The following is a 55,974-nucleotide window of genomic DNA, read 5'->3' on the forward strand; positions in this document are numbered from 1 at the left end:
CATCGCCGTTGCCCGAAAGCTCCTCATCACCGCCAACGCGCTCGTCAAAGCCAACAAACACTATGACGGAGAGACCCAGCCTCATTGACACACAAGACAGTCGCCGGGTTCGCATTGCAGCGGCTTTGCCGCTTTCATGCGCCTCCGGAATGACGAGTGTGGATCGAGATTCCCCGCCACTCCAAGTGGAGTGGCTGAGGTTCGCGCTCTGCCGGCTTCGCCGGCGACGCCCGCCCTCAGGCAAACCAATTGGTTTGCCGGGGAATGACAGTCAATCAAGGCTTCTTAAGCCGGAACAGCGTCCATCATGCACCCCGCCACTGCCGTTTCCAGTTCCTTCATCAATTAACGGCACATTTGCCATGTCGGGCGCCGGCACCGCTGCGTATCTGCTTTTGTCGGCTTGTATCGTCCCGGAGTACAGGATGTCGTTTCAGTCGAAGCGCGCGCGGATGCGTGCGGTGTTTGTGGCCCGTGCTCTGGCGGCAGGGACCATGCTGTTGCCGGCGGGCGGTCTTGCGGCCCCTGCGGACGATCCGATCGCGGTCAGCGTCGATCAGGCCAAGCTCGTCAAATTTCCTGAGAAGATCGCCACCATTGTGGTCGGCAACCCGCTGATTGCAGATGTGACGCTGCAGCCCGGCGGCATGGTCGTGGTGACCGGCAAGGGCTATGGCGCCACCAATGTGATCGCAATGGATCGTACGGGCGCTGTCCTGATGGATCGGCTGGTTCAGGTCGAAGGTCCGACCGACAAACTCGTCACCGTCTATCGTGGTGTCGATCGCGAGACTTACACCTGTACGCCGGAATGTCAGCGACGCGTGAGGCTGGGTGACGGTGAGACCTTCTTCAGAGCCGCGATCGGGCAGGCCGGGACTCTCAGTACTCAGGCCATAACGGCAGGAAATGCCGCCAGGCTCAACAACTGATCTGTGATCTCGTAAACGCGCAAACGGCGCCGCATCCCATGCGGTGTCGTTCGGCGGAGACATGGTCAACAGCGGGTTAACGCATCGAGCCGTCTTGTCTCGATCCGGCGAAACACTTCAACAATCTGTTTCCGATACATCTCGGCGGTAGTTATTTCCCTCTCGCTGAGGCATTGCAGATGCTGCTACCGTTGATTTCGATGGCGACGCTCGCCAAGCGGCTCCGCCGCTTCGGTCGCAACAGCAGCGGCTCGGCCGCGGTCGAATTCGCATTCATCGCGCCGATCTTCTTCGCGCTGATCTTCGCAATCATGGAAACCGCCATGGTGTTCTTCGCCGGCCAGGTGCTGGAGACCGCCGTACAGGATGGCTCCCGGCTGTTCTATACGAGCCAGGCACCGAGCCAGGCGGACTTCAATGCCGTCATCTGCGCGCGCGTTTCCGTACTGATGGATTGCGCCAAGATCGGCACCGACGTGCGTTCCTACAATCCGGGCACGGGGATCGTCATTGCGGATCCGATCGACAGCAGCGGAAATTATGCGGGCACCACGCTCACCTGGCAGCCGCCGACGAACACAAACCAGACCGTCGTGAGCCGCGGGTTTTATCAATGGCCGCTCTACGTGACCGGCCTAGGCTACAACATCGCTAATATCGGTCGTGGAACGACGAGCAGCAAGCGCCTGCTGGCCGCGACAGCGGCTACCGGGCCGCAGTGATGGCAGGGATCGGGACAATGCGTGTGCGTATGGCTGCACTGGCAGCCGGGCGACGGGCCTTGCTGTTGCGAGACGACACGAGAGGCGTATCCGCGGTCGAGTTTGCGCTGATCGTTCCGCTGATGTTCCTGATGTTCTTCGGCATGCTGGACGTTACCAACTATTTTGCCATCGATCGCAAGCTCAGCCAGATCTCGCAGGGCATGGCCGACCTGGCGTCGCGTTACACGACACTGGCGGAAACCGATGTCTCGAATTTCTTCATCATCGCCGGTGCGATGCTGACGCCTTATGACAAGACGCAGCTCAAGGCGTCGATCAGTCAGGTGTATATCGATCCGTCGACCAAGATCGCCAAGGTGGTGTGGGCGCGCGGCGATTTTCCCACCGGGAAAGTGAATGGCACTGTTGTGGTCAGGAAAGTGAATGACATCGTATCGGTTCCCACCAATCTGATCGTCAAGGATGCCAACGGGAACTATCTGGCGAACCAGTATCTGATCCTCGGCGAGGTCAACTACAACTACGTGCCGACGATCGGCTGGGTCGTGCCGAAGGGCGGGCTCACGCTGCCCGCTGCGATGTTTATGCGTCCTAGGCAAACGTCATGCGTCGTGATGGTGACGAGCTGCACGCCGTAATTTGCGATCATGAGCTGCGTATTTGTAGTTGCAGCCAACTATCGTTGATCCACTTTTCCGGATCATGCTTCAGCAAAAAGGCCGCGCTCAAGAGCGCGGCCTTTTCGTATTCAGTCAATCAGTTCGCAAGCAGCAAGCTTGCGAATGATCGTTTAGCCTGCGGCGCGGAGATTGTCGGCCGACGACTTGCCGGAACGACGGTCAGCAACGATTTCGTAGCTGATCTTCTGGCCTTCACGCAGGGTGCCGAGACCGGCACGCTCAACGGCGCTGATGTGAACGAACACGTCGTTGCCACCATCGTCCGGCTGAATGAAGCCGAAGCCCTTGGTCGCGTTAAACCACTTCACTGTTCCCATGCTCATGGGGGTAGTCCCTTCTCAAAGATATAGTGTAGCCCACGAAACAGATGTGGGCTGGTGACATCGAATTTTTGGAAGGGTCGTCAGTCTAGACCGGCTGCACCGGGGGATAGATAATGTCGTCCGGCCGAAAATCGATTAACTCATATTAGGGGAAGCGTCCCCTCAAAACAATCCTGACGCGCACGATTTTTTGATTGCGCACGAACGGTCAGGAACGCTTACCCATCCGCGCACCACGAGTGATCCAATGCGCGGATGGGTTGTCGTTGCGATTTAAACTGTCGACAGTTTAAACGCTGGATGCGCTTAGCGGCGACGGAACTGACCGCGCGGCGGTGCACCACGCGGAGGACCGCCGGGACGCTCGTCCTTGTGGCGGAAAATCAGACGACCCTTTTCGAGATCGTAGGGCGACATTTCGATGGTCACGCGATCACCGGCCAGCGTCTTGATGCGGTTCTTCTTCATCTTGCCGGCGGTGTAGGCGACGATTTCGTGTCCTGCGTCCAATTGCACGCGATAGCGTGCATCGGGGAGGATTTCGGTCACCAGTCCTTCGAACTGGATCAGCTCTTCTTTGGCCATTGTTAGCTCCAGATCGATCGGCTGTTAGCGTGGCCGCTGGGTGCGGTTCGGGGTTGTATTCGGTCGGCTTTCGCGGTGCAGGAAGGCAACGCCCTGCATCCCTTCTTTAGTCGCAGTTCCAGCCTGGTTGGCCGGACGTGAGGTCGGCTCATGGCGAGCGTTCTCGTGTCTTGCATTCTCGTGTCTCGCATTCTCGTTCCGACCATGATCGCGGTTCGGTTGCGATGCGCCACCGTTGCCGCCATGCGGACGACGACGATTGCGCGCGTTCTTGCCGGGCGCTCCGTCATTGCTGCGTGGTGCGTGCGGGGCGGAGCGACCGTTGCGCTGACCGCCACGGTTCTGGGAAGGCGACGGCCCCACGTCGTTGCGGCCTGGGGTGCGGCGGTCTTCCTTCGGAAGCGAAATGCGGATCAGCTTTTCAATATCGCGCAGATACGCCATTTCCTCGCCCGCGCAAAGCGAGATTGCGATGCCTTCGCGTCCGGCACGGGCCGTACGGCCGATTCGGTGGACATAGGTTTCCGGGATATTCGGCAGGTCGAAGTTCACCACGTGGGTGATGCCGTCGACGTCGATGCCGCGGGCGGCGATGTCGGTGGCCACCAGGGTGCGGATTTCACCGGTGCGGAACTGGGCCAGCGTGCGCTCGCGGTGGTTCTGCGACTTGTTGCCGTGGATCGCGGCGGCGGCGATGCCGGCGCGCTCGAGCCCCTTCACGACCTTGTCGGCGCCGTGCTTGGTGCGGGTGAACACCAGTGCGCGGTCAACCGTCTCGGTCTTGAGGATCTGGGCGAGGATCGTCGGCTTGGCGGAGTGATCGACCAGCATGATCCGCTGGCTGATGCGCTCCACGGTGGAGGCAACCGGGGTCACCGCGACGCGGGCCGGATCCTTGAGCATTGCTTCGGCAAGATCGGCGATATCCTTCGGCATGGTGGCCGAGAAGAACAGCGTCTGGCGCTTGATCGGGAGCTTGGCGACGACTTTGCGGATGTCGTTGATGAAGCCCATGTCGAGCATGCGGTCGGCTTCGTCGAGCACCAGGAACTCAACCATGTTGAGCTTCAAGCCGTTGCTCTGCACGAGGTCGAGCAGGCGGCCCGGGGTGGCGACGAGGACGTCGACGCCCTGCATCAGCGAGCGGACCTGACGGCCCATCGGCACGCCGCCGATGGCCAGCGCCGATGCGAGGTGCATATGGCGCCCATAGGCGTTGAACGAGTCGAGGATCTGGCCGGAGAGTTCGCGGGTCGGGCTCAGCACCAGCACGCGGCAGGTCTTGGGCTGCGGCTTGATGCGGTTCTCGAGCAGGCGGTGAAGGATGGGAAGCGCGAAGGAAGCGGTCTTGCCGGTGCCGGTCTGGGCGATGCCGATCACATCCTTGCCGGTGATGGCAATCGGGATGGTCTGGGCCTGGATCGGGGTCGGGGTGGTGTAGTTTTCTTCTTTAAGCGCACGGGTGATGGGATCGGCGAGGCCGAATTCCTGAAAGGTGGTCAAAAGATTAATCTTTCCAAAGTGAAAGCAGGCGCCCGGCCATGATTCAAAGACCATGGGGCCAGGGAGCGCGCGAGTGTGTCTGGGACACCCGCGTGTTTGGGGCGTCAGTTCTGGTTAGCTGAAGGGGCAAGCCAGAAACCGTCGAACTGCCCTGAGGAGATCAGAGTAAAGACGGGATCAGAACACGCGGCTCGCAAGGACCTGATGATTCTCTAGGTCGTTCAATTGATATGGAACAGCAAGGCGGCGGATTCAAGGTCAATCGGCGTGAGGGTTAAAACCAGCGACAAAATACCGCTGCATGAAATTTAGACATGAGGCAATTTTTGGTGATTATTTAAGCTGTTTGCCGTGTGCATGATCAATTTTTCTGCACAAGAAATAAACAGGAAAGTCTCAGCACTTTCCGAAAATCAGAAACACGCGAACAATCCCAATCACTTAACGTGTGTTCGAGGGCTGGCACACTTCTTGCGATCTCCTTAACGCGCCGGCCGTGGGGCCGTTCCGCATTGATTTCGTCTGCGTCAGGGAGAGACCGCACATGATTACTAATTTGACTCACGCAATAGCCAAGCCGATCTCGCGTCGCAGCCTGATGGCCGCGGCAACGGGTCTGGCTCTGGGCCTGTCGGCATTTTCGCCGGCCAAAGCCGCAGACGACACCATCAAGGTCGGCGTTCTGCATTCGCTGTCGGGCACCATGGCGATCTCCGAGACCACGCTGAAGGACACCGTGCTGTTCATGATCGATCAGCAGAACAAGAAGGGCGGCGTGAACGGCAAGAAGCTCGAAGCCGTGGTGGTCGATCCCGCATCGAACTGGCCGCTGTTCGCCGAAAAGGCGCGCGAGCTGATCACCAAGGACAAGGTCGCCGTCGTGTTCGGCTGCTGGACCTCGGTGTCGCGCAAGTCGGTTCTTCCGGTGTTCAAGGAACTGAACAACATCCTGTTCTATCCCGTGCAGTACGAGGGCGAAGAGTCCGAGCGTAACGTGTTCTACACCGGTGCTGCTCCGAACCAGCAGGCGATCCCGGCTGTCGATTATCTGATGAAGGACGAGAAGGTGAAGCGCTGGGTGCTGGCCGGCACCGACTACGTCTATCCGCGCACCACGAACAAGATTCTCGAGGCCTACTTGAAGTCGAAGGGCGTCAAGCAGGAAGACATCATGATCAACTACACGCCGTTTGGTCATAGTGACTGGCAGACGATCGTCGCCGACATCAAGAAGTTCGGCTCGGCCGGCAAGAAGACCGCCGTGGTCTCGACCATCAATGGCGACGCCAACGTTCCGTTCTACAAGGAGCTCGGCAACCAGGGCATCAAGGCGACCGACATTCCGGTGGTTGCGTTCTCGGTGGGTGAAGAAGAACTCGCCGGCATCGACACCAAGCCGTTGCTCGGCCATCTCGCGGCCTGGAACTACTTCCAGTCGATCAAGAATCCTGAGAACGAGAAGTTCATCAAGGAATGGCAGGCCTTCACCAAGAATCCGAAGCGCGTGACCAACGACCCGATGGAAGCCACCGTGATCGGCTTCAACATGTGGGTGAAGGCGGTCGAGAAGGCCAAGTCGATCGAAGCCGACAAGGTTATCGACGCACTGCCCGGCATCGAAGCCAAGAACCTGACCGGCGGTACCTCGAAGATGCTGCCGAACCACCACATCACCAAGCCGGTGTTCATTGGCGAGATCAAGGCCAATGGCCAGTTCGACGTGGTCTGGAAGACCCCGGCGCTGGTGGCAGGCGATGCATGGTCGAAGGAGCTCGACGGCTCCAAGGACCTGATCGGCGACTGGGTCGGCAAGAAGTGCGGCAACTTCAACACCAAGACCAACAAGTGCGGCGGTCAGGGTTCCTGATCTCGCGCTGAGGTTCTGTGTTCTCCATCATTGCGGGCATTTTCCGCCCGCAATGATGATCCTCCCGAGACTCTTCTGACACGAGACTCCCAAAACTGGAGAAGGCGGTGAATCCGTCGCCTTCTCTTTTTTCTTCGGCCGGGGTTTTCCAGTGACTGATCTCCTTTATCGTTTCCGCGCGATCGCGCTCGCATTTCTGCTGATCGTCGCGACCGCCATTCCGGCCTTTGCGGGTCCTTTCGAGGATGCCGTCGCCAAATTCGCCAATGATGATTTCTCTGACAGCGACGAGGCCGTGGGCATCATCGCAACCTCGGGCAATCCGCAGGCTTTCGCTGTGATCACCGCGCTGCAGGAAGGCCGGCTCTCCGCCGATCCCGACAGCAAGAAGGTTTATCTCACCGGCACCGACGGCAAGGTCACCGATGCTGCGACCGGTGAAGCCGTCGCCGAAGTGCCGGCCAGCGCCGCCGCGGTGCGCCTCAACAATCGTCTTCGCCGCAACATCGAATCCGCACTGGGCGGGCTCACGCTGATGTCGCCGGATCCCGCCAAGCGCATCGCCTCGGCGCAGTCGGTGTTCAAGAGCCACGAAACCGCGATGCTGCCGGTCATCGAGGCTGCGCTGGAAAAGGAAACCAACAAATCCGCCAAACAGGCCTTCACCGAGGCCCGTGCTGCGATCCTGCTCTACAAGGAAGATGCGACCGAGGCCGAGAAGATCGAATCCATTGCGATCATCAAGGGGCGCGGCGATCAGGACGCGCTGGCGCTGCTCACCAGCCTGCCGGCCGATCAGACCGTCGGTGTCGCGCGCAGCGCGGCCAGCGCCGTCACGGCGATCAACAGCCGGCAGACGCTGTGGTCGATCGGCCAGAACGCCTGGTATGGCCTCTCGCTGGGCTCCGTGCTTCTGCTCGCCGCCATCGGCCTCGCCATCACCTTCGGCGTGATGGGCGTCATCAACATGGCGCATGGCGAGATGGTGATGATCGGCGCCTATGTCACCTTCGTGGTGCAGGACGTGATCCGCACCAGCTATCCTGGCCTGTTCGATTATTCGCTGCTGATGGCGGTCCCGCTGGCCTTTATCGTCGCCGGTCTCCTCGGCATCGTCATCGAGCGCACCATCATCCGCTTCCTCTATGGCCGCCCGCTGGAAACCCTGCTGGCGACCTGGGGCCTGTCGCTGGTGCTGCAACAGGCAGTGCGCACCATGTTCGGCCCGACCAATCGTGAGGTCGGCAATCCCTCATGGATGTCCGGCGCATTCGAGCTGGGTCAGCTCACGATCACATACAACCGGCTCTGGATCCTGTGCTTCACGCTTGCCGTGTTCGCGATCCTGCTGGCGATGCTGCGCTATACCAGCATCGGACTCGAGATGCGCGCCGTCACCCAGAACCGTCGCATGGCAGCCTCCATGGGCATCGCGACCTCGCGTGTCGATGCGCTGACCTTCGGCCTCGGCTCTGGCATCGCAGGCATTGCCGGGGTGGCGCTGTCGCAGATCGACAACGTCTCGCCCAATCTGGGCCAGAGCTACATTATCGACAGTTTCATGGTCGTGGTGTTCGGCGGCGTCGGCAATCTGTGGGGCACGCTGGTCGGCGCGTTCTCGCTCGGGATCGCCAACAAGTTCCTCGAGCCGGTCGCAGGCGCCGTGCTTGGCAAGATCGCCATCCTGGTGCTGATCATTCTGTTCATCCAGAAACGGCCGCGCGGTCTGTTCGCGCTCAAGGGTAGGGCGATCGAAGCATGACGCCGCATTTCCTCACCCGCACGCTGGACCGCAGCGCGACCGTCTTCCTGCTGATCGTTGCCGCCGTCGGCATCCTCATTCCGCTGTCGAACCTGTTGCTGCCGGCGGACTCGCCGCTGCAGGTGCCGACCTATCTGATGGCGCTGTTCGGCAAATATGTCTGCTACGCCATCCTCGCGCTCTCCATCGACCTGATCTGGGGCTATTGCGGCATTCTCTCGCTCGGTCACGGCGCCTTCTTCGCGCTCGGCGGCTATGCCATGGGCATGTATCTGATGCGCCAGATCGGCTCGCGCGGCGTCTATGGCAACCCGATCCTGCCGGACTTCATGGTGTTCCTGAACTACAAGGCGCTGCCGTGGTACTGGTATGGCTTCGACATGTTCTGGTTCGCCGCGGCCATGGTGCTGATCGCGCCGGGTATCCTGGCTTTCGTGTTCGGCTGGCTCACTTTCCGCTCGCGCGTGTCTGGCGTGTATCTGTCGATCATCACGCAGGCGATGACCTATGCGCTGCTGCTGGCCTTCTTCCGCAACGATTTCGGCTTCGGCGGCAATAACGGCCTGACCGATTTCAAGGACATCCTCGGATTCAACGTGCAGGCCGACGGCACGCGTGCGGCGCTGTTCGCGCTGAGCTGTCTGGCGCTGATCATCGGCTTCCTCGTCTGCCGTGCCATCGTGACCTCGAAGCTCGGCAAAGTGCTGATCGCCATACGTGACGCGGAATCCCGCACGAGATTCTTGGGCTACCGTGTCGAATCCTACAAGCTGTTCGTGTTCACGCTGTCGGCCTGCATGGCCGGCGTTGCGGGTGCGCTCTATGTGCCGCAGGTCGGCATCATCAATCCCGGTGAATTCGCCCCGGCCAACTCGATTGAAGCAGTCATCTGGGTCGCAGTCGGCGGACGGGGCACGCTGGTCGGCGCGGCGCTTGGCGCGGTGGTCGTCAATTACGCCAAGACAGTGTTCACATCCGGCGCTCTTGCTCCCTACTGGCTGTTCATGCTCGGCGCGCTGTTCATTCTGGTGACGCTGCTGCTGCCCAAGGGCATCATCGGCACCTTCAACGCCTGGATGGAAGGGCGCAAGGCACGCAACACGGCCAATGCCGATAGCGCGGCGGCGGAAGATGGCGTCACCAAACCTCATCTGGCGGAGAAGGCGTGATGACCGTGACTGAAACGCCAGCCCCGGCAACGCCGGTGTCCCATGCGCCCGCTATCATTGATCCAGTGGTCGCAGCACGCGAAGCGGAAGCCCGGCAGAAGCGCATCACCTCCGCACAGCTCTATCTCGACGGCGTTCATGTCTCGTTCGATGGCTTCCATGCCATCAACAACCTGTCGATGGTGCTCGCTCCCGGCGAGATGCGCGCCATCATCGGCCCTAACGGCGCCGGCAAGACCACGATGATGGACATCATCACCGGCAAAACCAAGCCGGACGAGGGCGACGTCTATTTCGACGGCATTCACGACCTGACGCTGCTGGACGAGACCAAGATCGCCGAGCTCGGCATCGGCCGCAAATTCCAGAAGCCGACGGTGTTCGAGAGCCAGACCATCTACGACAATCTGCTGCTGGCGCTGAATGTCGATCACTCCGTGCGCGGCACGCTGTTCTGGCGCGGCAGCCGCGCCGAGGCCGAGGGCATCGACAAGGTGCTGGAGACCATTCGCCTCACGGACTCGCGCGATCGGCTCGCCGGAAATCTCTCGCATGGCCAGAAGCAGTGGCTCGAAATCGGCATGTTGCTGGCGCAGGATCCGAAGCTGCTGCTGGTGGATGAGCCGGTGGCGGGCATGACCGATGTGGAAACACATCAGACCGCCGAGCTGCTGAAGGCGATCAACCGCGACAACAAGACTGTCATGGTGGTCGAGCACGACATGACCTTCGTGCGCGAACTCGGCGTCAAGGTGACCTGTCTGCACGAAGGCACGGTACTGGCCGAAGGCACCATCGATCAGGTGTCGACCAATGACCGCGTGGTCGAAGTGTATCTGGGGCGATAGAGCATGCTCAAAGTCGATAATATCAGCCTCTATTACGGTGCAGCCCAGGCGCTGCGCGGCGTCACCGTTTCGGCGGAGCCCGGCAAGGTCACCTGCGTGCTCGGTCGCAACGGTGTCGGCAAGACCTCGCTGCTGCGTGCCATGGTCGGCCAGCAGGCGATCTCGTCAGGCTCCATTACCTTCGACGGTCAGGATATCTCGACGCTGAAGCCGTTCGAGCGGGCGCGGCGCGGCATTTCTTTCGTACCGCAGGGCCGCGAGATCTTTCCGCTGCTCACAGTGGAAGAAAACCTCAAGACCGGCTACGCGCCGCTGAAGCGCGCCGACCGCAATATTCCCGACGATGTGTTCTCGCTGTTTCCGGTGCTGAATTCGATGCTGGGGCGGCGCGGCGGCGATCTCTCCGGCGGCCAGCAGCAGCAGCTCGCCATCGGCCGTGCGCTGGTGATGCGACCGAAACTTCTGCTGCTGGATGAGCCGACCGAAGGCATCCAGCCCTCGATCATCAAGGATATCGGCCGCGCGATTTCCTATCTGCGCTCGCTCGGCAATATCGCTATCGTCCTCGTGGAGCAGTATCTCGACTTTGCCTGCGAACTCGGCGACAACTTCGCCGTGATGGATCGCGGCGCGGTGAAATACACCTGCGACCGCTCGACGCTCGATCCCGCCGAGATCAGCCGCCAGATGGCGCTGTAACGCGGGCTCAAAGCCGGAGAGTGCATGCAGGCTGACAACACCACGCTGTCGTCATCGACGATCTTTGCCGCTAACCGTGCCCGCGGCGCGGTGGCGTTCGACGTGCATCTGGTGGAGGGCAAGACGCGCCGCCGCCAGCTGCATGAATCCGGCTCGCTGCGTGTGCGCTTCCCGTCCCCTGAAGACGACGGCCTCTCGGCGATGTTCGTCAACACCGCCGGTGGTGCGGCCGGCGGCGATCGTTTCGATATCGACATCGCGGCCGGCGAAGGCACCAGCCTGACTGTGACGACCGCCGCCGCCGAGAAGGTCTATCGCTCCCATGGTCCCGCGGCCGAGATCAACATTGCGTTGAAAGCCGAGGCCGGCGCGCATCTGTCCTGGCTGCCGCAGGAAACCATCCTGTTCGATCAGGCCCGCACCATCAGGCGCATCGATATCAATCTGGCCGATCGCGCGACGCTTTTGCTTTGCGAGATCGTCGTGTTCGGTCGTGCGGCCATGGGCGAGGTGATGCAGACGGGATCTTTCGTCGACCGTTGGCGCCTGCGTCGTGGTGGCAGGCTGGTGTTCGCGGAAAACGTGCGGCTGGATGGCGATATCGCCGCGAAACTGGCCAGGCCCGCCATCGGCAACGGCGCGGTGGCTATCGGCACGGCGCTGATTGTGCCCGGCGATGAAGCACTCATCGAGCGGCTACGCGAAGCCACGGATGGCTCTCGCGGCGAAGTTGGTATCTCCTGCTGGAACGGCTTTGCAATGGCCCGCTTCTGTGCACAAGATGCGGCCAAGCTGCGTGCCGACATGATGGCCGTGCTTGGACGATCAGGCGCGATGCTGCCGCGCATGTGGCTCAACTAAACCTATCAGAGTGTTCGCATGAATCTCTCCCCCCGCGAAAAAGACAAGCTCCTGATCTCGATGGCCGCCATCGTGGCGCGTCGCCGGCTGGAGCGCGGCGTCAAGCTCAACCATCCCGAGGCCATCGCCATCATTTCCGATTTCATCGTCGAGGGCGCGCGCGACGGCCGCACCGTTGCCGAGCTAATGAAATCCGGCGCCGAGGTCATCACCCGCGCGCAATGCATGGACGGCATCGCCGAGATGATCCACGACATTCAGGTGGAAGCGACGTTCCCGGATGGAACGAAGCTCGTCACGGTGCATGAGCCGATCCGCTAGTTCAAACTCCGTCATGCCCGGGCTTGTCCCGGGCATCCATCTTCAGCGCTCTAAGGCGTGGATGGCCGGGTCAAGCCCGGCCATGACACCGAGAAAATCGAGAGGTCACATGATCCCCGGCGAACTATTCATCCAGGACGGCGAGATCGAACTCAATGCCGGGCGCAAGACCGTGACGCTGACGGTGGCGAATTCCGGCGACCGGCCGATCCAGGTCGGCTCGCACTATCATTTCTTCGAGACCAACCCGGCGCTGAAATTCGACCGCAAGAAAGCCCGAGGCATGCGCCTCGACATCGCCGCAGGCACTGCGGTCCGCTTCGAGCCCGGCCAGACCCGCGACGTGCAACTGGTCGAACTCGCCGGCAAACGCATGGTTTACGGCTTCCGCGGCGACGTGATGGGGAAGCTGTAAGATGTCGACCTATGTCGGGGGCTGTCAGTGCGGCAAGGTCCGCTACGAGATGACCGGTGAAATCGCCGAAGTGATCGCCTGCAATTGCTCGCGCTGCGGCAAGCTGGGCACGCTTTTGACTTTCGTTCCGGCGCAGAATTTCAAGTTGCTGTCGGGTGAAGATGCGACGATCGAATTTCTGTTCAACAAGAATGTCATTCACCATCGTTTTTGTGCGACCTGCGGTGTCGAATCCTTCGCAAACGGCAAGGCTCCGAACGGTAGCGAGATGGTTGCAGTCAATGTGCGATGCATCGACGGCATCGATCTCGACGGCCTTCAAGTGAAACAGTTCGACGGCAAGAAATACTGAAAGATCAGCCGATGCCCGTGAAAATCAAACGCTCCGTCTATGCCGACATGTTCGGCCCGACCACTGGCGATCGCGTGCGGCTGGCCGACACCGATCTGATCATCGAGGTGGAGAAGGACTTCACCATCTATGGCGAGGAGGTGAAGTTCGGCGGCGGCAAGGTGATCCGCGACGGCATGGGGCAGTCGCAGGCGACACGCGCGCAGGGCGCGGTCGATACCGTCATCACCAACGTGCTGATCGTCGATCACTGGGGCATCGTGAAGGCCGACGTGGCGCTCAAAGGCGGCATGGTCCACGCCATCGGCAAGGCCGGCAATCCCGATATCCAGCCGGGCGTGACGATCAATGTCGGTCCCGGCACCGACGTCATCGCGGGCGAGGGCAAGATCCTCACCGCCGGCGGTTTCGACAGCCATATCCATTTCATCTGCCCGCAGCAGATCGAGCACGCGCTGATGTCAGGTGTCACCTCGATGTTAGGGGGCGGCACCGGCCCGTCGCACGGCACCTTCGCGACGACCTGTACGCCCGGTCCGTGGCACATCGCGCGGATGATCCAGTCCTTCGATGCGTTCCCGGTCAATCTCGGCATTTCCGGCAAGGGCAATGCCTCGAAGCCCGCGCCGCTGGTGGAAATGATCAATGCCGGTGCCTGTGCGCTGAAGCTGCACGAGGACTGGGGCACTACGCCTGCAGCGATCGACAACTGCCTCAGCGTCGCGGATGACTACGATGTGCAGGTGATGCTGCACTCGGACACGCTGAACGAGTCCGGCTTCGTCGAGGACACCATCAAGGCCTTCAAGGGCCGTACCATCCACGCCTTCCACACCGAAGGTGCCGGCGGTGGCCATGCGCCCGATATCATCAAGGTCGCGGGCCTCAAGAACGTGCTGCCGTCATCGACCAATCCGACACGGCCATTCACGCGCAACACCATCGATGAGCATCTGGACATGCTGATGGTGTGTCACCATCTCGATCCGTCGATTGCGGAAGATCTTGCCTTTGCCGAAAGCCGCATCCGCAAGGAGACGATCGCCGCCGAAGACATCCTGCACGATCTCGGCGCGCTCTCGATGATGTCGTCGGACAGTCAGGCCATGGGCCGGCTCGGCGAAGTGATCATCCGGACCTGGCAGACCGCCGACAAGATGAAGAAGCAGCGCGGCTCGCTGAAGGAGGACAAGGGCAACAACGACAATTTTCGCGTCAAGCGCTACATCGCGAAGTACACGATCAACCCCGCCATCGCCCATGGCGTCTCGAAGCTGATCGGCTCGGTAGAGAAGGGCAAGATGGCGGATCTGGTGCTGTGGTCGCCGGCGTTCTTCGGCGTCAAGCCGGATCTCGTCATCAAGGGCGGCTCCATCGTCGCGGCGCCGATGGGCGATCCCAACGCGTCCATTCCCACGCCGCAGCCCGTACACTACCAGCCGATGTTCGGCGCCTTCGGCCGCGCGCTGACGCAGTCGTCGGTGGTGTTCACGTCGGGGGCGGCGGTGGCCGGCGGTCTCGCCAAGAAGCTCGGCATCCAGAAGTCGCTCTATGCGGTGGAAAATGTCCGCGATGGCATTTCGAAGAAGAGCATGATCCACAACGGCGCGACGCCGAAGATCGAGGTGGATTCGGAGACCTATGAGGTGAGGGCGGATGGCGAGCTTTTGACCTGCGAGCCGGCGGAAGTGCTGCCGATGGCGCAGAGGTACTTTATGTATTGAGGTGCTCGGTGGCTCTCCCTCCCTCCAGCGCAGCGAAGCTGCGCGCAGTGGGGAGGGTCGGCCGTTAGGCCGGGGTGGGGTGCTTCAACAAGCGCGATGTTTCGTGTTGCTCCCCACCCGTCACGTTGTTCGCTTCGCTCGCAACGCGCCACCCTCCCCACTGCGCAGCTGCGCTGCTTGGGGGAGGGAGAAGAAAGAGCCCTTCAATCTCGCACCATAACCCCCTAATGTCCGTCCCGGCATTCTTAGCCACAACAACAAACCGGGAGGACTCCCCTTGATCTACGTCGTTGCCACTTTGTCCGTGAAACCCGAAGCCCGCGCCGAACTGATCGAAGCTGCCAAGGCTTGCATCGCCGAGACCCGCAAGGAAGCGGGTAATATCGCCTATGATCTGCACGAGAGCGTCACCGATCCGACCCGCATGGTGTTCGTCGAGCAGTGGGAGAATGCCGAGGCACTGGTGCCGCACCGGACGCAGGAACATATGAAGACTTTCGGCCGCGTCGCGGTGAAATGCTTCAGCGCGCCTCCGAAGATCGAAATCATCACCCCGGCTGACGTCGTGGTGCGTTAAACCAAACGAGAGAGTTCATGATCCGCGCGACTGAGGTCAAAGGCCAATACAACTGGACAGAGGCGGCGGCAGATACCGTCGTTCTCGATTTCGACGATCGTCATCGTCGCCGCATGGCGATGACGGGGACGCGCGGACTGGAATTCCTGCTCGATCTCGAAAACGCCGTCGCCCTGCGGGGCGGCGACGCCCTGGTGCTGGAAGACGGGCGTCTCGTTGAGGTGGTTGCAGCTCCCGAGCCGCTGATCGAAATCCGTGGTACCGATCCCGGCCATCTGGTGCGGCTCGCCTGGCATCTCGGCAACCGCCATCTGCCGACGCAGATCATGGCCAAGGGGCTGCGCATCCGCAGCGACCATGTGATCGAGGAAATGGTCAAGGGTCTGGGCGCGCGCGTGATCGAGATCGAGGCGCCGTTCGATCCCGAAGGCGGCGCCTATGCCGCAGCGCATGAGCCGGCCGGACATGGGCATCACGGTCATCATGATCATGCTCATCACGATCACGGACACAGTTACGACGATCATGGGCACGACCACCATGGCCACAGTCATGACGCGCACGGTCATGCCGGTCATAGCCATGACCAGCATGTCCATGACGAGCATTGCGGTCACGATCACGATCATCACCATGATCACGACAGCACGCACGACCACCATCGTCACTCTCATGCTCATGACCACAAATAGACCGGCGGACAATAGTTCGCTGAACGACTCTCCCGCCTTGTCTGCCGACGAAGGCGCTGCGCTGTACCGGCTGATGACCTGGCTGTCGCCAGCTTTTCCTGTCGGCGCGTTTTCCTATTCCAGCGGTATCGAATGGGCGGTGGAAGCAGGCGACATCGCCGATGCTGCCAGCCTGCAGGACTGGTTGTCGGCGATGCTGTCCGATGGCGCAGGGTTTTGCGATGGCGTGTTTCTCGCTCATGTGCACCGCGCGGCATCTGATGGCGACGACAAGGCATTGCGCGAGGTTGCCGAACTCGCCAGCGCCTTCGTGCCATCAAGGGAACGTCAGCTGGAGACCACGACGCAAGGCAAGGCCTTCGTCGAGATCGCGCGCAATGCCTGGTCGCATGAGGGTATGGAGCAGCTGATCGCGATATGCGACAGCCCGATTGTCTATCCCGTTGCCGTCGGACTTGTGAGTGCCGCTCATGGTGTGCCGCTGTCGGCGACGATGCATGGTTTCTTCCACGCTGTGGTCTCGAACTGGATTTCCGCTGGCGCGCGGCTGGTGCCGCTCGGCCAGACCGACAGCCAGCGCGTACTTGCAGCGCTGGAGCCCGTCGTCGTGAGCACAGGCCATCGCGCCATGGCGGCATCCCTCGACGATCTTGGCGGCGCGACATTCCGCTCTGACATCGCCAGCATGCGTCACGAGACGCAGTATACGCGGCTGTTCAGGTCATGATTTGCAACAACACCCTTAACCCGGAGAGCATTTGACATGTCCAGTTTTCACGGTCCGCTCCGCGTCGGCATTGGCGGTCCCGTCGGCTCCGGCAAGACCGCGCTGATGGACCTGCTGTGCAAGACCATGCGCGAGCGCTACGACATTGCGGCGATCACCAATGACATCTACACGAAGTGGGACGCCGAATATCTGGTGCGCTCGGGCTCGCTGACAGCGGATCGCATTGCTGGTGTCGAAACCGGCGGCTGTCCGCATACGGCGATCCGCGAGGACGCCTCGATGAACCTCGCCGCCGTTGCCGACATGCGCGTCAAGTTTCCCGATCTCGACATGGTGCTAATCGAATCCGGCGGCGACAACCTCGCGGCGACCTTCTCGCCGGAACTGGCCGATATCACCATCTACGTGATCGACGTTGCGGCTGGCGACAAGATCCCCTCCAAGGGGGGGCCGGGCATCACGCGCTCGGACCTGCTGGTGATCAACAAGATCGATCTGGCGCCCTATGTCGGGGCTTCGCTTGAGAAGATGGACGTCGACGCCAAACGGATGCGCGGGGTCAGGCCCTTCGTGATGACCAATATGAAGACGCAGGAAGGTCTCGACCGGATTATCTCATTCATTGAGAGCAAGGGCGGCCTTAAGGCCAAGGCAGTCGCCTGAGACCTGTGAATAAGGCCTCTGCCGCAATCTCACGAGCGGGCTTCGACTTGAGGCGTTCATATTGGGTTGGTTATAACGACGGGCTGGTCGATGCCCATCGGCCAATGTGTCGTGTGATATTGCGTTAAGCCTGTTTTTCAAGATTTGTCCGGTCCGGAAATAATTTCCATCGGGCTGGAACCAAATTGTTCCGGCATGATTGGCATACTCCTGAGCCGCTGACCCGGCAGCAACGTCTCCTATTTCCCGAGTATCCGTGTGGTCCGGCTTGGCTTCATCATCGCATTACTGGCACTGGTCGGAGCTCTGCTCTCCGGCCTAGCGGCCTATCGCGTGCATGACCAGGAGCTGGCGATCGAGAATATCGCGCTGGGCCGGGCCGTGGATATCCATGCCAGCCTGGTGCAGGAGCGTTTGACCGAGCGCGAATTGCTGGCCCGCGTCGCAGCCGGGCTGTTTCGTGCGCCGACGGTCATGAAGGCCAACATGCTGCAGCCGTTGCGGGCCTCGATCTACGCCTTCAAGACCGATTTCGCGATTGCCGCCTGGATCGCTCGCCTGCAGCCGAACGAATTGGCGGCCGCCAGCGCGGAGCTGGCCAGTGCCGGCTACCGCAATCCTACGATCCGCAGCTACAACGACGATCGCCTGGATGCCAGGGCGCTCGGGCAGCCGCTCGACGTGCTGATGGATGTGGAGCCGCGCAATTCCGTCACCGAAGGCTTTGCCGGTCGCGCCCTGAATTTCTCTCCCGTCACAGGGCCAACGCTGGTGCGCGCCGTGAACGAGGGCAAGCCGGTCGCCTCCAGCCCCACGCCGCTGCAGCAGCCCGATGGACCGCTGGGATTGGTACTGGTGACGCCAGTTGTGCCCGAAGGCGATCCCGCGCCGGCCGGCTTCGTGTCGTTCTCCTATGAACTCGGGCCGTTGATGCTGGCCAATGACGAGATGTCATTGTTCTCCGTAGCGCTGAAAGATCCGCGCGTCGCTGATGGCGAAATCGTTGCCGACGACGACGGCAGGGTAACGGCGCGCCCCCTGGTGGCGAATGGTCCTGCGCTGGCAGTCCTGCGCACGGTTTCGTTCGGTGGGCGTGACTGGTCGCTGGGCTATTATCCGAAGATCAATACCGAGCTGCGCGCGCAGCGTATCGCGATCATCGTCGGCGGGGTTGGCCTCGCGCTGACGGCCATCGTCTGCGGGCTGTTCGGCTATGTCTCCTACGCCAATCTGCGGCTGCGGCGCGAGGTCGAGACCCGCATCGGCTTCGAACGTCGCCTGACCGCCGTCATCGACGAGCTCAATCACCGCGTGAAGAACATCCTGGCGGTGATCCAGTCCATCGTGACGCGCACGCTGCGTCACGGCTCCGACGTGGACAGCGCGCGCGATCTCCTGATCGGGCGTATTCACGCGATGTCGAATGTCGTGTCGCTGCTGAGCGAGAGCCAGTGGCAGGGCGTGCAGCTTAAGGGTCTGTTCGAGGCGCGTGCGATCCCGCATGCCGACCGTATCGCACTGGAAGGTCCGGACATCATTGTCAGCGCGCGCGCCGCGCAGAGCCTGTCGCTGCTGTTCTTTGAACTGGCCTCGCATTCCGACGAGGGCCTGTCGCTGGTGGGCAAACATCCGCATATCGTTGCGCATTGGGAGATTACGGGCAGCGAGCCGGATGGGCTGTTCAATTTCCGCTGGGAAGAGTTCAACACCAGCGAAGCAACGCGGCGCCCGGACAGCGATTTCGGTCTGGTGCTGCTCGATCGCGTGGCGCCGGAAGCGCTGGGTGGTACGGCGAAGCGCTACTTCACCGATGTGTCCTACGTCTATGAACTGACGGCACCCGTCGAAACGGTGATCGACATGACCGAGCGCGACCGGACAGAAGCGCTGGCGAAGCCGATCAGATAATCGATCCCCTCTGCCAATCGAAGCGATGTCCCTCATCTGGCTTGCGGAGAGAGGAGAGTGCGCCACGCGGTGTCGGAACAATGTTTTTTATCGGAGCATGATCTCTCGACAAACGATCTCGTTTGTCGGCTAAAACCGGCATCCACTTTTCGGGATCATGCTCTAGCTTCCATTCACCCAACAAAAAAGCCGGCGTTTCCGCCGGCTTTCGTATTCGTTGTATCCGCTGCGCCCGTTAGTGCGCAGCTTCCAGAGCGGCAGCTTCCGCCTTGGCGATGGTGCCCTTGACCGCGGTCTGCACCTTTTCAAAGGCGCGGACTTCGATCTGACGGACACGCTCGCGCGAGACGCCGAACTCCGAGGCGAGATCTTCCAGCGTCATCGGTTCATCGGCGAGGCGACGAGCCTCGAAGATGCGCCGTTCGCGCGGGTTGAGGACACCGATGGCGCCGTTCAGCGCCTGACGGCGATGATCGAACTCCTCGTGCTCCGCCATGATGGTTTCCTGATTGGGCGAGTTATCGACCAGCCAGTCCTGCCATTCGCCGGCTTCGCCGTCGTCACGGATCGGTGCGTTGAGCGACGCGTCGCCACCGAGGCGGCGGTTCATGTCGATCACGTCCTGTTCCGTCACGCCGAGACGCGTGGCGATGATCTTGACCTGGTCGGGGCGCAAATCGCCTTCGTCCAGGGCGGAAATCTTGCTCTTCGCCTTGCGCAGGTTGAAGAACAGCTTCTTCTGGTTCGCGGTGGTGCCCATCTTCACGAGCGACCACGAACGCAGGATGTACTCTTGAATCGACGCCTTGATCCACCACATGGCGTAGGTGGCCAGGCGGAAGCCTTTCTCCGGCTCGAAGCGTTTCACAGCCTGCATCAGACCGACGTTGCCTTCCGAGACAACTTCGGAGATCGGCAGACCGTAGCCGCGATAGCCCATGGCAATCTTGGCGACGAGACGCAGATGGCTGGTCACAAGGTGATGTGCCGCGTCGCGATCGTCGTGCTCGCGCCAACGCTTGGCAAACATATATTCCTGCTGAGGTTCCAGCATCGGAAACTTGCGGATCTCGGCGAGGTAATGCGACAGGCCGGATTCTCCATTGAGAACCGGAAGGGTAGCTGTACGGGCCATTATGATGCCCTCCAGTGGTTCAGGCCCCCGATAGCGGCGGGCGAGGCAGCGAGCGCTTTGTTAAAGCCGCCCTGGCTGCGATGTTCCGCGTCTCATTTGACGCAAGTGCAACATACACCCTACTACAAGCGTATTGAAAGTGAATTCCCTGTCACGTTCCTGTGTCGCCCATATAAGCGTTTGGAAAAGCTTACTTTTTTGTATGCATCTGCGTCATTCTGGCACGGCCATATGGGCCCGTAAAACCGCCAGATCGTGAGGAAGCTCGCTGGTCCACTCCAGAATCTCGCCTGTGCGAGGGTGCTCGAGCGCCAGCAAATAGGCGTGAAGCGCCTGCCGGTCGAGCGCTTCCAGCGCGGCGCGGCTCTTCACGCCCAGCGACGACGCCTTGGTCTTGAAATGCGAGCCATAGACCGAATCCCCCATCAGCGGATGCTGGATATGGGCGAGATGCACGCGGATCTGGTGGGTCCGGCCGGTCTCGAGCTGGCAGGCCAGCAGGGTGGCGATCGGCTTGCCGTGGCGATCCGGGAATTCCTGCAGCACTTCCCAATGGGTGACGGCATCGCGGCCGCCTTCGCGGACCGCCATTTTCTCGCGGGCGTGCGGATGCCGGTCGATCGGCGCTTCCACCGTGCCGCGCGGCCGGTTCGGAATGCCCCAGGCAAAGGCCATATAGCCGCGCCGCATCTCGTTGGTGCGGCCGTGATCGGCGAATTGCGCCGTCAGCGACGCATGGGCGGCGTCGTTCTTGGCGACCACCATCAGGCCGGTGGTGTCCTTGTCCAGCCGGTGCACGATGCCCGGCCGCTTGACGCCGCCGATCCCCGACAAAGACGCGCCGCAATGGGCGATCAGCGCATTCACCAGCGTGCCGGTCTCATGGCCGGCGGCGGGATGCACGACGAGGCCCTTCGGCTTGTTGATGACGATGATGTCCTCGTCCTCGAACACGATATCGAGGGCGATATCCTCGCCTTCGGGCTCCGGCGCGACGGCGGGCGGGACGTCGATTGTGATCGTATCGCCGGCAGCGACATGATAAGCGGGGTCGCGCACGGGGGTGGGGTCTTGCGAAGACCGGGTGATCGTCACCTGGCCGGCGAGGATCAGCGCCTTCAGCCGGGAGCGCGACAAAGCCGGACTGCGCACGGCGAGCACGCGATCGAGCCGGGTCGAGCCTTCGTCGCCCTGCACCGTGACATCCAGCCGTTGATCGTTCATTCCGTAAAGCCTTACCTGACAGAAGCGTGTTGCTTCGAGAGCCGTGAATTAAGAGACGAGTGTCTGCATGACCCAGCCCGCCGCCGATAGCGCGCCCGAACCGACCCTTGAACAGGCCGCCATGATCGCGCGCGTCCGCCGCATGATGCTGATCGCGGGCCTGACCACCGCCTTGGGCGTCGGCGCGCTGCTCGTCGTGATCGGCTACCGCCTTTTCCGCACGGATGGAAGCACTGTCACGTCCACGACGACCGCGACCCTGCCGAAAGGCGCCAAAATCCTCTCCACGGGGGTAGCCGGCGACCGGATCGTGCTGACGCTGGACGTCGGCGGCAGCACCGAAATCCGCACTTTCGACGCCAAGAGCCTGAAACCCGTGGGCACGCTGAAATTCGCCAGCGAGCCCTAGATTTCGCCTGAGACCACTAGGTTCGCTTGGGGACCATAACCATGATGGGGGCAGGGGCCGCCAGCATCTTGCAGCCGCCGCCATTCCCGGCTATCCCCTCCCGCGCACGCTCCGTTCGTCTAACGGTTAGGACATGGCCCTCTCAAGGCTAAAATAAGGGTTCGATTCCCTTACGGAGCGCCACGCCTTTCGCGGAAAACCCTTATAAACAAGACGTTTTCGCAATTCCATTGACACTGCAAGCCCTTGTTGCGACGGTTTCGTCCTACATAGCGTCCTACATGGGTGCAGGGTGAGTGAGTATCTGACGAAGCGGAACGGGGTCTGGCACTATCAGCGGCGCGTGCCGGAGGAATATGCTGCCTTCGACACGCGGGTGCCCGTCAGGCTGACGACCGGCATTAAGGTCGTGGACGACAAGCGCGGACGCAAGGCGATTGAGATTGCCGAGAGGCTTAACCTCGACACCGAAGCGTACTGGTGCATGTGCGCTGGCGGCAACGCGGAGCAGGCGAAGCTCGATTACAACGCGGCCGTAAAACGGTCCCTGATCCTCGACCTTCCATATTTGCCGGCGGCCGCGATCGCCAAGGAACCGCCCGCCGATCTCATTCGCCGGATCGATGCCCTGGCTGTCGGCGATCGCGCCCATGATCCCGACACACGCGCAGCGGTGCTCGGCGCGATCGCGGCGCCGACCGTGAAGCTCTCCGCGCTTTATGAGGAATTCGATCTGGCGACGGCGACGGAGCGCCTCGGCTATTCGCCGCGGCAGCTGACGAAGTTCAAGGCGGCAAAAAAGCGGGCTATCGAAATCCTCATCGAGGTCGCCGGCGACGGCACGGTGAACGATCTGACGCGCGAGAAGATGCTGAAGCTGCGCGACCACTGGTCGAAGCGCGTGAAGGATCAGGGCATCCAGGTGCGGACCGCCAACAAGAACATCAGTCACATCACGCGGATGGTGCGCGAGGTGAGCATGCGGCACAATCTCGACAAAGAAGTCATCGTCGCCGGCCTGCGGCTGCGCGGCGGCAAGGATGGCAGCCGCAGTCCCTATCCGATTCCATTCATCACCGGCGTGATCCTGCGGCCCGGCGCGCTCGATGACCTCAACGACCAGGCGCGGGCCGTGGTTCGCATCATGGTCAATACCGGCATGCGGCCGGTCGAGATCATCAACCTCACTCCCGGCTTCATTCTGCTCGATGCGGAGATCCCGCATGTGCGGGTGAAGCCGTTCGGCCGCGTGCTGAAATCGCAGGCATCGGAGCGCGACGTGCCACTGGTCGGCATCTCGCTGGATGCGATGCGCGAATTCCCCAGCGGCTTCGCGCAATATGCCGACAACGGCGATACGCTATCCGCAACGGTGAACAAGTATTTCGAAGAGAACGGCATGCGGCTGTCGAAGATGCATACGCTCTATTCGCTGCGCCACAGCCTGAAGGACCGGCTGCGCAATGTCGAATGTCCGGACGAGCTCACCGACGAGCTGATGGGCCACTCCAGCGGCAAGCCAAAATACGGTGACGGCCACGGGCTAAAGCTGAAACTGAAATATCTCCAAATGATCGCGTTGTCGCCGGCCGATCTCAATGCCGTTCGAATGGTCGGTTAGCATTCTTTCAGAGGAGAAATGCGTGTCCTTCAGCGGCGTACAGAAGCTCCGATGACCGGCCAAGGTCGGTTACGTATTCGGCCATGCTCTCCAATAGTCGCCCTAATTTAAGTCCGGGACGAGGGTCCGCCGTGGGCGGGGCATCCCCCAGAAATGTAGCCGGCAGTAACCATTGGCAATTATACCGATTGATCCCCGCGTGCATTTCGAGCAGAACGCAATGCAGGGGAGAATCGAATGGTGTTTTTGGAAGATCTGGAAGAGTTGCAGGAGCAGTGTCCGCCAGCCAAAGCCGTGAGCACTTCAATTGAAGGCGCCTATCGGGTGGTGTTCACAATGCCGCCCTCGATCAAGGATTTTTGGTCCCCAGTAAGCTTGGCAAAAAGCGCTATGGTGAAGTCACCGAGTGCAGGTGGCGATCATGTTCAATGTTTCTGACCCGAGACAGGGCCCTCAACATTGCCGGAAAGCTTCCAAAATCCCGCGAGGCGAAGCCCTACTTAGCGCTAGTCAACATATCGCCAAACGACGGAATGGCGCTGATCAATGAGAAAACCGCACATATCGATGTGTGGCTTTCCGAGCAATTTTCAATCGACGACGCGGTTATAGAGACTGAGGAAGCACCGACATGACCAAACCCGGTCGCAGCGGCGCCCACTACATTCGAACGCTCGTCTACATGGACGAGCCGCAACTCATCCTTCTGAAACGGAACAGGGCGAATGTCATCGCGCTTGCGATTCCGTCTTCTGAGGGCAAGGCCGAATTCCTAGCAGTGACGGTTTCGAAAAAGGACTATGAAGCCTACATCGATGGCTTAGTCGATCTGCGATACCTCTACACTTATCCAATCAATCGGACAGTTTTCACCTTTGACCTCATGGAGTTGAAAGGCGGAAAGGTGATGATGACTCCGTGGGAAGAGCAGATCCCCGACAACTACCTTCCATCGCCCAGATTCTTCTCCAGCAATCACACCGAACTCGAAGAGAACAACGTGGCTGACCCACACGTTGAGAAGTTAGTGGTGGATGGTGACTGGGACATGCCTGATTTCGGCGACTTCTATAGCCGATACTCGAATGTGTACTACCTGCTATCAGCAAGCCACGCCTTTTCGGACGACGAAGTCGATCTTGAAAAAAAGAAGGAAATCAAAAAGGCATTTGGTGACATCCCCTTCCGGGGAGGAAGCAGCTACGTTCATTTTTATAAAGCGCTTCCGGGAAGCATTCCGCGCGCCGAGCGACTGCGTATGGATAAAATAGTGTATCAGTCGCCTGGATACGTATCTGTGCACGGCGACGCCGACGCGTTCAGCGAAACCGAGGCTCTCATTCGAGCCTTTCTTGGTGATCGAGCCGCGATCAAGCAGATCTACGACAAATTCCATGAGTTTCTATCGAAAAATCGTTTTCTCGCAATGCCGGCAGATCAGTTCCTCCCCACTGACGCTGCAGCCGCATACATTAAGAACACAACCAACTCGCTCGTGGAAAAACTGCACGTGCCAAACGCAGCGATACTTAAATCACTCGTGAACAATAATGAGCTCGCTTTCGCGAAGATAATATTGTCGCTCTATCGTCGTCTGGACGAGGCGTCGCGGTTCTTCGCACAGGGCCGAGTGAATTTCGCAAGCAGCGAATCCTAGCTGCCGGAGGCGACTAATTGGAAACTAGGCGCTACACGACGGCTCGCTTATCTGAGTGACAATCGCGGTCGCAGTTCGTTTGCGCGAAAGTATTGTCACGCTCGCTTACGCTTTACGGCAGCGCTCGTCGCGCGAGGCTTCGGCTTGTCGCCGAGCACAACAAACTCAACCTTGCCGCGCTTGATCCGCGACTTTAGCATGTCATTGATGCGCGTCTGCCAGCCCGGGCCCGTCGCTCGTAGTGCCGTGACGACGTCGTCGTCGAGCCGGAGCTTCACCGGCACCTTGGGATTTTCCACGCGCGGGCGGCCGGGCTTGTTCTTGAATTGGGCAAGAATATCCGGCGGCAGTTCTTCGGCCGGGCGGGAGGCGGCGAAGTCGGCTGCGGTCCATTCCGGGTTGTCGTCGAGGGCGGCTGGTGCTGTTTTCTTTTTAGCGGACATTTCGTTTCATCTCCTTTGCATGGGCCCGGCGCAGGCTGATGGGACGCACCTTGCCGTCACGAACGGTGAAGGCCAGGAAGTAAGGCTGTTCGTCGATGTAGCCCCATGCACGATAGCGCGTTTCACCGTACTCAAAACGGTCATCAACGACGAAGCGAGCGATTTCCATGTCGGTCGCACGTGCCAGCGAAATGCCGTGGTTGGCGATGTTGATGGCATTTTTCGCTTCGTCGTATAGCTTGCTCATGACATAAACGTACACCCAAAAAATGGGTGCGTCAATCGTTGATGGGTGTACAAAAATCGAGTCGACAAGGGAGCTGCCGGCATGCTCCGCCTTCTCTCCGATCAGTCTCACGGCTAACCGACAGGTGCGGCGTTCTTGCACAACAACTAAATCTCAATAGACGTATTTTCGCACTTATATACTTGACAAATGTGACATGAAACCTAAAGATTCTACCCGACAGGGCAGCGCTGACGAAATAGAAATTACCCCTCAGATGGTTGAGGCTGGTATTCCTGCGCTTATGCAGTCGGGGCGCGTCTCGGAAGATCTGCCTGATTGGGTAGCTCGTTCAATAGTCGAAGACATTCTTCGGGATGCGTTGCGCTTGGCCCGCCGTTGACGAATTCGGTTGCGTCCATCAATAGGCGTGCAAGTTCGCGATATCGTTCAGTGGCGAGTTTTAGCCTATCCACGGTTATAGCTGTCTCGGCCGCCTTTTCAGGGGCCAGCTTTCCTGAAATTAGGATGGTTTGCTTAAATGTTGGTGCTTCAGGGCGCGCATCAAACGTCTGCTCACCATGCGCCAGGTGGTTTCTAAAGCTGCTGTATTTACCGGCCTTTGTGGTAGCAGCTTTTATGAAGCGTAATGAACATTCGCATAGGCGAAACGAATGCTTGATAGCAGCCTCTAAAAGATCTGTTCGCGCTTGGAAGACGCGGGGCGAAAAGAACATTGCGCGCGCCATTTCGTATGGCAGCCCGGTTGTATCTTGGAACCAATAGCTAAGTCGCTCTTCGATGAGAGCCCACTGGGCCATTGCTTGTCCGTAGGCTAGATGAAACTCTCTCTGAGAATCTACCCACTCGGTGTGATGGAAAGATTCTTTTCCAAGGATAGGCGGCATGGCAAAGTCCTCGAATGAAATCGAAAAAACGAAAGCGCTTATGGGCGCGCTCGTGCGCATGAAGCCGAAGCCGCACGAGGACATGAAGGTCGGAAAGAAGAAGGTCGGAAAGAAGTCTGCGGCTAAGAAGAAGCCCAGCAAATAGGCCGGGCTTCTACGAAGGAATTGACCCAATGAAAACACGTTACTTCAAAGGGTATTTAGTTCTTCTTGTCGCAAGATTTTTGGGCGTTCCGATTGAATTGCGTCAGACGCGTTTCAAAAAAGGAATAAGTTGATCGATGTCGTGATCAACAGCCGCGCCGATCAATCTTGCAGTTTTAAATTCGGTCATGCCAAGTAATACGATGTCTACCGACGGCCGTATCGCCGCTTTCGCTTTGGCGGCAATCGTGTCTGCGCTCTCACTCGATTCAAATACTATGAATGAAGTGGGCTCTACCCACCACATTGTACTGATATCGTTGATTGCCGCGTAGAGGTCGTCACGGCGTTCTTGTGAGTTTCCGCTATCGTGAATGCGGAACGTTATCCAGTAGGTTGACATGCGTAGTCCCTTCTAAAATGAGGGACGGCTCTTGACCTTTCGTGCAGAATCCCAATGATGGGAGCACTCACTACACTGCAGCTCATGACCCGTCCCTCGGGTTAATGAGCTATCCGAGGAGGCCGGTTGGCGCCGGTTGTTCTCCGCGAATCGCTCGACTCCTAGTCTGCCATGGAACTGGCGCTGGGAGTCGAGACGGTTCTTTATTTGTCCCGTTTATGAACAGACTTACGCCAAGCGCGAAAGCGCTTAACTGCCTGTTTTTTGTGGGTGATTTTAGTGAGCCGGCCGGTACGTCAGGCGCTTGCCCTCGATACCCTTGAGAGCCTTCGCCGTCCGTTCCCCATCGGTAACACCAAGGCCGGATCGGTTGTTGTAGCGGAACTGGAATTCCGTCAGGTAACGCTGCAAGTGCTGTTCGCCGCAGAACGTGTAGGTGCCGCGCATACCGCGCTTGAACACGCCAAAGAAGTTTTCGACGTTGTTGGTGGTGAAGCCGAGCTTGTTCACATACTCGCGGCCGGTGTGGTTCATCGTCTGATGATCGCCGTAGGCTTTGCCGGTGTAGGTGTAGAGCGCGCTCTCGTCAGTCACGAGCGTAGCCTTGCGAATGACGTTGGTGAAAAGGATATCGCGGACCTTATCGGCAGTGACGCCCTTCTGAACGTGGAAGGTGCGAACGGTGCCGGTGTTCTCGTCAACGAGCGCAACGATGCTGGCCTTGTGCGAATGGCCCTTCTTGTAGCCCTTGGCGCGCTTGGACGTATTGAGGTGATAAGTTTCGTCAGCCTGAACGTTGCCGCCATTCTCGCCCATGGGAGCGGGCTTGCTGTCGATCATGGCTTCGCGCAGGCGATGCATCATGAACCATGCGGTTTTGTAGGTGACGCCAAGTGCACGATGGATCTCATGGGCAGAAACGCCGTTCTTGCCTGAGTTCATCATGTGCGCAGCCATCCACCACTTGGTGAGAGGCACCTTGGAGCGTTCGAACACAGTGCCTACGGTCACGGTGAATTGGCCTTTGCAGTCGTTGCAGTAGTACAGGCCGGGACGATGGGACTTCTTGGTGCCGCCCATCTTGGCGAGCTTGTCGGGATCGGAGCTACCGCAGTGAGGGCAAATCGCACCATCGGGCCAGCGCACAGCCTCAAGGGCTTCGCGGGCCTTGTCCTCGTCCTGAAACATGGGGTCTTGGAAAACTGCGGTCATGGGTTGCTCCAATGACTAAGGTTTTAGGGAGTCAATCCACATTTGTCAAGTATATAAGTGCGCGTATTTTCCCAGTAAGACTATAAGCCTCATACTTCCGCCGCATTTCGTTCCGATTATGTTCCTAGCGAGCATGGAGGCGGAGATGAATAGAGATATGGGGGAATTGCTGGACCACGTGCCGCTGCTGGTGAAGGCATATGGGCGCTGGCCAAGCTACGTCTATCTGCTGCTTTTTACTCCATTGAGCCGGGGATTACTCGGGGCAATGGCTACAATCGCCGCCTTAGTCGTCTACCATCAGTTGCGGTGATGGGAGCGCCGGCTGATGGATAAGGTGCGAGAGATTCTGCTGTTTTTTGCAGCTACAATGGCTGTATTCGCGCTTATATGTGCCCTGTACCAAGCCATGAACGACAGGGTTAGCGCCGCTGCGCTTTTGAGCACCATCTTCCTTGTATGCGTGCTGGTCGTTTACCTGCCCAAGCTAGAGATTCTAGAGGCTTGGGGCGTCAAGGCACACCTCGTCCGCACCCTCAACGAAGCCGACGAGATTTTGGCTAAGCTCCGACGGCTAGCAGTGATCAACGCAAAATCGACCTATGAGACAGTGGGGATCGGTCAAAGGTGGGACGGACAGAGCGCAGTCGAAAACCAGGCGCGCTTAGACGAGATCAACGCGCAGCTTATCGACTTCGGTGTGGCCGAGGTCGAGCGACGAGAGCTGGCCAAGACATATGTCCGGCTCATGGGGTTTGACCTCTACATGCATTATGTCCAGACCCTCGACCGTTATTTCAATTTCAAGGCAAACGCCCTGCGCATGCAAGGCGATCGCGAGAAGAACGAAGCCATGAAGGCTGAGGCGGCGGGTTATGATGAGGTGAAGGCAAATTGGAAGCCCAAGTATAATTTATTCTCTCAGCTAGCGACTTACTCACTTGAAGAGGAATTGACGCTCGCAACCCCCACAAAGCAGCTCAGCGAAAACGACAGGAAGGCTGTCGAAGCCTTCAAGAACCAGATCGTGAGGCTGTTCAAAGATACCGAGACAAAGGCTGGTCTCACTAAGGAAGCGGCGTCGTATCTCGACACGTACAAGGGCACGGGCGGGCAGGACAAGCGCATCATTGAGTTGTTCGGCTTCAACCCGAGTGAGGTGAGGTAAAGTAAGGTGCATACGCCGGGAACGGGTTAGATTTCCACGCGTACCAATGCGTTGCTGTCGCAACGAGAAACCGGCAAAACCGCTGCGTCCATCATCCCCGTTATGGCCGGTTGTCACCCGGCGTATGCCTTATACAATCCCGCCAAAACGGAATCGTTTCCGGCCCTCAGATCAAATAGGCCCCGGCGAACCGGGGCCACAGAGATTAGACCCAAGGGGTGCCGTAGTATTCGTTGAGTGAGCGGGCCCGCTTGGTGTCTGCCCAGTCCCAATCATTCTCGTTGGCGTATTTTGGCGCGCCTTCGAGCTGATCCTTCGTTACGTTGGTGACATAACCTCCAAGATTGGTGTCGTATTTCAGCGTCTGCCACGGAAGCGGGTAGTGCTCATCGCCCATGCCAAGGAAGCCGCCGAAGCTCAGTACGGCATAAGCGACCTTGCCACCGACTTTGTCGATCATCACACTTTCAATGGAGCCGATTTTTTCGCTGTCGGGACCATAGACGGCGGTGCCTTCCACCTTCTCGCTGCTGATCAGATTGCCCGTTTCGTTTGCCATGATGGCTCTCCCTTGTTTGAGTGACGGTAAAACAGGAGAATCTGTCATTCGTTCCGGAGCTGTGTTGCTGTGTAGCGACCGGATTTGTCACATTAAAAAGAGCGCCCGCAGCGGCTCTGTGCCGTGCGGCTTTCCCATGATTGGCGCTGGTTCGTTGTGATGCAGGGTCCATGCGGGTCCTAGGGCGTGTACTCATAAAACCGCCCGCCATCTCCGCTTCACCGCTGGAAGCGGACAGCGGCGCACCACACCGGCATATCGGCTAAGTGCCGATTGCTGACTTCGCGGGCTCGGTCGCAGACTTGTCTATCGACAACGGCTCCGGCTAGATTGCAGCGCTAGCTGTGGAGAAAATGAGGGACGTGGATGTTTGAGGTCCGCGAAGACGATCTTTCCGGCGAAGCGACGTTGCGCTTGCTTGCACTTCACCTCTCCGGGATGCACGCCAACTCACCACCTGACAGCGTCTATGCCCTCGATCTGTCGGGATTGAAGGCACCGGGCGTCACGGTCTGGACCGTCTGGGAGGGTGCCGAAGTGGTCGGAATCGGCGCGCTGAAGGAATTGGGCAATGGCAGCGGCGAGGTGAAGTCCATGAGAACCCATCCCGATCACCTCCGCCGGCGCGTGGCCGCGCTGCTACTAGACCAGATCGTGGCAGAGGCCAAGGCGCTTGGCTTGACCCGTCTGAGCCTCGAAACCGGAAGCGGCCCGGCGTTCGAACCCGCGTTGACGCTCTATCGGAAGCATGGCTTCGTGGACGGGGAGGCATTCTCCGACTACCAGCCGAGCGCCTTCAACCAATTCCTTCACCTACAACTCTCTGCTTAGCCCAAGTCGCAGATCGGCCCAGCCGCGAACATAAAATCGCTCCAAGATTGAAGTCCCGCGCGGTCATGTCTGAAGTGAGTCAAAAACCGACCTCGGCGGGACAATCAAGGGGGCTGTTTTACTCCTAAAAGCGGACATCCCGAATTTTATGAGTACACTCCCTAGCATCGCCGTCCCATTCGCTTTGCGAGCCATCCTCTACAGCCAACAAGATCGTTTGTTTCGCCAGGACCGTGCACTAAGTCATTGCCCGCGTTTGTCAGCGTTTTGACCGTCCATCCCTCCCGCCCGAAGAGATCGTTGTTTTTCCCGTAGCAATTTCTAGAGTTGAATCCTTCCGACAAACATTTTTGCAGTTCGCGTATGGTCAGCTTAATCGCCGCACAGGCGGCAGCTGCGTAAGGTTGGCCGCCAGTCTCGGCGACGCAGGCTATGGCGATCCTTTGCTCCGGATTCAGATTGGCTCCCAATATCTTTGTGCCGGCACAGGTTGCAAACCCTGTCGCGCTTCCGCCTGACTCGGCTGCGCATGCTACCGCCGCTCTCTGCTCGGGATTGAGGCGCGATCCAATTAGCTGCGATCCCGCACACGTTGCAAACTCACTCGAGCTGTCCGAGTCTGCCGCACAAGTGAGGACCGCTCGTTGCTCAGTTGATAAGCGAGAGACACCGTAAGCGCTCATGCAACTGACGAAGGCATTCGATCGTCCTTCCGCGTCGTAAGCGCATTTCAGTAAGGCGCGCTGATCCTGACTGACGTGCCTGCCAAGTAACTTTGGACCGGCACATTCCGCGAGGCCTTGCGCAGTCGTTCCCGAACTCTCGGCGCAATCAACAAGGACGCGTTGATCCGGATTTAGGACGACTTTTCCGCCACTGCATTGAAGGAATGCATCAATCCGAGTGCTGGATTGCCGGGCACAATCGACGGCTAAGCTGGCTGAGGAGGACCTTTCGGGCCTCTCTTCACTTTGAAACCGAGGCTGGACTGCTTGTTGGCGCCCGTAAGGATTTACGGGCGATTCTTCAGGGAGTGGTGGCGGGGCGGCGAACGTCGGGTAAGGCAACACCGGCGGCGCGGGACGTACGTTCGGCGCTTGGACAGGGCCGGGATAAGGCAATATTTGTGGGGCTGGGATCATCTGCGAGGGGCAAAGTCCAAAGTACCCGTTCGGATACTGTAGTACCCATCGCTGGCCGTTGAAAAAACATTGTCCCTGGGCATGTGCGTCAGTAACGCTGAGATAGAACGAGAATACTGCCAAGATCGCCGCAAACTTGATCATGCCGCCGCTCCCTTTGCCGATCTCCAAACTGCATAGGTAGTGTCAAGCCCCTATGCTGGCTGCCGCCGGCAAGGTTATCAAGATCAATCTCATAGTCTGCCCTCGCTGATGCGCGATACTGCGCTATGGACGCGCTTCGGCGAGACGCTGGTTGCGCAACTCAACATTCCGCCGCGCGCGGGCGACGACGTCATCTTTGCGGCGGATCAATTCCAGCTCGTTTTCGAGCCGCTCCAGAATTGGCGCGTAGACCGCGCCGTCCTCCACGATGCAGAACGACACGGTGTCGATGGCCTTGAGCAGCCATTCCTCCGTGAACTCGCCCGGCACCGTGCGTGTCATCTCAGGCGGCTTTCGTCCTGGGCGCGCATGCCTCCGCTCCGAACCATGATCGGTCCAATGCACATTGAGCGTAGGTTTAGCAGCAAGAAAGAGCCTTGGAGCTCAGGTATGATTGCATGGTGCTGTGGCGTACAAATAGGACGAAGGATCGCTCTATTTCGCGATATCGGAATGACCGGCGGTAAGCGCGGTAGTAGCGTTTGGAGCAGAGGGGGCATTGCAAAGACGCGGGCCTGTCGGCGAAGCGCAGTCCGCGCTCCTAAGAAGGGGGCGCATGGCGTTTGTCCTTGCTTCACAATGTCTGGGGCCGCGCGCACCGGCCGAAGGCTTTGGCGACATTACGTCCAGGATGTGAGCGTTGGCAGATCTTCTGGCAGTCATCACGCTGTCATGCACGGCTCGTCGTGCGATGTGAGGAGCGACGCCCTCAACGCGGGTGCGCAATATCTTGATGCGAACAAGCTTGCCGTAAAGGTGCAGCTCCAGAAAGCAGGCGTACGATTTGTACGCTACTCGATACGACCTTGCAGAATTAGCTGCCGAATCGAAAACAAAAGACGGTTCGCGACCGGCTCTGCCGGTCGGGCTCTCGTGAACCGAGCCGCAAGGCGTCTCGGCCTTCGGCTTCGATCCCTTCGCGCAATACCGTGTCGCTCGCCGGAGGCACTCGGTCCCGGGTCCCGCCAAGCGGCGGCGCTATGCTGACCCTCCTGCGGGTGCCTTCTTAACCGGTCTCGCGACTGCCGACTGGCCTTCGCTTCACTGCGGCCCAGACGCCCTTTTTCTGTTTGGGAGCTAAGGGCTCCGCCCTCGCGCGGGCAAGGGTGCAGTCCCGGAAGATCCGGGACCGGCCGGGCCGGTCTCCCCGACCTTCCGCGCGGACGTCAAGACCGGACCGCTACCAACCATCGGAATCCGCTTGTGCAGGCCGGGTGATCCCCCTCCGCCCCGCTCGCCCTTGCCCTTGCTACCCCGGTCTCGCCGACGGGCAGGGCTGCAGCGCAGCGCTGCGCCCCAAACCCGAAGGAGAACGACCATGTCTGCTAAGAACGTTGAAATCGTCACGCAGAGCGGGACGGAGATTTTCATTCCACTCAACAAGCTCAAGAAGTCTCCGAACAATGCCCGCAAGACGCCGCACAGTGAGGCGTCGATTGAGGCCTATGCGGCCAGCATCGCCGCGAAAGGCATCCTGCAAAATCTTGTCGTCGAGCCGGAATTGGACGCAGACGGTGCGGCAACAGGGTTCTATTTCGTCACCATCGGCGAAGGCCGCAGGCTGGCGCAGCTTCTGCGCGTCAAGCGCAAGGAGATCAAAAAGACCGAACCGATTCGCTGCGTCATCGACACCGCGAATGACGCTTTCGAAATCAGCCTCGATGAGAACGTCACGCGCGAGAACATGCATCCCGCCGATCAGTTCGAGGCGTTCAAGAAGCTGGCGGAGGAGCGCGGGTTCGGCGCGGAAGAAATCGCCGCTCGGTTCGGCGTCACGCCGCATGTGGTGCGGCAGCGCCTTCGATTGGGGGCGGTGTCGCCCAAGCTGATGCAAATCTATCGCGACGGTGATCTCGCGCTTGACCAGTTGATGGCCTTCGCGATCACCGAAGACCATGCCCGGCAGGAAGCGGCCTTTGAGCGGCTATCCTATAACCGCGATGCCAGCACGATCCGCCGCCTGCTCACCGAAACCCATGTTGCCGCCACCGATCGTCGCGCGATCTTTGTCGGCGCAGAAGCTTATACCGAGGTGGGTGGCACGATCCTTCGCGACCTATTCACCGAGGATCGTGGCGGCTATTTTGAGGACGTGGCGCTTCTCGACCTCCTTGTGATGGCGAAGCTCGGACGTGCAGCGACCGCTGTGCAAGAGGCTGAGGGGTGGAAGTGGACGCAAGTCCATCTCGACTATCCCCACAGTCACGGGCTGCGCCGGACCTATCCGCAGCCGGTGGACCTGTCGGCGGAAGATCAAGCCGCCTTGGATGCCGCACAGGCTGAGTTCAACAGCCTGACGGAGCAGTATGAGAGTGCCGAGGAATTGCCCGACGATGTCGATGCGCGTTTCGGCGAGCTTGAAGCCGAGATCGAGCGGCTTGAGGCGAAGCGTCAGGCCTATGACGCCGCCGATATCCCGCGTTGCGGAGCCTTCGTAATCCTCAATCATGATGGGACGTTGCGTGTTGAACGCGGTTTCATGCGGGCCGAAGACGAGAAACCGGAGCCGGAAACGCATGATGCGAGCGGCGAAGGCGAGGGCGGTGACGCCGCCTATGACGGTGGAGCTAGTTCGAACGGTGACCCCGGAGATGACGACTTGGATAGGGAGGATGAGGACACCGACGATCACAAGCCGCTCTCGGACATCCTGATCCGCGATCTCACCGCACATCGGACCCTCGGGCTTCGCCTCGCTTTGAGCGAACAGCCAGAGGTCGCCATCGTTGCCGTGACCCATGCGCTCGCTGCACAAATTTTCTATCGCGGCGCGGACGCCCCCGTTCTCGATATCCGTCCGGTCAGTACAATGCTGGCCTCCCATGCGGATGGTATCGAGGACACTAAAGCGGGCAAGGTGTGGTCAGATCAGCATGCTCGTTGGGCGGCGCAGATGCCGCGCGACGTATCCGACCTGTGGAGTTTCGTCGTGGAGCTTGACCATGACGGCCGCATGGCGCTGTTCGCGCATTGCGTCGCGCTCACGGCCAATGCGGTGAGACTGCCATCGGAGCGCAGGCCTCGTGCTGTGGCAACAGCGGATAGGTTGGCGGAGGCCGTGTCGCTCGACATGGCCGCGCATTGGGCCCCGACCGTACAGACCTATCTGGGTCGCGTCACCAAGACGCATATTCTTGCCGCCGTGCGGGAAGCGGTCAGCAATGAGGCCGCTGACCGGATCGCGGATATGAAGAAGCAGGACATGGCGGAAGCTGCCGAGCAGTCCTTGGTCGGTACTGGCTGGCTGCCTGTGCTGATGCGGACACCGCGAGCCACGCAAGAGCCTGCCGAACCACCGCAGGAGGATGCCACCACCGAGGCGAGCCCTGACGCGTACTCCGTCGCCGCCGAATAAACGGCGTGGCCGAGACCGCTCACGCGGTCCCGGCCTGTCACCGTGCGACTGTCGAAAATTTTTGGCCGCGCGCCATCGGGCGCGCGGCCAGTCTCACGATATTCACGCCCCCGACTTGGGGCATTCTAGAAAGCGAAGCATTTTTCAAACTGAAGCCAGCGGGGAAGGGGGCGTTATGGTCGGCGCCAATGAACCCGCTCGAAGGACGGCATGTCGCCGCTAATCATGCCTTGGCGCGACTGCGATATTAACTGCGGCTGAGCGACCGGTTCTCTTCTGAAGAGCTTCCAGCGTCGCCTTCGTTCGATTTTCGTCTTCTGTCCCGTTATCCCGCTCTGGCTCGGGCCCTGGCTCAGATGAGCAATCAAATTGATCGAGACATGACGGGCGATTTCTTTCGCTGCTCTTCATTTAGACGCTCTCCACGGGAGGTGATTCCCAAGAATAAACGCGCCAGTTGTAACGCCGTTCCGTCAAACCTGCCGCTGTGAAAATCGAATTAAGCCACTAAGGGTAAAACAGGTCAGTACCCCTGACCGGGTACTGGCCGAAGTTCTGTTGGGTGAAGCCACGTTGGGAGTTTTCACCGTGACCGAAGCTGCACACGCGCTGCTTGCCGACCCGTACGAAGCTGCCTGCGACCACGCCATAGCGACCTGCAACGGCGACATGCGGGCTCGCGGTCTACTGACAGACAAAAGCCCCGACAGCCTGTGATGGCGGCTGTCGGGACTTTTGCGTTCAGGGTTTAGGAGCTATCCGCTCCCGTGGTGCCAACGGCTGCCACGTGGTCTTAAACTTGCGCGAGGTAAGCCCCGGTGAGCGAAGCCAGTGGGCTTTCATGCTAACCGAAGGTCAAGGTCTGCGTGGTCCGTGGTCGCCCTGTAACGCGGGTCTTGGCTTCTGATGCGGGTGGTCACCCACGGACCTAACGAGGGCAAACGCTCGAAGTCTGACCGGGTCTCGCTCCCCGTCCGCCGCCTTCTTTAGTATCCGCAGAGCCATCTCAGATTTGAGAGTTTCATATTTGGAACCTTCCGGCAAAGCTCCCCAAGCTTCGTCAAGAACCTCTCTGAGTAGATGCAAGGTTTTAGTATCATAGGTGGCCATGGCAGCACCTCCAGAGTTGTGAGCTACAACCAAACTTTGATACCCATGCCTGTCAATTGGTTCACGACATCGTGGACAATGAAGCTCGCACCTTTTCTAATCAAAGTCCGGGGGTTTAACATTGTCGGCAGTCTTACTGGCGCGCCGCTGACTGATAGTTCTTTGCGCTCCGCCTAGACGCGTATCATGATACGCAATTCCGGCAATTTACTGTTGGCTTCTCTTTCCGAGTGTGATGCCGCTGCTATCCGACTACACTTGAAGTCCGTCCATCTGGATCACCAGACGGTTTTGTACGAAGCCGGCACTAAGGTCACGGACATCTACTTTCCGATAGGGGCGATTGTCTCACTTGTGGTGTGTATTTCCCTCTGGAGAAATCATTGAAGCCGCGATGGTCAGTTGCAATCTGGCGGTAAGCCATGCGGTGCATTCGTGCTGATGGTGGCAGGCGGCAAGCCGGGCGATCCTGAAACGGCGGAGACTACGACCTTGACGGCGTGTTTGCGTGGCTGCGGGAGATACCTGATCAGATCAGTCGCACCGTAACGGCCCGAGCGCAGTGATCTTTAAAGCGTCTTGGCCGCGCAGCAACTGGTATCAGTTAGATACAGCGACCGGAACTCCGCCCGGAAAGAATTTAAAGTCACCATGTTTTTCAAGGATCGCCACGCGATATGACAAACTCGCGGCCAACTACCTTGCCTTCATCAAGCTCGCAGCCATTCGGATTTGGCTATCGCCCGTTATATTCGCCAGCGGGCCGCAGTTACCTGCGAGGAGCTGCCGCCGGGGGTGAAGGACTTCATCGAGCGTTACGCCGAACGGGATTGCAAATTGATAATCAGGCCGGCGTGACAGTGTCTTTCTAGATTTGCCTCGGCTGGCCGAAGGGTTCCGGTATCGGAGCGCTCGCGCCTAACGGGCTCCGGGGCAAAACAATCGTCGAGGTAGCCGACGCGCTCGGGATATCCTACAAGACGGCGACGAATACTACGTCCAACTGAAGGACAAACTGGGCGCACGGAACCACTCAGATCTTATCCGCATCGCTGCCGTCACCGCACAAAATATTGCTGAGCAAACGCGTCTCTCGGATCCAACCGTGAATGCAGCGATCGAACTACTGCGCAAGATCGGTATTCTGAAGGAAATCACGGGAAAACGTCGAGACCGAGTATATGCGTATGACGCGTATCTCAACATCCTGAGGGACAAGCCGGAGCCGAAACCAGATCATCGCGAAGACGACGAAAACAAAGTAGTCCCGCATGTTTGAACAGGCCATCGTTTCACATCAGTAAAATTCGCTGCCGAACTGCGACCACGCCTCGCAGGCGCGGTCCGCAGCATCCCTGAAGCAAATAAGTACCGAGTCTTCCGAAAGGGGCGCGTCGTCAATCAGATGATTTGCTGCCGGCGCTCTTCCCAAATCTATAATTCAGGACTTCAGCACGGCCCATTTGCCGATGGAGGGGGAGGTCCTGATGCCAATCTACGGCTACGACCGCATAAGCACCTGCGGGCAAGAATTTGACATACAGTATCTGCTACTGACCGCAGAGCAGTGAAAGGACGCGGGGCCCATGAACGACTCGTGCACCACAGCAATTGCAGTTCGAATCGGGCGCCGCTCAGATGCAGCCGTGAGGCAATCTGTTACTACCGTATATGCCTCGCCCGCACTTATTCTATTGGAACGGCTAAACGGCTAATCAATGTAGCAATTTCGCTAAGGTTCTTGCGTCCCTGTGCTCCATCAGCATTGCAAGTTTCTGAACACACTCGTCGTCGCTGAAAACCGGCACCGAGGTGCCAACCGCGGGTTCGAACTTTGGTGACAAGACAATTGCTGACCTGACACTGGTGGATACCTCGCTGAGGTTGATTCGCCTGCTGATCATACTGACGAGAGGAACAATCAGTGGTTAACGTGTCTTGTTGCCCGACTCATGCTGCGTGATAGCGCCTTAATTCCGACCCGTTCCATTCAGAATTCGTTCAACGCCATTGAATTTATATGTAACGCTGGACCCAAAGATTTGGCGGGATGGTCATGACATCGATCTCGAAGTTCGCTGCTTTTCTGTTGGCACTCATGCTGGTCGGTGGAAGCTCATCGAACGCCGCGCCGTCTGAACGACGCATCGCTCTGGTGATTGGCAATGCGAACTATCAGGCAGGTGCCCTGCCGACCCCCGCGAACGATGCCGGCTTGATTGCACAAACACTTCAAGCTGCCGGCTTCGACGTCACCGGGGCACGAGATCTGGATCAGGATTCGCTGCGTCGGACGTTCCGGGAGTTCCTGGACAAGGCATCGTCCTCTGGACCGGAGACTGTCACCTTCATCTATCTTGGCGGGTATGGACTGCAACTTGAAGGCGAGAACTATTTCGTGCCGGTCGATGCCAAGATCGCTCGCGACGTCAATATATCGGCGGAAGCGCTCCGGTTATCCGACTATATGGCGCCGCTTGCCGCGTTGAAATTGAAGGCAAGCATGGTGGTGCTCGATATCGCGCGAGCCAATCCCTTCGCCAAAACCGGCGCGCCGCTGACCGGCGGACTGGCGCTCGTCGAGCCCGAACAAGGCATGTTTATCGCCTTCAATTCAGCACCGGGTACGGTAGCCCCCGCTGAGGCCGGACCCTATTCGGCATATGCCCAGGCGCTTGCCGAAATGATGCGTGAAGGTGGATTGCGGGTGGAAGACCTCTTCAGCCGCATTCGGCTCCGCGTCAACGAAACAACCAAGGGCGCGGAAGTCCCGTGGAACGCGTCGAAGTTAGAGGCGCCGTTCTATTTCTTCGACCGCGCACCCGACGCACCTCCGCCTGCGATTTCGCGCGAGCAAACCTCCGCGATCCGCTCAAGACCGCTTCGCGATTTCAGCTCGCAGGAAGCATACCTGGCCGCGGTGGACCGTGACACGCTGGAGGATTACGAGGCCTTCCTCGCTGCCTATCCCGATGATCCGATGGCGCGGCGGGTTCGCGCGATCGTCGCGGCGCGCCGCGAGGCGATCACCTGGCGCCGAACGCGGGGTGTCAACACGCCACCCGCCTACTGGTCCTATCTTCGCCGATACCCGCGGGGCGCGCACGCGGATGATGCCCGTCGCCGGCTTGCCTATCTTTCAGCATCCTTTGAACCGCCGCCGCAGTTTTCGGTCATCACATATGACGTGCCGCCGCCACCGCCAGAGGAAGTAATCTACGTTGAGCGCCCGGTGTTGATGTTCGACGATCCCGATTTCGGATTTGCTCCGCCGCCTCCGCCGCCGATCATCTTCCTGCCGCCGCGTCCGGTCTATTTTGTCGATCTGCCGCCACCACCGCCGCCGATCTATGCGTTCATTCTTCCGGTCCCGGATTATTCGCCCGTTCCCGTATGGGTGCGGCCACCTGAGTATGTGGCACCTCCGCCGAGCAACATCATCTACAACAACATTCACAACACCGTCGTCGTCAACAACACGACGAATGTGGTGACGATCACCAATCCCAGCGGGCAGGCCCAAACCCTTGCGCCTGCGCCCGCTGCTCCCGTGCAAGGCGTGGCACAGGCGCCGGTGCCCTCGTCACGAGTGGACGGCCTCATCGCTGCTGGGGTTGCGGGTGCAGGAGCTGCTGCGCTTCTGGCGCCTTCGTTGCCGCCTTCGGTCGCGACCAAGGCTGCGCTCGCGCCCAACCCTCCACCCGTACAGGCGCCCAAACCTGCTGTTTCAGCGCAGCCGGCGCCGTCTCAGGCGCAGTCCACGCCAGCAACAGGGCCAACGCCGCTGCCAGGCGCCGTCGGCCCCGACGGCAAGCCAGTTCCCGGTGCACTGTCGCCGGCTGGTACAAAGTCCGCACCAGCAACAACAGGTCCGGCTCCGACGTCACCTACAAATGTCGCGCCCGGTGCGCCCCCGTTGACCGCTGTAAAACCGGGGACGCCGCCGGCCTCGGCAGCGCCTTTGACTCCAAATGCAATCAACAAGCCGCCGGGACAGACCCTACCGGGAGCGAACGGTCAGCCGCTTCCGCCTGTCCCCGGCTCAGCTCCCGGTGCATCACCAGCTTCCGGTGCGAAATCTTCGCCGGCTGCGACACCAGTGCCAGTAGCTCCGAGTGCGAACAAGCCGGGATCGGCGCTACCAGGAACCGACGGTCAGCCGCATCCCCCTGTCACATCTCCGAAGGCTTCTCCGCCCATCGGCGCAAAATCGTCCCAAACTCCTGGGCCTGCACCCGCGGTGCCCGCAGCTCCGAATTCGGCGACGAAGCCGGGTGCTACGCCGCCTGCTGCACGTCCGGCACCACCGCCGCCGCCTGCTGCGCGTCCGGCACCCCCGCCGCCACCTGCTGCGCGTCCGGCACCCCCGCCGCCACCTGCTGCGCGTCCGGCACCGCCGCCGCCGCCTGTTGCGCGTCCGGCACCGCCGCCACCACCTGCTGCACGTCCGGCACCGCCGCCGCCGCCTGCTGCGCGTCCGGCACCCCCGCCGCCGCCCGCTGCGCGTCCGGCACCGCCGCCACCACCTGCTGCGCGTCCGGCACCGCCGCCGCCGCCTGCTGCGCGTCCGGCACCACCGCCGCCGCCTGCTGCGCGTCCGGCACCGCCACCACCACCTGCTGCACGTCCGGCACCGCCTACTGCCAAATGTGTGCTTCCAAACGGTCAGCCTTGCCCCCCGCCGAGGTAAGGAAAGGAAAAACCGCGGGATGTTTGTGTTGAACGCAAACTCGCCAACGTCCGCGTTGGGTCAATCGCGTTCGCGCTGCGCTATAGCCAAGTCCACCATGTGCGCCGAAAGCGGAACTGAAGGCGACGGGCTGTTGCGGGTTAAGGGAACGGCCCCTGGACGTACTTCAAGGTCCAAAACTGGAGCCTCAGAACGTCCGTCGTCATGGAATGATCACCGACCTCGATCCGGTCCACGGTTGCCTGAATGTGAGGATGTCGCGCCGACGATATTCTCCCGCATAGCACAGCCGAACCGTTCAATAAGCTTCGGGTCGATGTTGACGCGATCACGCACAGATGCGACCTATGCGAGCGGTGGTGCTCGCAAGGGCTAACCAAGGGAATGCGGTGCGTCTGCCTGGCAGACAATTCCGTGGCTGCCCCCGCAACTGTAGGCGGATAGCCGAGGACCATAAATGCCACTGGGGATGCAGATGCTCCCTGGGAAGGTGGTCCAAGGCGACGATCCGCGAGCCAGGAAACCTGCTGCCGGTCATGGTCATGCGCGAACGCGTCGGGCGGGGTGCCTCGACGCAACAGGGCTGGGTGCATCTGTCGCCGAGGGCGAGGGGAGGATGGACCGGCAACCGCGCTGACGGGTCGTTGTTTTGCCGTCGAGCAGGTCCGTATCAATTCAGGCAGTGGTGGTCATCCGGCGTCACGTGTCGCGTGCGCTTCGAGAGTGGCTGCACGTTCTGCATTGGATCGGCTCGGGACGATAACGTTGAAACGCCGTGTATGTGCTGTTGCATCGGAGTACCGAGCTATGAAGAAGATACTTATTATCGGCATCGGAGCTGGAGATCCCGATTACGTCACCATGCAGGCCGTGGATGCCCTGAACCGGACCGACGTCTTCTTCATCATGGACAAGGGACCGAGCAAGACGAAGCTGATCGAGCTTCGTAAGGAAATCTGCCGGCGTTATATCAAAGGCAACAACCATCGCTTCGTTGACGCGACCAGCCCGGAATGGGCGCGCGATGCGGAGGATTATCTTTCAACCGTGGATGGCCTCAATCGAGACAAGCAAGCTCTGTTCGAACGCCTGATCTCACAGGAGATGTCGGACGGCGAATGCGGCGCATTTCTGGTATGGGGTGACCCGACACTCTATGACAGCACGATTCGGATCGTCGAGATGATTGCCGGCAGCGGTCGTTACGAACTTGAATATGAGGTCATTCCCGGCATCAGCAGTGTCCAGGCGCTCGCTGCAAAGCACAAAACAACGCTCAACCGCATCGGGCAATCCATCGAAATCACTACGGGACGGAAGATGGCGGAAGGCTTCCCTGAAGGCGCCGATAGCGTCGTCGTCATGCTCGATGGCGGAGATACCTACAAGCAGTTCGCCGATCAGAATGTCGATATCTACTGGGGCGCCTATATCGGCATGCCCGACGAAATCCTGATATCGGGCAAGCTGAAAGATGTCGTCGATGATATCGAACGGATCAGGACAGAGGCGCGCCGCGCCAATGGGTGGATCATGGACAGCTATCTGATGCGAAGGGGCGGTGGTGCCAAGATCTGACGGGCGGATCCGGGTGGGGCAGGGACACGTGACGTGAATCGTTTGGCAACGATAGAAGCGAAGGGCTGGTGCCCCGGTGTCTTGCGGCCGATGCTGAGCGGCGACGGACTGATCGTCCGCGTTCGCCCGCAATCGGCGACGCTTGGCCTCGACCAACTGGCTGCGCTCGCCGACGCCGCAGGGCGTTTCGGCAACGGCCACATTGATTTGACGCGGCGGGCCAATCTGCAGATTCGCGGTGTCAGCGAGGAGACGCTGCCGCAACTGCACGAGGTGATCGCCCGGTTTGGCCTGCTCGACGATAATCCGGACGGTGAGGCCGTGCGCAATGTGATGGTCAATCCTCTCGCGGGTATCGATCCCGCCGAAGTCTTTGACGTCAGAAGTATCGGTGGAGAGCTTGCGCGGCTACTCGCGACCGAGACGTCGCTTTGGGCATTGCCGACCAAGTTTGGCTTCATCGTCGACAGCGGTGGAGTTTTGGGTCTTGCGGAACAGCGTGGCGATATTCGTCTTGCCGCGATTGCAGATGGTCAAGGTGCTGCGATTGCGATTGGCCTCGAAACGCGGATCGGGATGGAATGGCTTGGTTCAATCGTGCGCGGTGCGGCAGCGGCCGTCGCCGTCGAAATCGGCCTTGCCTTCATCGCCGTGGCGTCGCGTGAACAGCGACAGCGGATGCGCGACCTTTCCGACGAAGGCCTTGCGTCTGTTCGATCCGCGATCATGCCGCGGCTCGATGCGCTTCGCGAGCAGCCGCGCGATGCCGACGCGCCGTTGATGAAACGTACTGGCTTGATAGAGCTGGGCGCCGGCCGGTTCGCGGTGGGAATCGCAGCACCCTTTGGACGCGTCGAAGCCGGTCAAATCCGGATGCTCGTTGATGCGATGGCGGCCGATGGCGTCAAGGAGGTCAGGCTCTCGCCCTGGCGCACGCTCTATGCCGAGGTCTCTGACGAGCAGTCCGGGCAAAGCATTCTCGCGGCTGCGGCAAGCGTTGGCCTGGTCGTTGACTCGGCCGATCCCCTGCTTCAGATCGAAGCCTGCCCGGGGACGCCCGGCTGTCAGTCGACCTCCCTCGATACGCGTGGCGACGCACGCTGGCTGGCGCGACTGCTGCCGCGGTTTGGTTTCACCGAGACCGTTCATGTCTCCGGCTGTGCCAAGGGGTGCGCCAAATCGGGGACGAGCGATCTCGTGCTGATTGGTGCCGAGTGTCGTTACGGCCTCGTGCGCAATGGTACGGCCCAGGATACGCCTGTGCGCCATTTTCTCTTTTCCGATCTTGCCGCCAGTCCGGGTGAGATCTTCGATACGGACCGAGGCAGCATGCATGACTGAAACGCACTCCTATATTAGGGATGGCGCCGAGATTTACCGCAATTCGTTTGCGATCATCCGCACCGAGGCCAATCTGTCCCGCTTCAAGCAGAACGAAGAGAAGGTAGCCGTCAGAATCATCCATGCCTGCGGCATGGTCGATATCGTGGACGAACTTTTTATGTCTCCGACATTTGCGGCGAGCGCATCCGAAGCATTGCTGCGTGGTGCGCCCATTCTTTGCGATGCGAAGATGGTTGCTAACGGCGTCACGCGCAGCAGGTTGCCGCGCGACAACAGCGTCGTCTGCACTCTTGATGATCCGACTGTCGGGCAACTCGCCATCGAAACGGGCAACACACGCTCGGCGGCGGCGCTGGAGCTCTGGCGCCCACATCTTGAGGGATCTGTTGTCGTGATCGGAAATGCGCCGACCGCGCTGTTTCGGCTGCTCGACATGCTTGACGCAGGCGCGCCGCGTCCTGCCGCCATCATCGGCGTTCCCGTCGGTTTTGTCGGAGCCGCCGAGTCCAAACAAGCGCTTGCGGAGCAGACGCGCGTTCCATTCCTGATTGTCCGTGGTCGCAGGGGCGGTAGCGCCATGGCTGCGGCGGCGGTCAATGCGTTGGCGAGTGAACGCGAATGACAAGTTTTGACGTGATCGGTGGTAACGCGCGTGGCGGAACGCTCTATGGCATCGGGGTCGGGCCTGGCGATATCAACTATCTGACGCTGCGGGCTGCAGCTCTTGTGCGGGATGTCGATGTGATCGCCTTTTTTGCCAAGCGCGGCCTTCAGGGCAATTCGCGTGGCATCGTCGACCCCTTGATCGAAAAGGGACGTCCGGAGTTGCGGCTGGAATATCCCGTTACTAACGAGATACCGCCGGAAGATCCTTCCTATCAGGAGCAGATCAGCCGCTTCTATGAGGAAAGCGTCGAGACGCTGTCGGGGCTGCTCCGGCAAGGCAAGTCGGTAGGGTTGCTGGCTGAGGGCGATCCGTTCTTCTATGGCTCGTTCATGCACATCTGGCGGCGTCTCGAAGCCAGCTTCCCGATTGAGGTCGTGCCTGGAGTCACAGGCATGTCGGCTTGCTGGACGCGCGCAAATGCGCCGATCACCTGGGGCAATGACGTTCTCTCGGTACTCCCCGGAACCCTGGATGAAGATCAGTTGAGGCGTCGTCTCACTGAAACGGATGCTGCAGTGATCATGAAGGTCGGCAAGAACCTGGCAAAGATCCGCCGCGCCGTTGATGCGGCGGGTTTGCTTGCGCGCGCCATTTATGTGGAGCGAGGCTCCATGCCCGGTGAGCGGATCATGCCGTTGTCCGAATGCCCCGACGGCGATGGACCTTACTTTTCGATGGTGTTGATTCCGGGTCAGGGGAGACGGCTGTGAGCGGCTCGGTTTTTATTGTGGGTCTTGGACCCGGATCCATAGATCTCCTGACGCCGGCGGCGAGCAGGGCGCTTCAGGCCGCGACGGACCTCGTTGGCTATGGACCTTATATCGATCGAATCCCGGAAACTCTCTTCAGCCAGTGCCGTCATGCGTCCGGCAATCGCGTCGAGATCGACCGGGCACAGCACGCGCTCACACTCGCGGCCGAAGGTAGAAAGGTCGCAGTCGTTTCGGGCGGCGATCCCGGCGTGTTCGCAATGGCGGCTGCGGTGTTCGAGGCGATCGAGGCCGGCAATCCCGCTTGGCGCGATCTCGATATTCGTGTCGAGCCGGGGATTACAGCCATGCTCGCCGCAGCAGCCGAGGTCGGCGCACCCCTTGGGGCGGACTTCTGCGCAATCTCTCTGTCGGACAATCTGAAGTCATGGGACACCATCGAGCGACGCCTGCGGGCCGCGGCTGAAGGTGACTTTGTCATCTCGCTTTACAATCCCGCGTCGCGGGCGCGGCCCCATCAGCTTGGTCAGGCATTCGAACTCTTGCGCACCATCAAGTCGCCCGAGACCGTTGTGCTCTTCGTCAGAAAAGCCGGGACTCCGGAAGCAGGCGTCATCGTATCAACCCTGGCAGAGGTCGATTCGGCTCTCGCCGATATGCGCACGCTTGTCATCATCGGAGCCGAAGCCACGCGGTTGATTCCCCGAACGGGATTGCGGCCATGGATCTATACGCCACGCGCGGAGCAAGAGGGTGCGCGATGAACACGCTGTTGTTCGAGCCACGCCACGACAGCTTCAGCATTCTGCACGGCGTATCCGGACGGCTTATGCGGACGCGCAATCATCACGACCGGAATGCCAAGCGCGCGCGTTGCGTCGATCTTGGCATAAGTCGCAGCTCCGCCGGAGTTCTTGGAAACGAGAACATCTATTGTCTCGCGCTCAAGGAGTTCGGTTTCGGCCGTTATGTCGAAGGGACCTCGGCTGAACAAGAATTGGATATTGGGCGGCAGCGCGACATCGTCGGGCGGATCGATGGTGCGTGCGATGTAGTGATGATGAGGTCGCGTTGCGAAGGCGCCAAGCTCCTGCCGGCCCATGCTCAGGAAAACACGACGCGGCTCAGGCCCCAGCGCGTCAGCGGCGGCTTCGGCGCTCGCGACGCTCAGCCAGTTATCGTCCGGTCGAGGCTGCCAGGCGGGGCGCAGGATCGAGGCGAGTGGAACTGCAAGCCGCGTGCACGCGGCCACCGCGTTGGACGAGATCTGATCGGCATAGGGATGCGTCGCATCAACGACTGCGTCGATTTTTTCCCGCTGCAGCCATGTGGCAAGACCGTCGGCGCCGCCGAAGCCGCCGACGCGTGTTTGAACAGGCTGGGCTTTGGGCTTCGCGGTGCGCCCGGCAAGCGAGAGTGTCGTCTCAAAGCGCGGGTCGTCCGCAAGCAGACGCGTCAGGTCAGAGGCCTCCGTGGTACCTCCGAGGATCAGAACGCGTATCAAGGCCATCTCCATGTCTGCTGAGCCCGCAACCTGCACGGAGCTGCGCTGGCTGTCCATCATCGGCATCGGTGAAGATGGTATCGACGGGCTGTCTTCTGTTGCCAAGCACTTGATCAGCTCGGCGGAACTGGTTGTAGGCGGCGCGCGCCATCTGGAACTGGCCGGCGATCTTGTGCTTGGGCAGCGTCTGATCTGGCCAAGTCCCATGAGCGACGCATTCGCCGAGATCAAGCAGCACCGGGGGCGCGCCGTCGCGGTTCTGGCGAGCGGCGATCCCTTTCATTTCGGCGTTGGCAAGCAACTCGCGGCATTTGTCCCAGCCGAGGAATTCATTTGCCTGCCGCAACCGTCCGCTTTCAGTCTCGCCGCTGCACGGATGGGATGGTCGCTGCAGGACGTTGCGCTGGTCACGCTGCATGGTCGTGCGCTGCACGGCATTATCAGGCACCTGCAACCCGGCGCGCGCATCCTCGCGCTGTCTTGGGACGGCACAACGCCAGCCAAGCTCGCCGAGCTTCTCAACGCGCATCGCATGGGCCAATCGCGGGTCACGGTGCTCGAGGCGATGGGGGGCCCTCGCGAGCTGATACGTCACGCGACGGCATCGACTTGCGACATCGCAGACATTGCCGCGCTCAATACGATCGCGATCGAGGTGATAGCGGAACCGAATGCTGCGATCATCTCTTTCGCACCGGGCCGGGATGACGGGTTATTCGAGCATGACGGCCAACTGACGAAGCGCGAGATTCGCGCGGTGACGCTGTCGTCGCTGGAGCCACGACATGGCGAACTGCTCTGGGATATCGGGCTCGGTGCGGGATCTGTCGCGATCGAGTGGTTGCTGCGGCATCCCTCCTTGAGTGCAATCGGCGTTGAGGCGCATCAGAATCGGGCAGACCGGGCCGCGCGGAATGCCGCAGCGCTCGGTGCGCCGGATCTCAAGATCGTGCAAGGCCGTGCGCCGGAGGCGCTGGCAGGGCTTGCCAGACCGGATGCCGTGTTTGTCGGTGGCGGCATGGTGGATGATGGCGTCTTCGAAGCTGTCTGGTCAGCGCTGAAGCCTGGCGGGCGCCTCGTGGCCAATGCGGTATCGCTGGAGACGGAAGCCCGGCTCGCCGACTATTTCGGCCGCTTCGGCGGCGATCTCGTGCGGCTCCAAATCGCGCGAGTCGATAAAATCGGGACCATGTCCGGCTGGCGTCCAGCCATGCCGGTGACGCAATGGCGGGTGAGGAAGCCATGATCGTTGCGGGCATCGGATGCAGGCGCGGCGCGCCGTCCGACGATATCGTTAGTTTGATTTTCGCGGCGCTCTCGAATTTCGGTATTGCGCATGAGGACCTCATAGCGATCGCGACGGAAACATTGAAAGCCGAGGAGCAGGGGTTGGCGAATGCAGCCCGGTTTCTCTCGGTGCCGCTGGTCCTATGTCCGCTGTCAGATCTGGGGCGCGTCACCGATCGGATCATCACGCATTCATTACGCGTTCAGGCGATCAAGGGCGTTCCGTCGATTGCGGAAGCATCTGCGCTTGTGGCAGCGGGGCACAATGCCCGGCTGCTCGGGGCGCGCATCGTGGCCAACAACATAACCTGCGCGATCGCAATTGGTGAGGGATCATGACTGTTCATTTCATCGGAGCCGGACCCGGCGCACCCGATCTGATCACGATCCGCGGACGCGATCTGATCGCTGCCTCTCCGGTCTGCCTCTATGCTGGTTCGTTGGTACCGAAAGCTCTGCTCGGCCATTGCCCGGCTGGCGCGCGCATCATCAATACGGCGCCGATGTCACTCGACGAGATCATCGCGGAGATCGTGCAAGCCACCGATGCAGGTCAGGATGTCGCGCGGCTACATTCCGGCGATCTATCGATCTGGAGCGCGCTTGGCGAACAGTTGCGGCGTCTCGATGCGCTCAATATCCCGTACACCGTCACGCCGGGCGTGCCGGCTTTCGCCGCAGCCTCTGCAGCGCTGGCACGGGAATTGACACTACCCGAGGTCGCGCAGTCGGTCGTCCTGACCCGAACCTCAGGACGGGCTACGTCGATGCCCGAAACGGAAGATTTGGCTGCATTCGCGGCGACGCGTGCCACGCTCGCTATTCATCTGTCCATTCACGTGCTTGAGACAACAGTTGCGACCTTGATCCCCACTTATGGCGAAGCGTGTCCGGTTGCGGTGGTGTTTCGCGCAAGCTGGCCTGACGAACAGATCATCCGCGCCACACTCGGCACCATCGCCGCTGAAGTTCAGAAGACCAGCATCGATCGTACTGCGCTTATTCTCGTGGGCGAGGTGTTGGCCGCGCGGGAGTTTCGTGAAAGTGCGCTTTACGACAGCGCCTATCAGCGGCGGTTCCGGGGGCGAGAGTCGTGATGGACGCTCAGCTTCTCGCCGATACCCTTCCTAAGTTCCCGGACTTCCCACCCGGCGAAGTATGGCTTGCAGGTGCAGGCCCGGGCGATCCCGGGCTTTTGACACTGCATACGCTCCACGCACTGCAGACGGCAGATGACATTGTTCACGATGCGCTGGTTGATCCGCGGATCCTGAAGCTTGCGGGCAATCAGGCGAAACTGATCTTTGCGGGAAAGCGTGGCGGCAGACCTTCATCCGAGCAGGGCGACATCAATGAGCTTCTGATCGAACGCGCCAGGATGCAGCATCGCGTTCTGCGGCTGAAAGGCGGCGATCCCTTTGTATTCGGGCGTGGTGGAGAAGAAGCCTTGGCACTGACGCGGGCCGGTGTTCGATTCAGAATCATACCGGGCATTACGTCGGGACTTGCGGCTGCAGCCCTCGCCGGCATTCCCGCGACGATGCGGGACATCAACCATGCGGTTATCCTGATGGCGGGCAGCCGATCGGCGGATCGGGCATCGATAGCCGAGTGGGAGAGGCTGGCGAGTGTCGGACAGCCGATCATCGTTTACATGCCCATGTCGAATTTGCCTGAGATCATGAGCGCCTTCGAACGTGGCGGCATGGGGCGTGATACACCGGCCGTTATCATCAGCTCGGCATCGACGTCGGATGAGCAAATTGTTGAAACGAGTCTTAGCAAAGCTGCGGCGGACGCCGAGCGGCAGGGAATCTGTGCGCCTGCAATCGTGATTGTCGGTGCGATTGCCGGGATGAGGCAGAAGCTTCTGTCCAATATGGCTTGTGAATGATGATCGTCGACTTGCTGCCATACGGGCAGGGTTCCTTGGGCAGTTGTTGCGGGATGCTCTTCAAGCATCGCTCGCCTTCATTTATTCACGGTTCGTTCGATTTGCCAGCTTGTCTTTCACGCTCGACCACCCGAGGTGGAAAACCGGAAGAACGCCGTTAGACCATTGATGTCGGTCTTATGTGGGGACAACAGATGTCTCGAGGTTCGTTCCAGATATCTGGAGCACCGGCCCTGAGGGCAAAGATCAGATCGTTCTCGCTAGCGCCGCTTCCACGCTAGTGTTTTGCGCTGCTGATGTCCACTACGTTCACGCGCATCGGCTGCATGCTTCGCAACGCAAAGAATAGGCGCTCAGCCTAGGCCGCGGTCAATTGAGGAAGCGCCCCTTAGCGTCGACCGTAGGGACTCATTAAATTCGCATAACTTACATTTTGGAATATTATCCTGGAATCTTGATCGTGTTGACAGGGATCAATCCACCTCTGTAAGAAAACGACACGGTAATGGATTCTGCCGGGCCATCGTGGCCGAACCGCTTCCGAGAGAAGCTGATGACTCCTACTCAACTCGCCCTCTGGGGCGGAGGAGTAGAGTCGTGAGTCCGCCCCACTACATTTGCGATAGTCACTATCCGGCCGGCCAAGCCGCTTTGTCAGCGGTCGGCACGCCATGATGTCTGCTGCTGCTGGCTTCTTGCGTCTCGAACAGATCCGCAGCCTGTTCAAATGGGTCGGTATCGTCGTTCCCATGGCGGCCGTGGTGGGGTCGCTGTGCGCCCTGTTCCTGTGGGGCCTGGACCGGGCCACCCAGGCGCGCTTCAACTATCCCTGGCTGATCTACGGCATGCCCGTGGCCGGCTTCCTGATGGTGCTGGCCTATCAGCACTTCGGCCGATCCGCCGAAGGTGGCAACAACTTGATTGTTGAACAGATCCACGAGCCCGGCGGCGGCGTGCCGCTGAGGATGGCGCCGTTCATCCTCGTTACGACCATTCTCACGCATCTGGTCGGCGGTTCGGCTGGCCGTGAAGGCACGGCCGTGCAACTCGGCGGCAGCATCGCCAGCGCTTTTGCAAAGGCCTTCAAACTCTCCCCTGCTGACATCCGCATTCTGCTGATGGCCGGCATCGCTGCCGGATTCGGAGCGGTGTTTGGCACACCGATCGCCGGGGCGATTTTCGCCCTTGAGGTGCTGACCATCGGGCGGATGCAATATGAAGCCCTGCTGCCCTGCCTGATGGCCGCGATTGCAGGCGACTGGAGCTGCCACGCCTGGGGCATCGAGCATACGCACTACTCAATCGGCTACCTGGCCAACGCCGGCGAAACGACCGGCTTTCACCTTGACGCACTGCTGTTGCTCAAAGTCGGCATTGCCGGCGCCGCGTTCGGCTTGGCTGCGCGCTTCTTCAGTGAGTTCTCGCACCTGGTGACGGGCGCGTTCAAGATGGTCTGCCCCTACGCACCGCTGCGGCCGGTCATCGCCAGCGCCATTCTCATCGGGCTGGTCTACGCGCTGGGCACCCGTGAGTATCTTGGCCTGGGCGTCTGGTCGGCAAACCCTGCTGACGCGACCATTGCCGGCTTTTTTCATCCTGGTCACGTCGATCAGTGGAGCTGGCTTTGGAAAACCATCTTCACGGTTGTTACGCTGAGCAGCGGCTTTAAAGGCGGCGAAGTCACGCCGCTGTTCTTCATCGGCGCCGCGCTGGGTAACGCGCTCGCGTCGCTGCTGGGTGCACCCTCCGATCTGTTCGCAGGACTTGGTTTCGTGGCCCTGTTCGCGGGCGCCACGAACACACCGCTTGCCTGCATGATCATGGGCATTGAGCTGTTTGGGTCGCTTCACGCGGTCTACATCGCCGTCGCCTGTTTCGTGGCCTACCTCTGCAGCGGCCATTCCAGCATCTACATGTCGCAGCGGCTGGGCACGCCCAAGTCCGCTGTCACCCACATCCCTCCTGACATGTCGGTCCGCCAGGTCCGCGATCTCAACGCGCAGGCCTTCGGCGACTTTGTCGGCCGGGTGCGCATGCGTTCCTCAACCTCCCCCCTCCCAGCAAAGAAAGTCAGTCTCATGGCTCGCCACACGCTCGCACTCAAAGAAATCGGCATGGTCCGCATTTGCGTGAAGCCACGGGAAAAGGCCGTCGACGTCGGCAACCGGCTTTTTGGCGGCCGCCCGCTGTATCGCGAGCTGGTGATGCAGGCCAAGGCCGCCGGCATCATGCATGCGACCGCGCATCATACCCATTTCGGCTACTGCAACAGCGGCAAGCTTGAAGACGAGGGGTTCGAGATCTCCAACCCCGACTTGACGATGTGCGTCGAACTCATCACTCCGCGTGAAGAACTGGAGCACTTCTGCCGCACGCATGGCGACCTGCTGAAGCGCAAAGTCATCATCTACAAGCACATCGAGCACTGGGATCTCGTCGGTGAAGACGTCACGGTGCACGACGCGCTGAAAGCACGGGCATGAAAGACCTGTCGCTTTCATGGATATTCTGGGCGCTGCTCTCGGCAGCGTTCGCGGCGCTGACAGCCATCTTTGCGAAGATTGGTATTGAGAACGTCAACTCGGACTTCGCCACGTTCATCCGCACGATCGTCATCCTCATGGCCGCGGGCCTCATCGTCTATGCAACTGGCAACTGGCAGCAGCCCTCCAGTGTGTCCGCCAAGACCTGGGCGTTCCTGGTGCTGTCAGGTCTTGCGACCGGTGCCTCGTGGATTTGCTACTTCCGCGCCTTAAAGCTGGGAGACGCCGCGCGGGTCGCGCCGATCGACAAGCTGAGCGTGGTGTTTGTCTCCGTTTTAGCGGTGCTCTTCCTGGGTGAGCGGCTCGCGCTGCCAAACTGGCTCGGCGTGATCCTGATTGCCTGCGGCGCCGTACTCGTCGCCTACCGGGCCTAGGGGGACACCATGAATGCCAGAAAGCACCGGCTGCGGGTTTTTATAGCAATGGTGGCAAGTGACACCTTCGCAATCTGCTTGCTCGCTGTGGTGCTTGCGACGACGATTCTCGCATTCGGCCTGGGCGCCGATGCGCATCTCATCATCACCATCCTGGTCTTGGGCATCGCCACGGCCTTCGCTGAGACCACCATCCGCGCGCGCAACAACAAAAGGGACCCCAAGTGAAGAGCCAAGCATTACTGTGGCTGAAGCGGTTTGGCCAAGCGGTCGGTATCGTCTCCGCCCTCGCAGGCGGATGGGCAGGATATCTCCGGCTGAGCGGCAACTTTCATCCCATCGAAGAAGGGGTCATCTACCGCTCGGGCCAGCTGAGCGGGCTGCAGTTCGCGGACCGCATTGAAGACAATGGCATCCGCTCCATCATCAACCTGCGCGGTGATAATACCGGGCAGCCCTGGTACGACGCGGAAATGAAAGCCAGCCGCGCCGCAGGCGTGCGGCACGTTGATTTTCCGCTGTCGGCGGGCAGGGAACTGACCGACGACCAGGTCAGGCAGCTGACGGCGATGCTACAGGACCTGCCGCGGCCGATTCTGGTTCACTGCGAGGCTGGCGCCGATCGCAGCGGCGTGGTGTCAGCCCTCTACAAGCTGCTGGTGGCCAAGCGGCCGGCCGAGGAGGCCGCTGGGCAACTGTCGTTCCGCTACGGCCATTTTCCCTGGCTGGCGAGCCGCACGGCCGCCATGGACCGCACCTTCGCGCGGGTGATGTTGCAGCTTACTGCGGCAGCCCCCTGATCATGGCGCGCATCGGCAACGCCCGCACCATCGCAGATATTGAATACGTCATCGAGCCGCCAAGCCTGGGCAGCGACGTCACCGCCTGGCTGGCGCACGGGGTGAGCTGCTCGCGCGACCGGCACCGGTTCTGTGGCCAGGCGTATTCGTTTTCGCTGGAGATCCTCGAACTGCGTTGTGCAGCCCAGCCGCGGCAGCGCTGGCACGTCGTCATTGTCAGCGAACGCTGGCAGTTCCGCGACGCCAAAGCCGAGCCGCGCGGCAGCAAGTCACTGCGGGTCATTCAGGGTAAAGCCGCCGATGTCCTGTCGTGGATGCGGCGGTGCCGTGAACGGAAGTTGGCCAGTAAGACTGGTAACCTCACGCTGCTAACCGGCGACTTCAATTCGGCTTCGCCGCATGACCCTGAACCGGAAGGTTTCGATACTCTCGCTACGCACCATCGGGTCCGTTATTTGGCGGATGACCTTCAGACTGCGGATCGCAGCGTTCTGGCGCACCTTGATGCGGCGGGATGGATAGATCTGGGGCACGCACTCGACCCTGCGAAGACGCCCACAGTGCCTACGGCTGGCTTTGTAGGCACGGAGTTTGCCACCATGCGCTGCGACTACCTGTTGGCCTCCCGTGCCCTCGCGGCCCGGGCTGTCTCCTACCAAGTGATACGTACATCCGCGACCGACATGGCATCGGATCACTACCCGGTCGTCGCAAGCTTTGAGGTGCCACAGTGAACACTTCCTCCAGACGATCGGCCCCATGGTTCAACCGCACCGTCGCTGGCGCCGGCTTGACCAGCGCGCTCGGCGATTTTTGCTACGAGACGACAACGGTCATCCTACCCGGCTTTCTTGCGGTGTTAGGCCTGCCGGCAGCAGCGCTCGGCCTCATTGAGGGCATCGCGGATGCAGTCGCCAGTTTTACCAAAATGTTCTCCGGCTTCATTGCCGACAAGCTCGGGCACCGCAAACTGCTGGTGCTCATCGGATACGGCCTCACGCCAGTGGGACAGGTGTGCCTGGCATTGGCGTTGGGTTGGCCCCTTCTCCTGCTGGGACGCATCGTCTCCTGGTTCGGCAAGGGTCTGCGCGGTCCGCTGCGCGATGCCATCGTGCTGCAGGCGGTCAGCCCTGAAACGCGCGGGCGTGCCTTCGGATTTCACCGGGCGGCTGACACCGTTGGCGGCGTCCTCGGCCCGCTGCTCGGGGTAGCGCTCCTTGGGTGGGCACAATCCTTGCCTGGCGCCGACGCGGCGGGACCGTTTCGATGGGTTCTATGGCTATCGGTCATTCCGGGGGCCTTGGCTGTTTTAGCGTTTCTGACACTGGTCCGGGACCCGGCGCACTCGCCCAACCCCAAGCTCAAGTTCCTCAGCACACTGCGTGGCCTGCCGGCGCGCTTTAAACGCTACCTCGCTGCCGTTGGCATCTTCGGCATCGGCGACTTCTCACACAGCCTGCTGATTCTGGCGGCGACACAGCTGCTGACCGCTTCGA

At 60.2% G+C, this 55,974-nt stretch carries 58 protein-coding genes, 1 tRNA gene, 1 pseudogene and 2 riboswitches (1 of these 62 only partly in view); of the genes and pseudogenes, 47 read left to right on the top strand and 13 right to left on the bottom strand.

Translation table 11 applies throughout. The features are described from left to right. Positions 1–425: 425 nt before the first annotated feature. The 3 genes from A4A58_RS16250 (at position 426) to A4A58_RS16260 (ending at position 2,295) form a co-directional block, all read left to right on the top strand. Complete coding sequence (locus A4A58_RS16250) at positions 426–932, top strand: pilus assembly protein N-terminal domain-containing protein (RefSeq protein WP_068734007.1); 507 nt, start codon at positions 426–428, stop codon at positions 930–932. Positions 933–1,111: 179 nt separating this feature from the next. Beyond that, positions 1,112–1,654, top strand: a complete 543-nt coding sequence (locus tag A4A58_RS16255) for a TadE/TadG family type IV pilus assembly protein (RefSeq protein WP_068733918.1) — start codon at positions 1,112–1,114, stop codon at positions 1,652–1,654. A 17-nt stretch (positions 1,655–1,671) separates the two neighbouring features. After that, the gene (locus A4A58_RS16260) at positions 1,672–2,295 is read left to right on the top strand and encodes a TadE/TadG family type IV pilus assembly protein (RefSeq protein WP_158005692.1); all 624 of its coding nucleotides are present in this window, start codon (positions 1,672–1,674) and stop codon (positions 2,293–2,295) included. Between the two features lie 152 nt (positions 2,296–2,447). Here A4A58_RS16260 and A4A58_RS16265 read toward each other — a convergent pair whose 3' ends face one another. The 3 genes from A4A58_RS16265 to A4A58_RS16275 form a co-directional block, all read right to left on the bottom strand. Continuing rightward, on the bottom strand, positions 2,448–2,660 hold the full coding sequence (locus A4A58_RS16265) for a cold-shock protein (RefSeq protein ID WP_011474122.1): 213 nt from the start codon (positions 2,658–2,660) through the stop codon (positions 2,448–2,450). Between the two features lie 306 nt (positions 2,661–2,966). Further along, complete coding sequence (infA, locus tag A4A58_RS16270; protein ID WP_068733922.1) at positions 2,967–3,245, bottom strand: translation initiation factor IF-1; 279 nt, start codon at positions 3,243–3,245, stop codon at positions 2,967–2,969. Between the two features lie 24 nt (positions 3,246–3,269). Continuing rightward, a complete protein-coding gene (locus tag A4A58_RS16275; RefSeq protein ID WP_068733924.1) occupies positions 3,270–4,802 on the bottom strand; it encodes a DEAD/DEAH box helicase in 1,533 nt (510 codons plus the stop codon). Between the two features lie 490 nt (positions 4,803–5,292). Between A4A58_RS16275 and urtA the strand changes: the two genes are divergently transcribed. The 15 genes from urtA (at position 5,293) to A4A58_RS16350 (ending at position 19,336) form a co-directional block, all read left to right on the top strand. Next, positions 5,293–6,615, top strand: coding sequence for an urea ABC transporter substrate-binding protein (gene urtA, locus A4A58_RS16280; RefSeq protein WP_068733926.1), 1,323 nt, complete (start codon positions 5,293–5,295; stop codon positions 6,613–6,615). A gap of 151 nt (positions 6,616–6,766) precedes the next feature. After that, a complete protein-coding gene (gene urtB / locus A4A58_RS16285) occupies positions 6,767–8,377 on the top strand; it encodes an urea ABC transporter permease subunit UrtB (RefSeq protein WP_068733927.1) in 1,611 nt (536 codons plus the stop codon). Continuing rightward, a complete protein-coding gene (gene urtC, locus A4A58_RS16290) occupies positions 8,374–9,546 on the top strand; it encodes an urea ABC transporter permease subunit UrtC (RefSeq protein ID WP_068733929.1) in 1,173 nt (390 codons plus the stop codon). The genes urtB and urtC overlap by 4 nt, the downstream gene beginning before the upstream one ends. Next, positions 9,546–10,394: an urea ABC transporter ATP-binding protein UrtD gene (urtD, locus tag A4A58_RS16295; RefSeq protein WP_081421903.1), complete on the top strand. Its 849-nt coding sequence runs from the start codon at positions 9,546–9,548 to the stop codon at positions 10,392–10,394. The genes urtC and urtD overlap by 1 nt, the downstream gene beginning before the upstream one ends. Positions 10,395–10,397: 3 nt before the next feature. Beyond that, positions 10,398–11,093 carry an urea ABC transporter ATP-binding subunit UrtE gene (urtE, locus tag A4A58_RS16300; protein WP_068733931.1) on the top strand — a complete coding sequence of 232 codons (696 nt, stop codon included), beginning with the start codon at positions 10,398–10,400 and terminating at the stop codon, positions 11,091–11,093. 24 nt (positions 11,094–11,117) lie between these two features. Beyond that, positions 11,118–11,954 (top strand): urease accessory protein UreD, encoded by an 837-nt coding sequence (locus A4A58_RS16305; RefSeq protein WP_068733933.1) that lies wholly within the window; start codon positions 11,118–11,120, stop codon positions 11,952–11,954. A gap of 18 nt (positions 11,955–11,972) precedes the next feature. Next, positions 11,973–12,275: an urease subunit gamma gene (locus tag A4A58_RS16310; RefSeq protein ID WP_068733936.1), complete on the top strand. Its 303-nt coding sequence runs from the start codon at positions 11,973–11,975 to the stop codon at positions 12,273–12,275. Between the two features lie 109 nt (positions 12,276–12,384). Continuing rightward, a complete protein-coding gene (locus tag A4A58_RS16315) occupies positions 12,385–12,690 on the top strand; it encodes an urease subunit beta (protein WP_068733938.1) in 306 nt (101 codons plus the stop codon). A gap of 1 nt (position 12,691) precedes the next feature. Continuing rightward, the gene (locus A4A58_RS16320; protein WP_068733940.1) at positions 12,692–13,042 is read left to right on the top strand and encodes a GFA family protein; all 351 of its coding nucleotides are present in this window, start codon (positions 12,692–12,694) and stop codon (positions 13,040–13,042) included. 11 nt (positions 13,043–13,053) lie between these two features. Further along, the gene (ureC, locus tag A4A58_RS16325) at positions 13,054–14,766 is read left to right on the top strand and encodes an urease subunit alpha (RefSeq protein WP_068733942.1); all 1,713 of its coding nucleotides are present in this window, start codon (positions 13,054–13,056) and stop codon (positions 14,764–14,766) included. A gap of 277 nt (positions 14,767–15,043) precedes the next feature. Beyond that, entirely contained in the window at positions 15,044–15,343 is a 300-nt protein-coding gene (locus tag A4A58_RS16330; RefSeq protein ID WP_068733944.1) for a putative quinol monooxygenase, read from the top strand. Between the two features lie 17 nt (positions 15,344–15,360). Then, positions 15,361–16,035, top strand: coding sequence for an urease accessory protein UreE (gene ureE, locus A4A58_RS29680; RefSeq protein WP_081421904.1), 675 nt, complete (start codon positions 15,361–15,363; stop codon positions 16,033–16,035). Next, on the top strand, positions 16,016–16,762 hold the full coding sequence (locus A4A58_RS16340) for an urease accessory protein UreF (protein WP_068734011.1): 747 nt from the start codon (positions 16,016–16,018) through the stop codon (positions 16,760–16,762). The genes ureE and A4A58_RS16340 overlap by 20 nt, the downstream gene beginning before the upstream one ends. A gap of 36 nt (positions 16,763–16,798) precedes the next feature. Beyond that, positions 16,799–17,428, top strand: coding sequence for an urease accessory protein UreG (ureG, locus tag A4A58_RS16345; protein ID WP_068733948.1), 630 nt, complete (start codon positions 16,799–16,801; stop codon positions 17,426–17,428). A 258-nt stretch (positions 17,429–17,686) separates the two neighbouring features. Then, on the top strand, positions 17,687–19,336 hold the full coding sequence (locus A4A58_RS16350; protein ID WP_068733949.1) for a CHASE domain-containing protein: 1,650 nt from the start codon (positions 17,687–17,689) through the stop codon (positions 19,334–19,336). Positions 19,337–19,571: 235 nt separating this feature from the next. On the opposite strand, the gene rpoH is transcribed toward A4A58_RS16350, so the two are convergent. Together rpoH and A4A58_RS16360 are read right to left on the bottom strand one after the other, a co-directional pair. Next, on the bottom strand, positions 19,572–20,471 hold the full coding sequence (gene rpoH / locus A4A58_RS16355) for an RNA polymerase sigma factor RpoH (protein WP_068733951.1): 900 nt from the start codon (positions 20,469–20,471) through the stop codon (positions 19,572–19,574). Between the two features lie 213 nt (positions 20,472–20,684). After that, positions 20,685–21,695, bottom strand: a complete 1,011-nt coding sequence (locus tag A4A58_RS16360) for an RluA family pseudouridine synthase (RefSeq protein ID WP_068733953.1) — start codon at positions 21,693–21,695, stop codon at positions 20,685–20,687. A gap of 67 nt (positions 21,696–21,762) precedes the next feature. Here A4A58_RS16360 and A4A58_RS16365 point away from each other — a divergent pair, with 67 nt between their 5' ends. The 5 genes from A4A58_RS16365 to A4A58_RS16385 all read left to right on the top strand — a co-directional run bounded on the left by A4A58_RS16365 (position 21,763) and on the right by A4A58_RS16385 (position 25,382). Then, positions 21,763–22,104: a hypothetical protein gene (locus A4A58_RS16365; RefSeq protein WP_068733955.1), complete on the top strand. Its 342-nt coding sequence runs from the start codon at positions 21,763–21,765 to the stop codon at positions 22,102–22,104. 108 nt (positions 22,105–22,212) lie between these two features. Next, a tRNA-Glu gene (locus A4A58_RS16370) sits at positions 22,213–22,287 on the top strand. A gap of 109 nt (positions 22,288–22,396) precedes the next feature. Beyond that, a complete protein-coding gene (locus tag A4A58_RS16375) occupies positions 22,397–23,725 on the top strand; it encodes a tyrosine-type recombinase/integrase (protein WP_068733957.1) in 1,329 nt (442 codons plus the stop codon). A 237-nt stretch (positions 23,726–23,962) separates the two neighbouring features. Further along, the gene (locus A4A58_RS30340; RefSeq protein WP_139069866.1) at positions 23,963–24,163 is read left to right on the top strand and encodes a hypothetical protein; all 201 of its coding nucleotides are present in this window, start codon (positions 23,963–23,965) and stop codon (positions 24,161–24,163) included. Between the two features lie 193 nt (positions 24,164–24,356). Continuing rightward, positions 24,357–25,382, top strand: coding sequence for a hypothetical protein (locus A4A58_RS16385; protein ID WP_139069867.1), 1,026 nt, complete (start codon positions 24,357–24,359; stop codon positions 25,380–25,382). Between the two features lie 95 nt (positions 25,383–25,477). Here A4A58_RS16385 and A4A58_RS16390 read toward each other — a convergent pair whose 3' ends face one another. The 3 genes from A4A58_RS16390 to A4A58_RS16400 all read right to left on the bottom strand — a co-directional run bounded on the left by A4A58_RS16390 (position 25,478) and on the right by A4A58_RS16400 (position 26,959). Then, positions 25,478–25,825 (bottom strand): BrnA antitoxin family protein, encoded by a 348-nt coding sequence (locus tag A4A58_RS16390; RefSeq protein ID WP_081421905.1) that lies wholly within the window; start codon positions 25,823–25,825, stop codon positions 25,478–25,480. Then, a complete protein-coding gene (locus tag A4A58_RS16395) occupies positions 25,815–26,072 on the bottom strand; it encodes a BrnT family toxin (RefSeq protein ID WP_068733962.1) in 258 nt (85 codons plus the stop codon). Before A4A58_RS16395 ends, A4A58_RS16390 begins: the two co-directional genes overlap by 11 nt. Positions 26,073–26,353: 281 nt before the next feature. Beyond that, positions 26,354–26,959, bottom strand: coding sequence for a hypothetical protein (locus A4A58_RS16400; protein WP_068733963.1), 606 nt, complete (start codon positions 26,957–26,959; stop codon positions 26,354–26,356). On the opposite strand from A4A58_RS16400, the gene A4A58_RS30800 reads away from it, so the two are divergent. Beyond that, positions 26,958–27,104 carry a hypothetical protein gene (locus A4A58_RS30800; protein WP_158005693.1) on the top strand — a complete coding sequence of 49 codons (147 nt, stop codon included), beginning with the start codon at positions 26,958–26,960 and terminating at the stop codon, positions 27,102–27,104. The genes A4A58_RS16400 and A4A58_RS30800 overlap by 2 nt on opposite strands. 102 nt (positions 27,105–27,206) lie before the next feature. On the opposite strand, the gene A4A58_RS16405 is transcribed toward A4A58_RS30800, so the two are convergent. Together A4A58_RS16405 and A4A58_RS16410 are read right to left on the bottom strand one after the other, a co-directional pair. Continuing rightward, positions 27,207–27,506, bottom strand: coding sequence for a hypothetical protein (locus A4A58_RS16405; RefSeq protein ID WP_068733965.1), 300 nt, complete (start codon positions 27,504–27,506; stop codon positions 27,207–27,209). A 276-nt stretch (positions 27,507–27,782) separates the two neighbouring features. Next, positions 27,783–28,718: an IS1595 family transposase gene (locus A4A58_RS16410; RefSeq protein WP_068733966.1), complete on the bottom strand. Its 936-nt coding sequence runs from the start codon at positions 28,716–28,718 to the stop codon at positions 27,783–27,785. A 145-nt stretch (positions 28,719–28,863) separates the two neighbouring features. Between A4A58_RS16410 and A4A58_RS30805 the strand changes: the two genes are divergently transcribed. Continuing rightward, entirely contained in the window at positions 28,864–29,031 is a 168-nt protein-coding gene (locus tag A4A58_RS30805; RefSeq protein ID WP_158005694.1) for a hypothetical protein, read from the top strand. Between the two features lie 15 nt (positions 29,032–29,046). Beyond that, on the top strand, positions 29,047–29,886 hold the full coding sequence (locus A4A58_RS16420) for a hypothetical protein (RefSeq protein WP_068733970.1): 840 nt from the start codon (positions 29,047–29,049) through the stop codon (positions 29,884–29,886). A gap of 205 nt (positions 29,887–30,091) precedes the next feature. Here the strand turns inward: A4A58_RS16420 and A4A58_RS16425 are convergent, their stop codons facing one another. Then, a complete protein-coding gene (locus A4A58_RS16425) occupies positions 30,092–30,445 on the bottom strand; it encodes a PRC-barrel domain-containing protein (RefSeq protein WP_086937067.1) in 354 nt (117 codons plus the stop codon). Positions 30,446–30,811: 366 nt separating this feature from the next. Between A4A58_RS16425 and A4A58_RS16430 the strand changes: the two genes are divergently transcribed. Next, entirely contained in the window at positions 30,812–31,276 is a 465-nt protein-coding gene (locus tag A4A58_RS16430) for a GNAT family N-acetyltransferase (protein WP_068733974.1), read from the top strand. Between the two features lie 1,409 nt (positions 31,277–32,685). On the opposite strand, the gene A4A58_RS16435 is transcribed toward A4A58_RS16430, so the two are convergent. Next, positions 32,686–32,904 (bottom strand): hypothetical protein, encoded by a 219-nt coding sequence (locus A4A58_RS16435; RefSeq protein WP_068733976.1) that lies wholly within the window; start codon positions 32,902–32,904, stop codon positions 32,686–32,688. A 1,036-nt stretch (positions 32,905–33,940) separates the two neighbouring features. Here A4A58_RS16435 and A4A58_RS16440 point away from each other — a divergent pair. The 10 genes and pseudogenes from A4A58_RS16440 (at position 33,941) to cobJ (ending at position 46,840) form a co-directional block, all read left to right on the top strand. Further along, positions 33,941–35,977, top strand: coding sequence for a ParB/RepB/Spo0J family partition protein (locus tag A4A58_RS16440; RefSeq protein ID WP_068733978.1), 2,037 nt, complete (start codon positions 33,941–33,943; stop codon positions 35,975–35,977). A gap of 588 nt (positions 35,978–36,565) precedes the next feature. Continuing rightward, a complete protein-coding gene (locus A4A58_RS31665; RefSeq protein ID WP_276511309.1) occupies positions 36,566–36,694 on the top strand; it encodes a hypothetical protein in 129 nt (42 codons plus the stop codon). A 1,322-nt stretch (positions 36,695–38,016) separates the two neighbouring features. Then, positions 38,017–38,159, top strand: a pseudogene (locus tag A4A58_RS31835) (LuxR C-terminal-related transcriptional regulator); the annotation flags it as partial. Positions 38,160–38,192: 33 nt separating this feature from the next. Further along, positions 38,193–38,366 carry a hypothetical protein gene (locus A4A58_RS30810; RefSeq protein ID WP_158005695.1) on the top strand — a complete coding sequence of 58 codons (174 nt, stop codon included), beginning with the start codon at positions 38,193–38,195 and terminating at the stop codon, positions 38,364–38,366. A gap of 777 nt (positions 38,367–39,143) precedes the next feature. Then, positions 39,144–41,777, top strand: coding sequence for a caspase family protein (locus tag A4A58_RS16450; protein ID WP_068734013.1), 2,634 nt, complete (start codon positions 39,144–39,146; stop codon positions 41,775–41,777). A gap of 340 nt (positions 41,778–42,117) precedes the next feature. Beyond that, positions 42,118–42,323: riboswitch (cobalamin riboswitch) on the top strand. A gap of 261 nt (positions 42,324–42,584) precedes the next feature. Continuing rightward, a complete protein-coding gene (cobF, locus tag A4A58_RS16455; RefSeq protein ID WP_068733983.1) occupies positions 42,585–43,355 on the top strand; it encodes a precorrin-6A synthase (deacetylating) in 771 nt (256 codons plus the stop codon). 33 nt (positions 43,356–43,388) lie between these two features. Continuing rightward, complete coding sequence (cobG, locus tag A4A58_RS16460; RefSeq protein ID WP_139069869.1) at positions 43,389–44,696, top strand: precorrin-3B synthase; 1,308 nt, start codon at positions 43,389–43,391, stop codon at positions 44,694–44,696. Continuing rightward, complete coding sequence (locus tag A4A58_RS16465) at positions 44,689–45,321, top strand: precorrin-8X methylmutase (RefSeq protein WP_068733986.1); 633 nt, start codon at positions 44,689–44,691, stop codon at positions 45,319–45,321. Before cobG ends, A4A58_RS16465 begins: the two co-directional genes overlap by 8 nt. Next, positions 45,318–46,076, top strand: coding sequence for a precorrin-2 C(20)-methyltransferase (locus A4A58_RS16470; protein WP_068733988.1), 759 nt, complete (start codon positions 45,318–45,320; stop codon positions 46,074–46,076). The genes A4A58_RS16465 and A4A58_RS16470 overlap by 4 nt, the downstream gene beginning before the upstream one ends. After that, complete coding sequence (cobJ, locus tag A4A58_RS16475) at positions 46,073–46,840, top strand: precorrin-3B C(17)-methyltransferase (protein WP_068733990.1); 768 nt, start codon at positions 46,073–46,075, stop codon at positions 46,838–46,840. The genes A4A58_RS16470 and cobJ overlap by 4 nt, the downstream gene beginning before the upstream one ends. Here the strand turns inward: cobJ and A4A58_RS16480 are convergent. Further along, positions 46,804–47,577 carry a cobalt-precorrin-6A reductase gene (locus A4A58_RS16480; RefSeq protein ID WP_068734015.1) on the bottom strand — a complete coding sequence of 258 codons (774 nt, stop codon included), beginning with the start codon at positions 47,575–47,577 and terminating at the stop codon, positions 46,804–46,806. The genes cobJ and A4A58_RS16480 overlap by 37 nt on opposite strands. 13 nt (positions 47,578–47,590) lie before the next feature. On the opposite strand from A4A58_RS16480, the gene A4A58_RS16485 reads away from it, so the two are divergent. The 10 genes from A4A58_RS16485 to A4A58_RS16535 form a co-directional block, all read left to right on the top strand. Further along, positions 47,591–48,826 (top strand): bifunctional cobalt-precorrin-7 (C(5))-methyltransferase/cobalt-precorrin-6B (C(15))-methyltransferase, encoded by a 1,236-nt coding sequence (locus A4A58_RS16485; protein ID WP_068733992.1) that lies wholly within the window; start codon positions 47,591–47,593, stop codon positions 48,824–48,826. Then, complete coding sequence (locus A4A58_RS16490) at positions 48,823–49,206, top strand: cobalamin biosynthesis protein (RefSeq protein ID WP_158005696.1); 384 nt, start codon at positions 48,823–48,825, stop codon at positions 49,204–49,206. Before A4A58_RS16485 ends, A4A58_RS16490 begins: the two co-directional genes overlap by 4 nt. Further along, positions 49,203–49,964 carry a precorrin-4 C(11)-methyltransferase gene (gene cobM / locus A4A58_RS16495; protein ID WP_068733996.1) on the top strand — a complete coding sequence of 254 codons (762 nt, stop codon included), beginning with the start codon at positions 49,203–49,205 and terminating at the stop codon, positions 49,962–49,964. Before A4A58_RS16490 ends, cobM begins: the two co-directional genes overlap by 4 nt. Beyond that, positions 49,964–50,761, top strand: a complete 798-nt coding sequence (cobA, locus tag A4A58_RS16500; RefSeq protein WP_068733998.1) for a uroporphyrinogen-III C-methyltransferase — start codon at positions 49,964–49,966, stop codon at positions 50,759–50,761. The genes cobM and cobA overlap by 1 nt, the downstream gene beginning before the upstream one ends. Before the next feature lie 492 nt (positions 50,762–51,253). Next, a riboswitch (Fluoride riboswitch) is annotated at positions 51,254–51,331 on the top strand. A gap of 104 nt (positions 51,332–51,435) precedes the next feature. Next, the gene (locus A4A58_RS16505; RefSeq protein WP_081421908.1) at positions 51,436–53,244 is read left to right on the top strand and encodes a DUF190 domain-containing protein; all 1,809 of its coding nucleotides are present in this window, start codon (positions 51,436–51,438) and stop codon (positions 53,242–53,244) included. Next, positions 53,241–53,678: an EamA family transporter gene (locus A4A58_RS16510; protein WP_068734001.1), complete on the top strand. Its 438-nt coding sequence runs from the start codon at positions 53,241–53,243 to the stop codon at positions 53,676–53,678. Before A4A58_RS16505 ends, A4A58_RS16510 begins: the two co-directional genes overlap by 4 nt. A gap of 9 nt (positions 53,679–53,687) precedes the next feature. Then, positions 53,688–53,906 (top strand): hypothetical protein, encoded by a 219-nt coding sequence (locus A4A58_RS16515; protein ID WP_139069870.1) that lies wholly within the window; start codon positions 53,688–53,690, stop codon positions 53,904–53,906. Beyond that, positions 53,903–54,478: a dual specificity protein phosphatase family protein gene (locus tag A4A58_RS16520; protein ID WP_244499788.1), complete on the top strand. Its 576-nt coding sequence runs from the start codon at positions 53,903–53,905 to the stop codon at positions 54,476–54,478. The genes A4A58_RS16515 and A4A58_RS16520 overlap by 4 nt, the downstream gene beginning before the upstream one ends. Positions 54,479–54,480: 2 nt before the next feature. Further along, entirely contained in the window at positions 54,481–55,212 is a 732-nt protein-coding gene (locus A4A58_RS31155) for a hypothetical protein (protein WP_184514090.1), read from the top strand. Next, positions 55,209–55,974, top strand: partial view of an MFS transporter gene (locus tag A4A58_RS16535; RefSeq protein ID WP_068734005.1) — the 5' portion only. The gene runs 473 nt beyond the window's last position; only the first 766 of its 1,239 coding nucleotides appear in the window; its start codon is at positions 55,209–55,211; its stop codon lies beyond the right edge, outside the window. Before A4A58_RS31155 ends, A4A58_RS16535 begins: the two co-directional genes overlap by 4 nt.

This window comes from Tardiphaga robiniae (assembly GCF_001618955.1).
Classification (GTDB): Bacteria; Pseudomonadota; Alphaproteobacteria; order Rhizobiales; family Xanthobacteraceae; genus Tardiphaga; species Tardiphaga robiniae_A.

Bases quoted from the DNA above. Each gene is read 5' to 3' on its own strand.
- A4A58_RS16250 (WP_068734007.1), top strand. From the start codon at position 426: ATGTCGTTTCAGTCGAAGCGCGCGCGGATGCGTGCGGTGTTTGTGGCC.
- A4A58_RS16255 (WP_068733918.1), top strand. From the start codon at position 1,112: ATGCTGCTACCGTTGATTTCGATGGCGACGCTCGCCAAGCGGCTCCGC.
- A4A58_RS16260 (WP_158005692.1), top strand. From the start codon at position 1,672: ATGCGTGTGCGTATGGCTGCACTGGCAGCCGGGCGACGGGCCTTGCTG.
- A4A58_RS16265 (WP_011474122.1), bottom strand. From the start codon at position 2,660: ATGAGCATGGGAACAGTGAAGTGGTTTAACGCGACCAAGGGCTTCGGC.
- infA (WP_068733922.1), bottom strand. From the start codon at position 3,245: ATGGCCAAAGAAGAGCTGATCCAGTTCGAAGGACTGGTGACCGAAATC.
- A4A58_RS16275 (WP_068733924.1), bottom strand. From the start codon at position 4,802: ATGGTCTTTGAATCATGGCCGGGCGCCTGCTTTCACTTTGGAAAGATT.
- urtA (WP_068733926.1), top strand. From the start codon at position 5,293: ATGATTACTAATTTGACTCACGCAATAGCCAAGCCGATCTCGCGTCGC.
- urtC (WP_068733929.1), top strand. From the start codon at position 8,374: ATGACGCCGCATTTCCTCACCCGCACGCTGGACCGCAGCGCGACCGTC.
- urtD (WP_081421903.1), top strand. From the start codon at position 9,546: ATGACCGTGACTGAAACGCCAGCCCCGGCAACGCCGGTGTCCCATGCG.
- urtE (WP_068733931.1), top strand. From the start codon at position 10,398: ATGCTCAAAGTCGATAATATCAGCCTCTATTACGGTGCAGCCCAGGCG.
- A4A58_RS16305 (WP_068733933.1), top strand. From the start codon at position 11,118: ATGCAGGCTGACAACACCACGCTGTCGTCATCGACGATCTTTGCCGCT.
- A4A58_RS16310 (WP_068733936.1), top strand. From the start codon at position 11,973: ATGAATCTCTCCCCCCGCGAAAAAGACAAGCTCCTGATCTCGATGGCC.
- A4A58_RS16315 (WP_068733938.1), top strand. From the start codon at position 12,385: ATGATCCCCGGCGAACTATTCATCCAGGACGGCGAGATCGAACTCAAT.
- A4A58_RS16320 (WP_068733940.1), top strand. From the start codon at position 12,692: ATGTCGACCTATGTCGGGGGCTGTCAGTGCGGCAAGGTCCGCTACGAG.
- ureC (WP_068733942.1), top strand. From the start codon at position 13,054: ATGCCCGTGAAAATCAAACGCTCCGTCTATGCCGACATGTTCGGCCCG.
- ureE (WP_081421904.1), top strand. From the start codon at position 15,361: ATGATCCGCGCGACTGAGGTCAAAGGCCAATACAACTGGACAGAGGCG.
- A4A58_RS16340 (WP_068734011.1), top strand. From the start codon at position 16,016: ATGCTCATGACCACAAATAGACCGGCGGACAATAGTTCGCTGAACGAC.
- ureG (WP_068733948.1), top strand. From the start codon at position 16,799: ATGTCCAGTTTTCACGGTCCGCTCCGCGTCGGCATTGGCGGTCCCGTC.
- rpoH (WP_068733951.1), bottom strand. From the start codon at position 20,471: ATGGCCCGTACAGCTACCCTTCCGGTTCTCAATGGAGAATCCGGCCTG.
- A4A58_RS16360 (WP_068733953.1), bottom strand. From the start codon at position 21,695: ATGAACGATCAACGGCTGGATGTCACGGTGCAGGGCGACGAAGGCTCG.
- A4A58_RS16365 (WP_068733955.1), top strand. From the start codon at position 21,763: ATGACCCAGCCCGCCGCCGATAGCGCGCCCGAACCGACCCTTGAACAG.
- A4A58_RS30340 (WP_139069866.1), top strand. From the start codon at position 23,963: ATGGTGTTTTTGGAAGATCTGGAAGAGTTGCAGGAGCAGTGTCCGCCA.
- A4A58_RS16385 (WP_139069867.1), top strand. From the start codon at position 24,357: ATGACCAAACCCGGTCGCAGCGGCGCCCACTACATTCGAACGCTCGTC.
- A4A58_RS16390 (WP_081421905.1), bottom strand. From the start codon at position 25,825: ATGTCCGCTAAAAAGAAAACAGCACCAGCCGCCCTCGACGACAACCCG.
- A4A58_RS16395 (WP_068733962.1), bottom strand. From the start codon at position 26,072: ATGAGCAAGCTATACGACGAAGCGAAAAATGCCATCAACATCGCCAAC.
- A4A58_RS30800 (WP_158005693.1), top strand. From the start codon at position 26,958: ATGGCAAAGTCCTCGAATGAAATCGAAAAAACGAAAGCGCTTATGGGC.
- A4A58_RS16400 (WP_068733963.1), bottom strand. From the start codon at position 26,959: ATGCCGCCTATCCTTGGAAAAGAATCTTTCCATCACACCGAGTGGGTA.
- A4A58_RS16405 (WP_068733965.1), bottom strand. From the start codon at position 27,506: ATGTCAACCTACTGGATAACGTTCCGCATTCACGATAGCGGAAACTCA.
- A4A58_RS16410 (WP_068733966.1), bottom strand. From the start codon at position 28,718: ATGACCGCAGTTTTCCAAGACCCCATGTTTCAGGACGAGGACAAGGCC.
- A4A58_RS30805 (WP_158005694.1), top strand. From the start codon at position 28,864: ATGAATAGAGATATGGGGGAATTGCTGGACCACGTGCCGCTGCTGGTG.
- A4A58_RS16420 (WP_068733970.1), top strand. From the start codon at position 29,047: ATGGATAAGGTGCGAGAGATTCTGCTGTTTTTTGCAGCTACAATGGCT.
- A4A58_RS16425 (WP_086937067.1), bottom strand. From the start codon at position 30,445: ATGGCAAACGAAACGGGCAATCTGATCAGCAGCGAGAAGGTGGAAGGC.
- A4A58_RS16430 (WP_068733974.1), top strand. From the start codon at position 30,812: ATGTTTGAGGTCCGCGAAGACGATCTTTCCGGCGAAGCGACGTTGCGC.
- A4A58_RS16435 (WP_068733976.1), bottom strand. From the start codon at position 32,904: ATGACACGCACGGTGCCGGGCGAGTTCACGGAGGAATGGCTGCTCAAG.
- A4A58_RS16440 (WP_068733978.1), top strand. From the start codon at position 33,941: ATGTCTGCTAAGAACGTTGAAATCGTCACGCAGAGCGGGACGGAGATT.
- A4A58_RS16450 (WP_068734013.1), top strand. From the start codon at position 39,144: ATGACATCGATCTCGAAGTTCGCTGCTTTTCTGTTGGCACTCATGCTG.
- cobF (WP_068733983.1), top strand. From the start codon at position 42,585: ATGAAGAAGATACTTATTATCGGCATCGGAGCTGGAGATCCCGATTAC.
- A4A58_RS16465 (WP_068733986.1), top strand. From the start codon at position 44,689: ATGACTGAAACGCACTCCTATATTAGGGATGGCGCCGAGATTTACCGC.
- A4A58_RS16470 (WP_068733988.1), top strand. From the start codon at position 45,318: ATGACAAGTTTTGACGTGATCGGTGGTAACGCGCGTGGCGGAACGCTC.
- A4A58_RS16485 (WP_068733992.1), top strand. From the start codon at position 47,591: ATGTCTGCTGAGCCCGCAACCTGCACGGAGCTGCGCTGGCTGTCCATC.
- A4A58_RS16490 (WP_158005696.1), top strand. From the start codon at position 48,823: ATGATCGTTGCGGGCATCGGATGCAGGCGCGGCGCGCCGTCCGACGAT.
- cobM (WP_068733996.1), top strand. From the start codon at position 49,203: ATGACTGTTCATTTCATCGGAGCCGGACCCGGCGCACCCGATCTGATC.
- cobA (WP_068733998.1), top strand. From the start codon at position 49,964: ATGGACGCTCAGCTTCTCGCCGATACCCTTCCTAAGTTCCCGGACTTC.
- A4A58_RS16505 (WP_081421908.1), top strand. From the start codon at position 51,436: ATGTCTGCTGCTGCTGGCTTCTTGCGTCTCGAACAGATCCGCAGCCTG.
- A4A58_RS16510 (WP_068734001.1), top strand. From the start codon at position 53,241: ATGAAAGACCTGTCGCTTTCATGGATATTCTGGGCGCTGCTCTCGGCA.
- A4A58_RS16515 (WP_139069870.1), top strand. From the start codon at position 53,688: ATGAATGCCAGAAAGCACCGGCTGCGGGTTTTTATAGCAATGGTGGCA.
- A4A58_RS31155 (WP_184514090.1), top strand. From the start codon at position 54,481: ATGGCGCGCATCGGCAACGCCCGCACCATCGCAGATATTGAATACGTC.